The organism is Ihubacter massiliensis (assembly GCF_024125305.1).
Taxonomy (GTDB): domain Bacteria; phylum Bacillota; class Clostridia; order Peptostreptococcales; family Anaerovoracaceae; genus Hominibacterium; species Hominibacterium faecale.
The window spans coordinates 1841805-1895604 of the sequence record NZ_JAMXVH010000001.1; the positions used below are offsets into that span (position 1 = coordinate 1841805).

At 45.6% G+C, this 53800-nt stretch carries 76 protein-coding genes (2 of these 76 only partly in view); 15 read left to right on the forward strand and 61 right to left on the reverse strand.

Features of this window, described 5'->3' with window-relative positions; genetic code table 11:
• The 5 genes in view from NIA71_RS08525 to hypA are tightly spaced (at most 23 nt apart) and all read right to left on the reverse strand, a layout consistent with a single transcriptional unit that may run on beyond the window.
• Positions 1-134: the 5' portion of a HypC/HybG/HupF family hydrogenase formation chaperone gene (locus tag NIA71_RS08525; RefSeq protein ID WP_148399055.1), read on the reverse strand. The gene continues 82 nt to the left of window position 1, outside the view; 134 of the gene's 216 nt are visible here — the first part of the coding sequence; the start codon lies at positions 132-134; the stop codon falls past the left edge of the window.
• On the reverse strand, positions 134-616 hold the full coding sequence (locus NIA71_RS08530) for a YbaK/EbsC family protein (RefSeq protein WP_148399057.1): 483 nt from the start codon (positions 614-616) through the stop codon (positions 134-136). Before NIA71_RS08530 ends, NIA71_RS08525 begins: the two co-directional genes overlap by 1 nt.
• On the reverse strand, positions 603-2789 hold the full coding sequence (gene hypF / locus NIA71_RS08535; RefSeq protein ID WP_253020198.1) for a carbamoyltransferase HypF: 2187 nt from the start codon (positions 2787-2789) through the stop codon (positions 603-605). Before hypF ends, NIA71_RS08530 begins: the two co-directional genes overlap by 14 nt.
• A complete protein-coding gene (gene hypB, locus NIA71_RS08540; RefSeq protein ID WP_148399061.1) occupies positions 2776-3495 on the reverse strand; it encodes a hydrogenase nickel incorporation protein HypB in 720 nt (239 codons plus the stop codon). Before hypB ends, hypF begins: the two co-directional genes overlap by 14 nt.
• Before the next feature lie 23 nt (positions 3496-3518).
• On the reverse strand, positions 3519-3860 hold the full coding sequence (hypA, locus tag NIA71_RS08545; protein WP_148399063.1) for a hydrogenase maturation nickel metallochaperone HypA: 342 nt from the start codon (positions 3858-3860) through the stop codon (positions 3519-3521).
• A gap of 328 nt (positions 3861-4188) precedes the next feature.
• Here hypA and NIA71_RS08550 point away from each other — a divergent pair, with 328 nt between their 5' ends.
• Both NIA71_RS08550 and NIA71_RS08555 read left to right on the forward strand, forming a co-directional pair.
• On the forward strand, positions 4189-5697 hold the full coding sequence (locus tag NIA71_RS08550) for a sodium-dependent transporter (protein ID WP_148399065.1): 1509 nt from the start codon (positions 4189-4191) through the stop codon (positions 5695-5697).
• 1 nt (position 5698) lies between these two features.
• Positions 5699-5827, forward strand: coding sequence for a methionine/alanine import family NSS transporter small subunit (locus NIA71_RS08555; RefSeq protein WP_148399066.1), 129 nt, complete (start codon positions 5699-5701; stop codon positions 5825-5827).
• A 118-nt stretch (positions 5828-5945) separates the two neighbouring features.
• Here the strand turns inward: NIA71_RS08555 and NIA71_RS08560 are convergent, their stop codons facing one another.
• The 5 genes from NIA71_RS08560 to NIA71_RS08580 all read right to left on the reverse strand — a co-directional run bounded on the left by NIA71_RS08560 (position 5946) and on the right by NIA71_RS08580 (position 12109).
• A complete protein-coding gene (locus tag NIA71_RS08560) occupies positions 5946-6128 on the reverse strand; it encodes a FeoB-associated Cys-rich membrane protein (RefSeq protein WP_253020199.1) in 183 nt (60 codons plus the stop codon).
• A complete protein-coding gene (feoB, locus tag NIA71_RS08565; protein WP_253020200.1) occupies positions 6125-8143 on the reverse strand; it encodes a ferrous iron transporter B in 2019 nt (672 codons plus the stop codon). The genes NIA71_RS08560 and feoB overlap by 4 nt, the downstream gene beginning before the upstream one ends.
• Before the next feature lie 180 nt (positions 8144-8323).
• A complete protein-coding gene (locus tag NIA71_RS08570; RefSeq protein ID WP_148399069.1) occupies positions 8324-8536 on the reverse strand; it encodes a FeoA family protein in 213 nt (70 codons plus the stop codon).
• A gap of 363 nt (positions 8537-8899) precedes the next feature.
• Positions 8900-11839, reverse strand: a complete 2940-nt coding sequence (locus NIA71_RS08575) for a hypothetical protein (RefSeq protein WP_253020201.1) — start codon at positions 11837-11839, stop codon at positions 8900-8902.
• Positions 11840-11884: 45 nt separating this feature from the next.
• A complete protein-coding gene (locus tag NIA71_RS08580; RefSeq protein WP_148399073.1) occupies positions 11885-12109 on the reverse strand; it encodes a DUF739 family protein in 225 nt (74 codons plus the stop codon).
• A gap of 223 nt (positions 12110-12332) precedes the next feature.
• On the opposite strand from NIA71_RS08580, the gene NIA71_RS08585 reads away from it, so the two are divergent.
• Positions 12333-12863, forward strand: coding sequence for a LexA family transcriptional regulator (locus NIA71_RS08585; RefSeq protein WP_253020202.1), 531 nt, complete (start codon positions 12333-12335; stop codon positions 12861-12863).
• On the opposite strand, the gene NIA71_RS08590 is transcribed toward NIA71_RS08585, so the two are convergent.
• Positions 12858-13655: a helix-turn-helix transcriptional regulator gene (locus tag NIA71_RS08590; protein WP_253020203.1), complete on the reverse strand. Its 798-nt coding sequence runs from the start codon at positions 13653-13655 to the stop codon at positions 12858-12860. The genes NIA71_RS08585 and NIA71_RS08590 overlap by 6 nt on opposite strands.
• A gap of 128 nt (positions 13656-13783) precedes the next feature.
• Here NIA71_RS08590 and speB point away from each other — a divergent pair, with 128 nt between their 5' ends.
• Complete coding sequence (gene speB, locus NIA71_RS08595) at positions 13784-14668, forward strand: agmatinase (protein WP_253020204.1); 885 nt, start codon at positions 13784-13786, stop codon at positions 14666-14668.
• Between the two features lie 502 nt (positions 14669-15170).
• Here the strand turns inward: speB and NIA71_RS08600 are convergent.
• Both NIA71_RS08600 and NIA71_RS08605 read right to left on the reverse strand, forming a co-directional pair.
• The gene (locus NIA71_RS08600) at positions 15171-15317 is read right to left on the reverse strand and encodes a hypothetical protein (protein ID WP_253020205.1); all 147 of its coding nucleotides are present in this window, start codon (positions 15315-15317) and stop codon (positions 15171-15173) included.
• A 92-nt stretch (positions 15318-15409) separates the two neighbouring features.
• Complete coding sequence (locus NIA71_RS08605; protein WP_148399216.1) at positions 15410-15637, reverse strand: helix-turn-helix domain-containing protein; 228 nt, start codon at positions 15635-15637, stop codon at positions 15410-15412.
• 204 nt (positions 15638-15841) lie between these two features.
• Between NIA71_RS08605 and NIA71_RS08610 the strand changes: the two genes are divergently transcribed.
• The 5 genes from NIA71_RS08610 to NIA71_RS08630 all read left to right on the forward strand — a co-directional run bounded on the left by NIA71_RS08610 (position 15842) and on the right by NIA71_RS08630 (position 18204).
• The gene (locus NIA71_RS08610; RefSeq protein WP_148399215.1) at positions 15842-16033 is read left to right on the forward strand and encodes a hypothetical protein; all 192 of its coding nucleotides are present in this window, start codon (positions 15842-15844) and stop codon (positions 16031-16033) included.
• A 33-nt stretch (positions 16034-16066) separates the two neighbouring features.
• Complete coding sequence (locus tag NIA71_RS08615; RefSeq protein WP_253020206.1) at positions 16067-16609, forward strand: hypothetical protein; 543 nt, start codon at positions 16067-16069, stop codon at positions 16607-16609.
• Between the two features lie 375 nt (positions 16610-16984).
• Complete coding sequence (locus tag NIA71_RS08620) at positions 16985-17152, forward strand: hypothetical protein (RefSeq protein WP_253020143.1); 168 nt, start codon at positions 16985-16987, stop codon at positions 17150-17152.
• A gap of 13 nt (positions 17153-17165) precedes the next feature.
• Entirely contained in the window at positions 17166-17591 is a 426-nt protein-coding gene (locus NIA71_RS08625) for a ribbon-helix-helix protein, CopG family (RefSeq protein WP_253020144.1), read from the forward strand.
• Positions 17578-18204 carry an AP2 domain-containing protein gene (locus NIA71_RS08630; RefSeq protein ID WP_148399212.1) on the forward strand — a complete coding sequence of 209 codons (627 nt, stop codon included), beginning with the start codon at positions 17578-17580 and terminating at the stop codon, positions 18202-18204. The genes NIA71_RS08625 and NIA71_RS08630 overlap by 14 nt, the downstream gene beginning before the upstream one ends.
• Before the next feature lie 176 nt (positions 18205-18380).
• On the opposite strand, the gene NIA71_RS08635 is transcribed toward NIA71_RS08630, so the two are convergent.
• The 28 genes from NIA71_RS08635 to NIA71_RS20055 form a co-directional block, all read right to left on the reverse strand.
• Positions 18381-18677: a hypothetical protein gene (locus NIA71_RS08635; RefSeq protein WP_148399211.1), complete on the reverse strand. Its 297-nt coding sequence runs from the start codon at positions 18675-18677 to the stop codon at positions 18381-18383.
• Positions 18678-18681: 4 nt separating this feature from the next.
• On the reverse strand, positions 18682-18930 hold the full coding sequence (locus NIA71_RS08640) for a phage holin (protein ID WP_148399210.1): 249 nt from the start codon (positions 18928-18930) through the stop codon (positions 18682-18684).
• Positions 18931-18944: 14 nt separating this feature from the next.
• Positions 18945-19925 carry an N-acetylmuramoyl-L-alanine amidase gene (locus NIA71_RS08645; RefSeq protein ID WP_253020145.1) on the reverse strand — a complete coding sequence of 327 codons (981 nt, stop codon included), beginning with the start codon at positions 19923-19925 and terminating at the stop codon, positions 18945-18947.
• Between the two features lie 55 nt (positions 19926-19980).
• Positions 19981-20391 (reverse strand): hypothetical protein, encoded by a 411-nt coding sequence (locus tag NIA71_RS08650; protein WP_253020146.1) that lies wholly within the window; start codon positions 20389-20391, stop codon positions 19981-19983.
• Positions 20392-20413: 22 nt separating this feature from the next.
• Positions 20414-20788 (reverse strand): hypothetical protein, encoded by a 375-nt coding sequence (locus NIA71_RS08655; RefSeq protein ID WP_253019336.1) that lies wholly within the window; start codon positions 20786-20788, stop codon positions 20414-20416.
• Between the two features lie 46 nt (positions 20789-20834).
• A complete protein-coding gene (locus tag NIA71_RS08660) occupies positions 20835-21260 on the reverse strand; it encodes a hypothetical protein (protein ID WP_253020207.1) in 426 nt (141 codons plus the stop codon).
• A 53-nt stretch (positions 21261-21313) separates the two neighbouring features.
• Complete coding sequence (locus tag NIA71_RS08665) at positions 21314-22390, reverse strand: hypothetical protein (RefSeq protein WP_253020208.1); 1077 nt, start codon at positions 22388-22390, stop codon at positions 21314-21316.
• Between the two features lie 15 nt (positions 22391-22405).
• The gene (locus NIA71_RS08670) at positions 22406-24667 is read right to left on the reverse strand and encodes a hypothetical protein (RefSeq protein WP_253020209.1); all 2262 of its coding nucleotides are present in this window, start codon (positions 24665-24667) and stop codon (positions 22406-22408) included.
• A gap of 4 nt (positions 24668-24671) precedes the next feature.
• A complete protein-coding gene (locus tag NIA71_RS08675; protein ID WP_253020210.1) occupies positions 24672-25016 on the reverse strand; it encodes a hypothetical protein in 345 nt (114 codons plus the stop codon).
• Positions 25017-25018: 2 nt separating this feature from the next.
• A complete protein-coding gene (locus tag NIA71_RS08680; RefSeq protein WP_253020211.1) occupies positions 25019-28174 on the reverse strand; it encodes a phage tail protein in 3156 nt (1051 codons plus the stop codon).
• A gap of 157 nt (positions 28175-28331) precedes the next feature.
• A complete protein-coding gene (locus NIA71_RS08685; protein ID WP_253020212.1) occupies positions 28332-28634 on the reverse strand; it encodes a Gp15 family bacteriophage protein in 303 nt (100 codons plus the stop codon).
• Between the two features lie 34 nt (positions 28635-28668).
• Complete coding sequence (locus NIA71_RS08690) at positions 28669-28962, reverse strand: hypothetical protein (RefSeq protein ID WP_253020213.1); 294 nt, start codon at positions 28960-28962, stop codon at positions 28669-28671.
• A gap of 41 nt (positions 28963-29003) precedes the next feature.
• On the reverse strand, positions 29004-29450 hold the full coding sequence (locus NIA71_RS08695; RefSeq protein WP_253020214.1) for a phage tail tube protein: 447 nt from the start codon (positions 29448-29450) through the stop codon (positions 29004-29006).
• Positions 29451-29458: 8 nt separating this feature from the next.
• On the reverse strand, positions 29459-29857 hold the full coding sequence (locus tag NIA71_RS08700; RefSeq protein ID WP_253020215.1) for a minor capsid protein: 399 nt from the start codon (positions 29855-29857) through the stop codon (positions 29459-29461).
• Positions 29854-30237: a hypothetical protein gene (locus tag NIA71_RS08705; RefSeq protein WP_253020216.1), complete on the reverse strand. Its 384-nt coding sequence runs from the start codon at positions 30235-30237 to the stop codon at positions 29854-29856. The genes NIA71_RS08700 and NIA71_RS08705 overlap by 4 nt, the downstream gene beginning before the upstream one ends.
• A complete protein-coding gene (locus tag NIA71_RS08710; RefSeq protein ID WP_253020217.1) occupies positions 30237-30575 on the reverse strand; it encodes a hypothetical protein in 339 nt (112 codons plus the stop codon). The genes NIA71_RS08705 and NIA71_RS08710 overlap by 1 nt, the downstream gene beginning before the upstream one ends.
• A 4-nt stretch (positions 30576-30579) precedes the next feature.
• Complete coding sequence (locus NIA71_RS08715; protein WP_253021291.1) at positions 30580-30960, reverse strand: hypothetical protein; 381 nt, start codon at positions 30958-30960, stop codon at positions 30580-30582.
• Positions 30960-31244 (reverse strand): hypothetical protein, encoded by a 285-nt coding sequence (locus tag NIA71_RS08720; RefSeq protein ID WP_253020218.1) that lies wholly within the window; start codon positions 31242-31244, stop codon positions 30960-30962. Before NIA71_RS08720 ends, NIA71_RS08715 begins: the two co-directional genes overlap by 1 nt.
• Before the next feature lie 10 nt (positions 31245-31254).
• Complete coding sequence (locus NIA71_RS08725; protein WP_253020219.1) at positions 31255-32214, reverse strand: major capsid protein; 960 nt, start codon at positions 32212-32214, stop codon at positions 31255-31257.
• 16 nt (positions 32215-32230) lie between these two features.
• Positions 32231-32830, reverse strand: a complete 600-nt coding sequence (locus tag NIA71_RS08730; protein WP_253020220.1) for a phage scaffolding protein — start codon at positions 32828-32830, stop codon at positions 32231-32233.
• Positions 32831-32937: 107 nt separating this feature from the next.
• The gene (locus NIA71_RS08735) at positions 32938-33108 is read right to left on the reverse strand and encodes a hypothetical protein (protein ID WP_253020221.1); all 171 of its coding nucleotides are present in this window, start codon (positions 33106-33108) and stop codon (positions 32938-32940) included.
• A 150-nt stretch (positions 33109-33258) separates the two neighbouring features.
• Positions 33259-33576: a YjcQ family protein gene (locus NIA71_RS08740; protein WP_253020222.1), complete on the reverse strand. Its 318-nt coding sequence runs from the start codon at positions 33574-33576 to the stop codon at positions 33259-33261.
• A 9-nt stretch (positions 33577-33585) separates the two neighbouring features.
• A complete protein-coding gene (locus tag NIA71_RS08745; protein WP_253020223.1) occupies positions 33586-33780 on the reverse strand; it encodes a hypothetical protein in 195 nt (64 codons plus the stop codon).
• Positions 33770-36403, reverse strand: coding sequence for a phage minor capsid protein (locus tag NIA71_RS08750; protein WP_253020224.1), 2634 nt, complete (start codon positions 36401-36403; stop codon positions 33770-33772). Before NIA71_RS08750 ends, NIA71_RS08745 begins: the two co-directional genes overlap by 11 nt.
• Positions 36404-36408: 5 nt before the next feature.
• Positions 36409-36630 carry a hypothetical protein gene (locus NIA71_RS08755; protein ID WP_253020225.1) on the reverse strand — a complete coding sequence of 74 codons (222 nt, stop codon included), beginning with the start codon at positions 36628-36630 and terminating at the stop codon, positions 36409-36411.
• Positions 36554-38122, reverse strand: coding sequence for a capsid protein (locus NIA71_RS08760; protein ID WP_253020226.1), 1569 nt, complete (start codon positions 38120-38122; stop codon positions 36554-36556). The genes NIA71_RS08755 and NIA71_RS08760 overlap by 77 nt, the downstream gene beginning before the upstream one ends.
• A 1-nt stretch (position 38123) precedes the next feature.
• Positions 38124-39509 carry a terminase large subunit domain-containing protein gene (locus NIA71_RS08765; protein ID WP_253020227.1) on the reverse strand — a complete coding sequence of 462 codons (1386 nt, stop codon included), beginning with the start codon at positions 39507-39509 and terminating at the stop codon, positions 38124-38126.
• Positions 39499-40284, reverse strand: coding sequence for an HNH endonuclease (locus tag NIA71_RS20055; RefSeq protein ID WP_367177885.1), 786 nt, complete (start codon positions 40282-40284; stop codon positions 39499-39501). Before NIA71_RS20055 ends, NIA71_RS08765 begins: the two co-directional genes overlap by 11 nt.
• Positions 40285-40402: 118 nt before the next feature.
• Between NIA71_RS20055 and NIA71_RS08780 the strand changes: the two genes are divergently transcribed.
• Positions 40403-40765, forward strand: coding sequence for a helix-turn-helix domain-containing protein (locus NIA71_RS08780; RefSeq protein ID WP_253020228.1), 363 nt, complete (start codon positions 40403-40405; stop codon positions 40763-40765).
• Positions 40766-40944: 179 nt separating this feature from the next.
• On the opposite strand, the gene NIA71_RS08785 is transcribed toward NIA71_RS08780, so the two are convergent.
• The 20 genes from NIA71_RS08785 to NIA71_RS08880 form a co-directional block, all read right to left on the reverse strand.
• A complete protein-coding gene (locus NIA71_RS08785) occupies positions 40945-41424 on the reverse strand; it encodes a hypothetical protein (RefSeq protein ID WP_148399169.1) in 480 nt (159 codons plus the stop codon).
• Complete coding sequence (locus NIA71_RS08790) at positions 41424-41792, reverse strand: helix-turn-helix domain-containing protein (RefSeq protein WP_148399168.1); 369 nt, start codon at positions 41790-41792, stop codon at positions 41424-41426. The genes NIA71_RS08785 and NIA71_RS08790 overlap by 1 nt, the downstream gene beginning before the upstream one ends.
• The gene (locus NIA71_RS08795) at positions 41789-42187 is read right to left on the reverse strand and encodes a type II toxin-antitoxin system RelE/ParE family toxin (RefSeq protein WP_148399167.1); all 399 of its coding nucleotides are present in this window, start codon (positions 42185-42187) and stop codon (positions 41789-41791) included. Before NIA71_RS08795 ends, NIA71_RS08790 begins: the two co-directional genes overlap by 4 nt.
• Before the next feature lie 386 nt (positions 42188-42573).
• On the reverse strand, positions 42574-42990 hold the full coding sequence (locus tag NIA71_RS08800; protein WP_148399226.1) for a sigma factor-like helix-turn-helix DNA-binding protein: 417 nt from the start codon (positions 42988-42990) through the stop codon (positions 42574-42576).
• A gap of 380 nt (positions 42991-43370) precedes the next feature.
• Complete coding sequence (locus NIA71_RS08805) at positions 43371-43718, reverse strand: hypothetical protein (RefSeq protein WP_148399227.1); 348 nt, start codon at positions 43716-43718, stop codon at positions 43371-43373.
• The gene (locus NIA71_RS08810; protein WP_148399228.1) at positions 43712-44056 is read right to left on the reverse strand and encodes a hypothetical protein; all 345 of its coding nucleotides are present in this window, start codon (positions 44054-44056) and stop codon (positions 43712-43714) included. The genes NIA71_RS08805 and NIA71_RS08810 overlap by 7 nt, the downstream gene beginning before the upstream one ends.
• A gap of 10 nt (positions 44057-44066) precedes the next feature.
• Entirely contained in the window at positions 44067-44480 is a 414-nt protein-coding gene (locus NIA71_RS08815; RefSeq protein ID WP_253020229.1) for a single-stranded DNA-binding protein, read from the reverse strand.
• Complete coding sequence (locus NIA71_RS08820) at positions 44455-44757, reverse strand: hypothetical protein (protein ID WP_253020230.1); 303 nt, start codon at positions 44755-44757, stop codon at positions 44455-44457. The genes NIA71_RS08815 and NIA71_RS08820 overlap by 26 nt, the downstream gene beginning before the upstream one ends.
• Before the next feature lie 4 nt (positions 44758-44761).
• A complete protein-coding gene (locus NIA71_RS08825; RefSeq protein WP_253020231.1) occupies positions 44762-45280 on the reverse strand; it encodes a replicative helicase loader/inhibitor in 519 nt (172 codons plus the stop codon).
• The gene (locus tag NIA71_RS08830; RefSeq protein WP_253020232.1) at positions 45258-45980 is read right to left on the reverse strand and encodes a conserved phage C-terminal domain-containing protein; all 723 of its coding nucleotides are present in this window, start codon (positions 45978-45980) and stop codon (positions 45258-45260) included. Before NIA71_RS08830 ends, NIA71_RS08825 begins: the two co-directional genes overlap by 23 nt.
• Positions 45981-45992: 12 nt before the next feature.
• The gene (locus tag NIA71_RS08835) at positions 45993-46334 is read right to left on the reverse strand and encodes a hypothetical protein (RefSeq protein ID WP_253020233.1); all 342 of its coding nucleotides are present in this window, start codon (positions 46332-46334) and stop codon (positions 45993-45995) included.
• The gene (locus NIA71_RS08840) at positions 46331-46612 is read right to left on the reverse strand and encodes a hypothetical protein (protein WP_253020234.1); all 282 of its coding nucleotides are present in this window, start codon (positions 46610-46612) and stop codon (positions 46331-46333) included. The genes NIA71_RS08835 and NIA71_RS08840 overlap by 4 nt, the downstream gene beginning before the upstream one ends.
• Positions 46605-47012, reverse strand: coding sequence for a hypothetical protein (locus NIA71_RS08845; RefSeq protein ID WP_253020235.1), 408 nt, complete (start codon positions 47010-47012; stop codon positions 46605-46607). The genes NIA71_RS08840 and NIA71_RS08845 overlap by 8 nt, the downstream gene beginning before the upstream one ends.
• Positions 47009-47563, reverse strand: coding sequence for a hypothetical protein (locus tag NIA71_RS08850; protein WP_253020236.1), 555 nt, complete (start codon positions 47561-47563; stop codon positions 47009-47011). The genes NIA71_RS08845 and NIA71_RS08850 overlap by 4 nt, the downstream gene beginning before the upstream one ends.
• Positions 47560-48117, reverse strand: a complete 558-nt coding sequence (locus NIA71_RS08855; RefSeq protein ID WP_253020237.1) for an ERF family protein — start codon at positions 48115-48117, stop codon at positions 47560-47562. The genes NIA71_RS08850 and NIA71_RS08855 overlap by 4 nt, the downstream gene beginning before the upstream one ends.
• On the reverse strand, positions 48117-48362 hold the full coding sequence (locus NIA71_RS08860) for a hypothetical protein (RefSeq protein WP_253020238.1): 246 nt from the start codon (positions 48360-48362) through the stop codon (positions 48117-48119). The genes NIA71_RS08855 and NIA71_RS08860 overlap by 1 nt, the downstream gene beginning before the upstream one ends.
• Positions 48349-48660, reverse strand: a complete 312-nt coding sequence (locus NIA71_RS08865; RefSeq protein ID WP_253020239.1) for an HTH domain-containing protein — start codon at positions 48658-48660, stop codon at positions 48349-48351. Before NIA71_RS08865 ends, NIA71_RS08860 begins: the two co-directional genes overlap by 14 nt.
• Positions 48661-48697: 37 nt before the next feature.
• A complete protein-coding gene (locus NIA71_RS08870; protein ID WP_148399021.1) occupies positions 48698-48895 on the reverse strand; it encodes a hypothetical protein in 198 nt (65 codons plus the stop codon).
• Between the two features lie 74 nt (positions 48896-48969).
• Positions 48970-49167: a transcriptional regulator gene (locus NIA71_RS08875; RefSeq protein WP_367177886.1), complete on the reverse strand. Its 198-nt coding sequence runs from the start codon at positions 49165-49167 to the stop codon at positions 48970-48972.
• Positions 49168-49183: 16 nt separating this feature from the next.
• Entirely contained in the window at positions 49184-49465 is a 282-nt protein-coding gene (locus NIA71_RS08880; RefSeq protein ID WP_367177887.1) for a helix-turn-helix domain-containing protein, read from the reverse strand.
• Between the two features lie 119 nt (positions 49466-49584).
• Here NIA71_RS08880 and NIA71_RS08885 point away from each other — a divergent pair, with 119 nt between their 5' ends.
• From NIA71_RS08885 to NIA71_RS08905, 5 genes are all read left to right on the forward strand, one after another.
• Positions 49585-50007, forward strand: coding sequence for a helix-turn-helix domain-containing protein (locus tag NIA71_RS08885; RefSeq protein ID WP_148399015.1), 423 nt, complete (start codon positions 49585-49587; stop codon positions 50005-50007).
• 66 nt (positions 50008-50073) lie between these two features.
• Entirely contained in the window at positions 50074-50493 is a 420-nt protein-coding gene (locus tag NIA71_RS08890) for an ImmA/IrrE family metallo-endopeptidase (RefSeq protein ID WP_148399013.1), read from the forward strand.
• 13 nt (positions 50494-50506) lie between these two features.
• Positions 50507-52513 carry a GIY-YIG nuclease family protein gene (locus NIA71_RS08895; RefSeq protein ID WP_253020240.1) on the forward strand — a complete coding sequence of 669 codons (2007 nt, stop codon included), beginning with the start codon at positions 50507-50509 and terminating at the stop codon, positions 52511-52513.
• A 110-nt stretch (positions 52514-52623) separates the two neighbouring features.
• Positions 52624-53139: a PH domain-containing protein gene (locus tag NIA71_RS08900; RefSeq protein ID WP_253020241.1), complete on the forward strand. Its 516-nt coding sequence runs from the start codon at positions 52624-52626 to the stop codon at positions 53137-53139.
• 139 nt (positions 53140-53278) lie between these two features.
• Positions 53279-53800: the 5' end (the start) of a tyrosine-type recombinase/integrase gene (locus tag NIA71_RS08905; protein ID WP_253020242.1), read on the forward strand. The gene runs 537 nt beyond the window's last position; 522 of the gene's 1059 nt are visible here — the first part of the coding sequence; its start codon is at positions 53279-53281; the stop codon falls past the right edge of the window.

Here is a 53800-nt window from a genome sequence, read left to right on the forward strand (position 1 = left end):
GCATGAACCAACACGTACTGGCCCGGCTTGGGATCCACAAGGCCCACATTGACGTCGACCATATTTCCACGAAAATCCACCTGAGCGGTGGTCCCATCAGTGGCAATGACTTTGCCTGGTATTGCAATACACATTATTCTTCCTCCGGTATTTTGCAGACATCGATCCACTGCTGCGCTTTCGAATAAGTAAACAGCTCGTCGCAGGTCAGTTCGATGGCGCTGTTTGAGCTGCCGCAGGCCGGAAAGACCGTATCGAACCGCTGCATGGATACATCCGCATATATTTTTACATCTTCATTGTCAATGGCAAAAGCGCAGACTCCGCCTATCTCATGACCGGTAAATTGGACCACTTGTTCCGCGGAAAGCATCTTTGCCTTGAATCCAAATTGTCGTTTAAATTTTCCATTATTGACTTTCGTGTCGCCTGCTGTCTGAATCAGGATGCAGCCGCCGTCCGGGTCGAGAAAGGACAGTGTTTTGCATATCCTTGCCGGAATGACCCCCGCCGCTTTGGCCGCCAGCTCCACGGTGGCGCTTGAAACATCAAATTCCTGAATTCGATCTTCGATGCCAACTTCTTTGAAATAGGTTCTCACTTTATCGATTGCCATACTCCGCCTCCTTTTTCTTGAGGGCAATGTAGGTCTGCCCCAGAGCGATGCCTCCGTCGTTTGGACTGACGGAAACATTGTAATACGGAAGGAATCCTGATTGGCGCAAAAGCTTCAGGCTTTCTTCCATTAAAATCTTATTCTGAAAAACTCCGCCGGTCAGCGCCACCTGCCGCGCTCCGGTTTCTTCCCTGATCCTGCAGCAGGTATCCAGGATCATGCGGGCAATTTTTTTATGAAAGTCCAGGGCCAGAGCGTTGGCCGCGGAAGCGCCGGGATCAGCCGCCGCATCTTCCAGCAGAATGGCGCATTGGCCTTCGTAATCATTGCGGTCCTTGATTCCCAGCAGCGCCGACACTCCGTCGAAAAGCCGGCCCATGCTGGAGCTTTTAATGGTATTGATTCCCGCCTCAATCCCTTTCCTGGCAAGCGCTTCTCCCGGCCAGGTCCGTTTCTCGGCAAATTCCATAATCGGGGAAAGATCAATGGCAATCCCCTCGGATTCCTCTTCATAGCCCTTCTCCCAGGCATACCGGTAACTGACCGCCGATTTCCATCCTTCCTTCATGGAAGAGTCGCCTCCCAGCATCTTGACATAACGCAGATGATCGAACCGTTCAAATCGGTCATTCTCACAGAGGAGAAATTCGCCGCCCCAGACAGCCCCGTCCGTGCCGTATCCGGTTCCGTCAAAACTGACACCGATCACTTTTCCGGAAAGGTCGTGCTCCGCCATGACCGATGCCACATGGGCGTGGTGATGCTGTACCCTCAGCACCGGCAGTCCCAGGTTCTCTGCGTAGGCGGTGGTATAGTAAAGGGGGTGCTGATCGCACACCACCAGCTCCGGCTTAATACGAAACAAAGCTTTCATCCGCTCCACATTTTCTTCATAAATCCTTTGATTCTCCACGCTGTCCATATCGCCGAAATATTGACTCATGTAAGCAAACGGGCCCTTGCTCAAAGCGAAGGAATTTTTCAGCTGCCCGCCGACTGCCAAAACCTCTCCCCCAAAGCTTGTCTTGATATAAAGGGGGACCGGCGCATAGCCTTTGGATCTGCGGATCATCTGCGGCTGGCCGTCGATCGCCCGCACCACAGAGTCGTCTACCCGTACTTGGATCCGCCGTTCGTTGTCAATCACGCCTTTAATCAGCGGCTCTTTCTCCATCATAGCCGCCATTTCCTCATTATCTTTTATGATAGGCATTTCAGAGCGGTTGGCGCTGGTCACGATCAAAGGGCTGATTTCATCCAGCAGCAAATGCTGGGCGCCCATGCTGGGCAGAAAAGAACCGATGAACCGGCTCTTATTGATCTCTTTAGACTGGGAAGGCTTATGCTCCAGCAGCAAAATCGGTCTGGCCGATGATGTGAGGAGTTTTTCCTCGATCGGCGACACATAACAGTATTCCTTGATCTGCTCTATGTCACGAAACATTACAGCAAAGGGTTTTTGCTCTCTTTTTTTAATCTGCCGCAGTTTGAAAACCGCATCATCACTGCGCGGATCGCAGATGAGATTATAACCGCCCATGCTTTTAAAAGCGATCACTTCTCCTGCGGCGATCAGCCGGGCGCCTTCCTTCACCGGCATGCTCAATACCGGTCCGCAGCTATGGCAGGAAATGGTCTGTGCATGATACCTTCGATCATGCAGATCCGTATATTCCTTTTCACAGAAATCGCACATGGGGAAATCAATCATCGTCGTATTATCCCGGTCATATGGGATTCGGTCGATGATGGTATACCTTGGTCCGCAGATCATGCAGCTGATAAAGGGATGGTTGTATCTGGGATTTTCCGGGTCCCGCATCTCAGCCAGACAATGGGGACAGATGGATAAATCAGCGGGGATCATCGCCGCCTCGTCATCTCCCGCGTCGCTGTCCAGGATGGTAAAATGGTCGAATTCCCGGAAGGGCTCCAAAGTCCGTTTGATGTGAACAATTTCAGCGGGCGCCGGCTTCTCGGTTTCGATGGCCTCCACAAAGGCATCGATCCGCTGAGAGGTGTCCGTCACTGCGATTTCAACCAGACCTCCGATATTGAGTACTTCCCCCTTCATCCCCATGCGGTGGGCCGTTTTGGCCACAAAAGGGCGGAATCCCACTCCCTGGACAATCCCCCACAGTTTGATCCTCTGGGTCGATCTATTTGTGGTCATGGGTATGTCCGTGATGGTGGTCATGATGGTGGGAATGGTCTTTTGCTTCCAGCTGTCCGGCCCGCTCCATCAGCCATTCTGCCACTTCTTCGAACCCTTCTCCTGTCTTTCCCGACACTTTGAACACCGGCACATCCTTATTGAGCGCTCTGACGCCTTTCATGAAAAAGTCCTCGTCAAAATCCAGATAGGGGATCAGGTCCACTTTATTGAGAATGATGATATCGGCTTTTTCAAAGGCCAGCGGATACTTGTACGGCTTGTCGCTGCCTTCGGTGACGGTGGAAATGAGCATCATCACGTGTTCGCCGATGGTAAACTCAGCCGGACACACCAGGTTGCCGATGTTTTCGATGAAAAGAATTCCCTTCTCATCAAACTGCATATGATCCACCATGTGGTCGATCATGGGAGCATCCAAATGGCAAGCTCCGTATGTATTGATCTGGTGGGTATCGATGCCCATGCTCTTCAGGTCCTGGGTGTCCAGGTCCGACTCGATATCCCCTTCAATGACATAGGGCTTGTACTCCTTTAAATGTTTAAAAATGTTTTTCAGGGTAGTCGTCTTGCCCACTCCCGGCGCGCCCATTTCGTTGACGATCAAAACACCGTGAGCGCTGAGATGTTCTTTCACGTGCTGGGCGATCTGGTCATTCTCATCGAGAATGCCTTCCATAACATCTATCTTTCTAACGTCGTGCATAAGATTCCTCCTGTTTTTCTTTCTTATTCTACCTCAATGCTTTCTATATAAAATTCTTTGCCGATGTCCGTAGGTCCACCGTCGGTCCCGCATCTGGGACATGCGAAGGACAGCAGCTTTTTTTCAAACTGCTCTCCGCACTTAGGACATTGGAGTTTTGGTTTGACGTGCTGAATCTCCACATCAGCGCCTTCGCAGAGGGTCCCCTCGCTGATCAGGTCAAAATACATATGAACAGAATCGCCCACATATCCCGAATAGTCTCCTATGACCAGCTTAACCTTTTTCACTCGATCCGCCTCTGCCTCCCGGCAATGTTTTTCCGCGATCTTTATGATCTGCTCTGTAATTGGATATTCGTGCATCCTCGTATCCTTTCTAAGTCAAATGCTTACTTATCTATTATAGTAGTTTTAGGTCGGATATACAAATTATATTTTTGGAAAGGTCCGGCCGAAAAAATTCTTTCTGCATCCTTGCCGGTCATTTTTCCATATTTTTCAATTATGTGCATATGCAACAATTCTCCACCTTCTTTTTTCCCCTTTTTTGTTTAATCAAACAATTATGTTTTCTCACAAATTTTTCCGACTTTTTTTGTTGAATACTCATAGCGAAATCGTTGACTTTGCAACATCCCTTTGATATAGTGTGATTGTTGATTTTATTACTTACTTAAGGAGGAATTGAACTTTGAAAGATCGAGACCAATGGAATTCGAAAGTGGGCTTTCTGCTGGCTGCCATCGGATCAGCTGTAGGCCTGGGCAACATCTGGAGATTTCCGTATGTTGCCGCAACCAACGGAGGCGGCGCATTTTTGCTTCCGTACTTTTTCGCAATTATTACTGCAGGTATTCCGATCCTGATTCTGGAATATACCATGGGAAAAACCTTCAGGGGCGGCGCTCCCGTCACCTGGGCGAGGATGAACCGGCGTTTTGAATGGCTCGGATGGTTCCAGGTTATGATCGCTTTCATCATCGCAGTTTATTATTTTGCAATTGTCGTCTGGGTAGTCAGCTACATAGGCTTTTCCTTTACCCAAGCCTGGGGCGCGGATCCATCTTCATTCTTCGTTGAATATCTGGGTCTGACCGACAGCGCGCTGAATTTGGGCGGAATCCAGACCAGCCTGATCATCCCCTTTGTCATCATCTGGGCAATCGCGGCCTTTATCATGTACAAGGGTGTCAGCAAGGGAATTGAAAAGGCATGCAAAATCTGTCTGCCGATTCTCTTCGTACTTATGCTGGTCCTGGTAATCAGAGGCGTTACACTGCCAGGAGCCGTTGACGGACTGGAATATATGTTTAAGCCTGATTGGAACGCGCTGAAAGATCCCAGCGTATGGGTAGCAGCTTACGGGCAGATTTTCTTCAGCCTGTCGATCGCCTTTGCCATCATGCTGGCTTACTCCAGCTATCTGCCGAAAAAGACCGACGTTGTCAACAGTGCCTTTATTACCGCCACTGCCAATCATGGATTTGAACTGTTCGCCGGAATCGGTGTGTTCAGTATCATGGGCTATATGGCGATGATGCAGGGCGTTCCTGTAAGCGAAGTCGCAGGAGCCGGCATCGGACTGGCCTTTATGACCTTCCCAACTGCCATCAGCGCTCTGCCTGCTCTAAACGCCTTATTTGGAATCTGTTTCTTCGGTGCTCTGTTCACAGCTGGAATCACTTCTCTGATTTCCATTTTGCAGGCCGTAGTCTCCGGATTCCACGACAAGTTTGAAATGAGCCACAAAAAGGCGGTTACAGTCGTTATGGTTCCCGCTTTTCTCCTCAGCTTCCTCTTCATCACAGGCGCGGGAATGAATATCCTGGATATCGTCGATGCCTTTATCAACAACATTGGTATCGCCAGCGCCGGGGTTATCGAAGTCATTTTGGTTACCAGATTCTTCAATCCGGAAAAACTGCGTCAGGAAGCCAACGAGTTTTCCAACTTCAGCATTGGAAGATGGTGGGTATTCTCCCTGAGGATCGTAACCACGGTTGTCCTGGGCATTATGCTCTTCCTCAATACGAAGGATTACCTTTACAACGGCTACGGCGAATATGCTTCCGCCGATGTCAATGTATTCGGCTGGGGAACCATTCTCTTCGTTATTGTCATCGCTGATGCTTTGACGACGATGAAGGGCAAGGACGGCTATCGCGATCTGGACAAAATTGCCTATAAGGAGGTAAACTAATATGAGTACTGGTGCGATTATTATGATGCTCATTGGTTGTATTGGCCTTTGGGGAGGATGTGCGCTGGCAATTACCATCGCGTTCAAGCACAGCAAGAAAAGACAAAATGAGAATGATACCAAAGAATAAGCTTTATTCCAACTTGGGGCAGGATCGGACGATTCTGTTTCAAGCCTTGAAATAAAAACCCCTGTATAGAAAAACTGCTCCGCTATGAGGCGAGGCAGTTTTTCTTTTCTAATTGAAGTTATTTGTTTTGTGTATGGGCACAGCCGCACTTACGCGCATCTTCCCGGTGATGATTTCCCGAGCAGCTTCCTGCGGCCGGACAACCAATACATTTGGTGCCCTTTTTCTTAGCTCTGACGATGTAAGTAATGGCGGCTCCTACAAGAATTAGGATAACCAGAGCAGTGATTATATTTATCATGCTGTTTCCCCCATTTCATGTTTATGCAAAGAATATTCTTTATCAAACTTCTTGTTGGCCCTGAAAGCGATTGTAACGACCACCGCTGCCATTACCAGTATTGCAATGAGGCCCGGTATGAAGCCGGTTCCCAGGCTGCCCGTGGTAACCAGCGTGCCAAGCTGATAGATGAGGAAGGCTACTGTATAGCCTGTTCCAAACTGGAGGCCGATTCCGGCCCACAGCCATTTCTTATTCTGCATTTCCGCATTCATAGCGCCGATGGCGGCAAAGCAAGGAGGCGTATAAAGATTGAACATCAGGTACGCCAGTGCAGCTGCGGATGTCAGGCCAAAGATTGCCGCCACTTCGGTTGCACCGCCTGTCAAGGCCAGCTCATCGGTATCAATAAAGTTGGTAACGCCATAAACAACAGCCAAAGTACCGACAACATTTTCTTTTGCAATGAAACCAGTTATCGCTGCCGCCGCCAGCTGCCAAACGCCAAATCCCAGAGGAATCAGCAGTACAGCAAAAGGAGAAGCTATAGTTGCCAGAATGGAAGTATCCTCCATTCCCTCTTCTACTACTTGGAAGCTCCAATTAAAGGTCTGCATAATCTGAACGACTGCGTTGCATACCAGAATAATGGTAGCCGCCTTGATAATATATGCTTTGGCACGTCCAAGCATGGAGAATGCCGCTCGTTTGATGCTGGGTCCTTTGTATTCAGGAAGCTCCATGATAAAAAAGGATTTCCTGTATCTGTGTCCGGTGATGTATTTTACAACCAGCGCCCATAAGAAAATCAACAGGATGCCTACGAAGTACATGGTAGGCCCAACCCAGGGAGCATCGGCAAAGAAGGCGCCGGCAAAGAGGGCGATGACAGGCAGCTTGGCGCCGCAAGGCATAAAAGGCGTCAGCATAGCCGTAGCTCTTCGTTCTCTCTCATCTCGGATGGTACGCGCCGCCATGATTCCCGGAATGGCGCAGCCGGTGCCGATGATCATGGGAATGATGGATTTACCGGAGAGTCCCACTCTCTTGAAAATCGGGTCCATTACGATGCTGACACGGGCCATATATCCGCAATCCTCCAGGAGTGCAATCAGGAAGTACATAACCATAACCAAGGGAAGGAATCCCACGACCGCCCCTACGCCGCCTACGATACCGTCTGCCAGCAGTGCCTGCAGAATCGGCGCGCTGTTTTCCAGAAGACCCGCCACAAATCCCTGGAAAGTTTCGATCCAGCCCACAAGCCAGTCTGCAATCAATGGTCCAAGCCATGTCTGAGAGATATAAAACACGGTCCACATCACTGCCGCGAAGATGACGATACCTGCGACCTTATTTGTAAGAATCGCATCAACCTTATCTTGCCACGTTCTTTCCTTTGTCAGCACCTGGCGCGTTTCGACCTCTTTAACGATCCGATTTACGAAAGCGTAACGCTTTCTGTCTTCTGCTTCTACCTGAGCTTTGTCGCGAAGGTCAATCTCGGCCTGGATGTAAGGAGCGTCCTGTCCCTTGCCTTTAAGGGCCTGTGCCGCTTTTACGACCTCCATCAACCCTGTATCTGCCGAAGATGTGGAAACAGTTTTTATGACAGGACATCCTAATTTCTTCGACAAAAGATCCACATCGATTTTTGTCTTTTGTTTTTCATTGATATCGCTCTTGTTTAAGGCCACTACTACAGGAACTCCCAGCTCCAGCAGCTGCGTTGTGAAGAACAGGCTGCGGCTCAGATTTGTTCCATCCACAATATTGACGATGACATCCGGATGTTCGTCCCTGACATACCCGCTTGTAATACTTTCTTCGGGCGTAAAGGGAGACATGGAATAGGCGCCCGGCAAATCAACCGCAATCAATTCCGGTCCTTTGCCGCAAAATTCCTTTTTGATGGGCGTTTCCTTCTTTCCTACTGTCACCCCGGCCCAGTTACCTACCCGTTCGCTTTTCCCCGTCAGCGCATTGTACATAGTCGTTTTACCGCTGTTTGGGTTGCCTGCTAAAGCAATTCTCATTTTATACCTCCTTGTTTATCATTTTGGTTATTCTCAACTAACTGTATCTCATAAAAAAAATTCCCTTTGGAAACGTTATTCGCGCTTCGCGCTCACTTTCACAAGGTGAACTTTTTTGAAATACAGGAAATGCTACGCAATCGATATTTCCTGTATTATAAAAAATAGTGATTCCAATCGCTATATTAAAATCGCTTGTGCGAGACTGTTATCGAAATTATATCGTCCATCCTTAATGGAAACCACACATCCTCCTCCCAGATGGGATATGACGGTGATGGGCTCGCCGCTGTAACATCCTAGTGTAAAAAGAAACGACGACATTTCTTCATCATTAGTCTGAACATCTCTGACAATATAAGTTTCTCCTGTGCTGGCATCTTTTAAATTCATAATCGATTCCCCCTTGCTTTCTAAAGCAGCTGCCTATGCACCTGCTGATCTATGTTGCTTGTTTTTCGGTTAGTTATAACTTACCACATCTTTCTAAGGCTGTCAATCGTTTCTTTGTTTTTTTATTCCTGGGTAATAGTGCAGTCTTTCGTAGATGAAAAGCAGATCCAAGGCTCAGTATCAGAATGCCATAGAAAATGACCATACTTGAGCGTTTTTACTGCTCTTGTATGGTCATTTTTCTGTTTGAGCCAGCTTGAAGCCGTCACTGGGAATCTACCTGTTTTCATAACTTCCTAAATGGCTTCTTCAAGCTGTGCCCTTCTTTTGTTCTGTACTATTTATGGTGTTGCATGCAGCTTGCTATTTCACTCTTACCTTCTTCGTCTTGCTATAAGCGCCATAGTAAGTTTTGCCGTCAATTGCCTTATAAGCGCGTACTTTTACGGTGTAAGTCTTGCCTTTCTTCAATTTCTTGATGGTCTTGGATGTGCCGCTTACTTTCACAGTCTTATACTTCTTAGCGCCTTTTACTTTATACGCAATCTGATATTTGGCTCCGGACTGAGCTTTCACCTTAACGGTCATCTTTTTCTTGCCGGCTTTCAGGCTCTTGATCGCTCCTTTTGCCGGTTTGATTGTGAAGGTTTTGCTGATGGAACCGGAGTAATTTCCTCTGGCTGTGATGGTTACCGTTGCTTTGCCGATCGCTTTGTTGCCGCTGTAAGCTACCGTGTAATCCGTTCCTGCAGCCAGTGTTCTTCCGGCAGCAGTCACATTCACAGGCTGGGTGATGGCCTTGCCTGTATAAGTCTTGTCGGAAATTCCTGATACGGAGGCACCGGATATCGATCTGGCTACGATCTTAAAGTTCACGGTCTTGCTGCCCGTATAGGCGCTGTTATTTTTGGCAACAACTGTTACAGACGCAGTGCCCACACTGCCATTGTCCTTAAAGAACAGATCATAGTTGTCAGCAGTTACTGCGTTTCCAGCTTTATCCTTAACGCTTACGGCTGGCTCGATGGCACTTCCGGTGTAAATCTGATCCGCTACGTTTACAGAAGCGTACATCAGTTTCTGTGTATCTGCTTTTTCTTTTTCTGCCGCAGCTTTCTGATCCGCATAGGCCTGCATCAAAGCGCCCAGCTCATCATATCGTTCTTTAAAGGTCTTTTCTGCCGTTTCCGCATCAGCGATATGGAGCTGATTATATGCCTCGATAGCTGTCTCCACAGCCTCTGCATTTTCGTCGGTTACTTCTTCCACTGCTTGAACAGCTTTGAAAGCCGCTTCTGCTTCGTTGAAGGCTGCCTGGCCGATTGCTTCCTGATAGTCTTTAATGGCTGCTTCTGCTGCCTCTAATGTATCGCCATTGCTTACTTTGTCTGCCGCATCCGTATCCAGTTCTTTCAGCTCATCGTAAGCAGTTCTTGCCGCCTCTGTATTTGCCAGCACCTCGTTTGTAATGGCATCGGTATCTCCAATTGCATCGATCAGTGCATCAACATAAGCAGCTTCCGCTGTCTGCAGGTCGCCAAACGTATCGACGTCTGCCTGGGCATCTTCATCCAGCAGATTGTTATAAGCGCTTCTGGCCTCACTCAGCGCCTGTTTGTCGGCTACGCTTCCGGTGATTGGAGCCGGAAGATTTTTGATCAGTTCTTTTACATGGTCAATGGCCGTATCAAAATCGGTGATGACGGTTACTGCTCCGTTGTAAAGAGCCATGATCTCAGCAGACACCTGGCCCTGCTGCATTTCTGAAAGATCTTCGTATGCGGTTTTAACCTCTTCAACCACAGTTTTATTTGTATAAGCAACTGGATCTAACTCGCCGAGCTCCTCTGTTACCTTTGTTTCAAAATCGGTCACCGCCTTGGCCGCTGTGTCATAATCGGATTTGGCTGTTGTCAAATTATTAGCGTTTGTAACACTTGATGACGCTGCCGAAGAAATTTTGTTAAATTCTGCTTCTGTGGTTTCCAGCTGTGCCTTTTTGGTTACATAGTTGTCAGCATCAATGGTACCCAGATCTTTGATCAGCCCAACTACTTCAGATGCTTTGAAACCGTCATAAGCCGTTCTTGCATCTGTCAGCACCTTCAGGTTTGTAATCGCATCATCCTCTACTCCTGCAGCATTGAGCTGGGAATAGAGTTCTTCCGCTTCCAGTAAAGCATCGTATTTTTCATTGTAGTCGCCAATTCTAACGTCTCCAATGGCATTGATCTTCTCAATCAGCGCTTTTGTCTGATCGTCCAGAGCCTTGCTTGTGGGGATCTTATCGATAGCCTCTTTTGCCTCTGCCAAAGCAGCTGCCACCGCTTCCATGGAATCCGCATTGTTAATGGCTGTTTTTCCATCGTTCTTTGCATCTGTTACTGCTGTCTGCTGGTCAGACGCATAATCATCGATACTGGCAACGCCTTCCGGGAAGTATGCGTCCAGTTCTTTTGCAGCTTTCTCCTGCTCGCTTGCCAAACTTTTTTCAGCGGTTGTCTTGATGGCATCGATTGTAGACTGGAGAGTCGTATATACCCCATCCATCTCCGCGTTTACAGCTTTTCCATCTACTTCGGTCTTTGCAGCCTCCTTGGCCTCTGTGACCGCAGTCTGCTCGTCCTGGTCGTAATCATCCAGGCCGTTCGCTGCCTTTTCCGGGAAATAGGAATCGATCTCCTCCTTAACCGCAGCTTTATGCTCTGCAATCGTGTCTTTGGCATCTATGGCTGCAATCGCTTCTTCCTGGAGCTTGATGATATCCGCTGCCGTAGAGCCGCCTGCAAATGTGGCCTTACTAATTGCGTCCAGCGCATTGGTTCTGAGCGTTTCAACTTCGCCCTTAACAGTAGTATCATAATCCGCTTCCTTTGCCGCTTCTTCTCCATTGGTTCCCCAATAGCCGGTCAGCGCATCGGTTGCCGCTTCTTTGGCTTCGTCAAATTTATCTTCTTTGGTTTTAACCTGATCGATCTTTCCTTTGGCTGCATCAAGGGCCTCGTCAACTGCATCTGTTGTCACAGCCTCATCGATGGCGGCATTGCCTTCAGACCGGATTTGATCAATTGCTGCTCTGCCTTCGTCATCAAAATCGCTGTGTTTCTCACCGCTATTTCCCCAATAATACTTCAGATCATCCTTAGCATCTTCTTTTGCTTTCGTAAGCTGGGCCTCATCCATCTGCTCAACGCCGGCCGGCGCCGGAGCATCTTTCGAAGCCGTCCCTGCGAACGCTAACGACGGAAACATTGTCACCGCCATAGTAAGGGACACTACTGCGGCAATCAGCTTCTTCTTCATAAGTTCATCCTCCTTTAAGTTACGTTTTATAATTGTTTAGTTTTTCTAAACCAACGGAGTAAAAAAATATTCCGGTATGCGTTCCGGCGGGATTTCAAGAATATCAATCGCCAGTACATCAATTTCTTGTTGTGTGAATTCCGCCCGGTTACTCATCTTTAACGAGTACGCACGCTCGGAAATGCCCAGGGTTCTGGCTACGTCTCCATAGGACAGACCCTTTGCGTAAACTCCGCTTATAATTTTGGAATAGTCAAAAACACAAGTCATAACCGTACACTTCTTTATCCGTAGTTTAGTTTATCTAAACTAATTATACTATGCCCTCAGGAAAAGTCAATCGTTTCTTGCTCCATGTTCCCGCATTTTTTGATGTCACTGATTTGGCGCAGGTTATGGACCCGTGTAAACATTCCGTGATATTATCGGCTAAAAGTTGATGTTTTGGGCAAAGAATATTATAATAAAGAAGTATTTGAAAGTGGGTGTATACATGGTAGAAAAAGTTGATTTTTCGAAACGGCTGAAGGCGGCCATCGACGAAAAAGCGATTCGGCAGACTGAGCTTTGCCAAAAAACCGGCATCGGCAAGAGCGCAATGAGCCAATACCTCAGCGGTGCATTTAAACCGAAGCAACAAAATTTATATAAGCTGGCTCAGGCTTTGGGTGTTTCTGAGGCCTGGCTGATGGGATACGATGTTCCAAGGACGCGCCAGGAGGACTCCGGCAAAGAACAGGACACGTTTTATTTTTTGGCTGAAGACGACAGCATGATCGGCGCTCACATCCCTGCCGGGGCCCGCGTTTTAATCAAGCGAAGCCAGCATATAAAAAATCAGCAGATCATCGCCTGTATGATGGATTCTGCCATTCAACTGCGCCGGTTCAACAAGATGGGCGAACACGTGATCCTGACCCCTGAGAACAGCGGTTATTTACCTGTTGTTATCACTGAAAAAGAATTTGATGCCCAGGAAATCACCATTCTGGGCGTTGCCAAACAAATCATAATCGATTTATGAGCGCCCCAGATATTCAAGAAATCCTTTCCGCAGGAAAAGAGAGATCAGCTGCGTCCGGGATTTGACTTCTGTTTTGTTAAAGATATTGGAAATATGGCACTTGACCGTATTGGGCGAGACGTGGCGCCGGCGGGCGATTTCTTCGGTAGAAAGCCCCTGGCAGATCAGCTCAATGACCGCTCGTTCCTTGGTAGTTATACCGTAGTGGTACTTGAGCAATCGGTCAACCGCTTCCTTATCTTTACTATGTTTTTCCTTATCCGAATTGAGCACATTCTGCAGATGGGGAAGCAGCCTTTCCAGAATATAAAGATCTCTTTGGGAAAAATCACCCTTACGTTCGCTTTTGTACAGGGTCACAGCTCCCATCAGCCGGCCGGCGCTGATGACCACCACCCCGGCCACGCTGCTCAAATCAAACTTTGACAGGTATTCCCTATAGAACTGGGAGCCCTTTCGAATCTTGGCGTCAATCAAATCCGACTCCCGATATGCGAGAGATTCGTGATAGGCAAACAGCCAGCTCACGTAGTCAATCTCGTAATACTTGGTCTCATACTCCCTTAAAAACGCCTCTTCCTTTTCCTTATCAAAAATGCTGACCACCACCGGGTCAGTCAGGGGATGCCGGGAAGGCCGGTCATCTTTCGCCAAATTAAAATCTGCCAGATCAAATTGAATCAAAGCCATCAGCCGCGTCAAAAAGGCCTTTCTCATGGCCGCAGCATTACCAATGCCATAGAGCTCGGCAACCAGATCGTTGAGCAATTCCCATTCTTTTGTGTTCAGCATATTTTTTCGCTTTCTTTCTAATACTTTCCTACTAGAGAAATCCAGATTTCTACTACTTATTGATGTTTTTTCTATCATATAATACCCATATACTTATGTCAAACAAAGATATTTTGGAGGTAGAAATTATGAACATTCCGTATTGGCGGGAAATTTATACGACGAGCATCAACCAGGCCGACGTCTGTGTCCTGGGTATTCCTTTTGATGGAGCGGCCAGCGTGGGCAAGGGCGCTGCGCTGGCGCCGGATGTGATTCGAAACTGCACGAAGGTCCTGCCGCCTGTCAACAGCGCCGGGACTCGCTTTCCTGAGGTAAGGGTTTATGATGAGGGAGATGTGGAGTTTTCTCTGGATTGGGGAAAATTTTTCGAACAGGTGGAGCATGAGGCTCTCAAGCTGATGGAATCAGGCAAGTTCTGCATATTCATCGGCGGCGACCATTCTGTCACCATTCCCCTGGCAAAGGCTTACGCCCAATATAATGCCGGCAGAAAAATCGGATTTATCCATTTTGATTCCCATCCCGATCTCTGCAACGAATATGAGGACAGCCTCTGGTCCCATGCCTGTCCTTTGAAGCGGGTGGTGGACGAGCAAATCGCGCCGCGGGATCTGGCGCAAATTGGAATCCGCTCTTATGAAAGCGAAGAGCTGGATTTTTATCAAGCCCATCCTGAACTTCTGCTGATCAAAGCCCAGGATATCTTCAAAAACGGCTATCAGGAAGCGATCGAGCAGATCATTGCGCACTTCAAAGGCTATGATGCCATCTATCTGACCCTGGATATCGATGTGCTGGATCCGGCCTATGCGCCAGGCACCGGAACGCCGGAAGCGGGCGGCTTGTCATCGAGGGAGCTGATGGAACTCATCAACCAGTTGATGGACCGGCTGCCCATCACTGCCATGGACCTGGTGGAAATTTCCCCGTCTCTGGATACGGTCAACCAGATTACCTCCTGGGCCGGGGCCAAAATTATTTATGAGGTTCTGGCAAAGTTTGCCCTGTAAAGATGAAAAATCATCGCAAACTTAGACCAAAACAAGCTGGAGCGATCATTTTGCTTTTCACCTTTTATTAAGCTAACCAAAAGAGGGCCCTTCGGGCCCCCTTTTTTCGCCTGCCTTAATCCCCCAAAGCAAAGAAACCGCAACATATGCACGGTTTCTTCACTGGTATTATTGTGTTCTCCGTCTCGATATCACTGCACCATACATATTGATATTTCAACCTTTTTGTTTTTTGAAATTTGTAATTTTCGCTTATTTTTTATATCACGTATGAAAAACAGTACGTTTTTAGTACGTTTGCTTTTTTAGCTACTCATTTTGATTTGTATAAAATCTGCATATATATAATGTAAGAACGATGCAGCGATCAACAAAAAAAGACACATTGCGCTTAACATGAACACTTCGCTACGTGTCTCTTGAAATCTGTACAGTATATGATATAATTTTTATGACGGGGAGCGGTGGCAAGCCCGCCTTCCCTTTTATGTGTGCCTGCTGTTTATTCAGCAGGTTTTTCCTTTGGTTTATATTGCTCGTCCCCTGTCTCAATGTACAGGATGAAATCATTTATGCTTTTTTCGTCCCATCCTGCGGCCCTCAGTCCTAAAATCAATCTTGCCGCTTCTGACATGTTCATAGTGTTCATTTTTTCTCCTTTCTCCGCTTGCCCGGTGATTAAGTTAACTTCTTAACTTAATACTATTATATACTAATATTAGTCTAAACGCAACCCCTTTACTAAAAATATTTCAACTTTTCTTCATCTGCCGCCACCACCTCTATTATGTCCCCAGGCTGGAGTCTGCACATCAGACATATTTTATTGAGAGTATCTAAGGTTATACTCTTTCCAGCCTTGATGTTTGTCATTGTCTGACGGGGCAACAGATTGTCTTTCTGTATGCGGGTCTGGTTAAATCCGTGCTTCTTCATTTCCTCAAACACGTCTATTTTATATTTTATCATTGGCTATACCTCCTCAATATTAAAGTAACATTTCAGGCAGAAAAAGTCAATTAAATTTATTCTAAAATTAGTATATTTTCTATTGACAATATACTAATTTTAGTATATACTTAGTGTAACAAATAAAGATAAATCACATACCAAACGAAAGCAGGAATCAGTTTTTAAAGTAGGGGCATAGGCCCCCGGAAGGGAGAGAGGAAAATGAAAACATTGAATTTTACGGACGACGAATTAATGACAATTTGGGGTATGGCTTTAGCCGACAAACATAACAGCTATGAAATGGCGCAGGATGCAAGAGAAAGAGGAGATCAGAAGCAAGAACAGATGTACTTAGCAGATGCAGAGCGTTACGAAAATATTGCAGATAAAATAGCTCGTGCAGGAGCATAGCACGGAGGTTACGAAGGCAGAAAGGAATAAACAATGAAAACATATATTGTATTTGATCAGAATCGTTGGAAAGAGGAGGAAGTAATCGAATACGTGACTACTGATTGGAACGACGTACTAGAGACAATGGAGCATAATTACAGATATTATTCGCGGTACAAGGCATATTTAACCGTGTGGGAAAATGGAAAACAGATATCTACAGAGTCTGTTGTAAGTGTGTTAAAAAAAGGATATCAAAAAAACACACTGGAAATTGAAAATCTTGACCTTGAAGTTTTGGCAAATGAATCGTTAAATTATTTTGATTTTGAAACAGAAGTGGAAAATTATACAAAAACTTGCAATAACTACAAAGTTTTAAAATCTGATATTAATTGTGATTATACCAATATTTATGTTAGAGCTGGAAATGGCAAAAACAAACTCGTTATTTTTGAATTATGTGAGCAGGATTATGTAAAATTTTTGAGACGGCCTGAACATTTGAAAGAATTAATTGAAAAGAAAAAATACACAGTGTATGGTGCTGTATCGGAAAAAGTGTACAGATGCAACAACATCGTTTTAGTATAATATTTATATCAAAAAGACAAGACCAACTCAAAAGCGGCCTTGTCTTTTTGTGTTAAGCAATAACTTATAAATTTACTGCAATCCACGCTCCCCTAATGGGAAGCGACTAATTAAGTTGTTGCTCAAACGCTAGATAATTATAGACCTCAATCCACGCCCTGATGGTTGGGCGACAATCAGCATACAAACTATGGCTGTACACCTACGCGGTCATATAATTACTTAATCAACGTTTTTTATATTATATACTACAATTGTTATATTTGTCAAACCTCAAAACATACGGCACTTTTGTAATATTTTATTGTAATATATCTTGACAAAAGTAATATTTTACTGTATAATAGTATTATCAAATAAAGGAGGAACAAAGAAATGTTAGAAAAAATTTATGTATACGGAATCGATGAGGAAGTTATGGTTGATATGGGGCAGGAAACATTTATTGACGAGGCAACCGGCTGTGAAGTCTATATTGCCGAAGATGGCAGATGGATTACAGAAGATGACGCTATCGGCGAATGGGTACAAATTAAGGGATAATCGGAGGAAGGATATGAATAAAAGAATCAAAGGAAAATTGTACAATACAGAAAGCGCAAAGGAACTTGCCCGCATTGATAGCGGGCACTCCCCTTCCGACTTTGAATATTGGGAAGAAGTCTTGTATCTGACAAAGAGCGGCAATTTCTTTCTGTATGGCTGGGGCGGCGGAAATTCTCGATATGGTGAATGGCATGGAAACAGCGGTGGAGCCGGTGAAAAGATCATGCCGATGGAGCCAGAGGCGGCGATGGAATGGTCAGAAAATAACCTATCCGCCGATGAGGTCGAACAAATTTTCGGACGGCTGGAAGAGGATAAAGTCAAAATTACTGCCGATATCTCAGCATCAGCAAAAGAAAAGCTGGATACTCTGCGCAAGGAGACGGGGAAATCGATTGGAGAAATTATTGAGGACTTGTTAAATGCAAAGAAATGATTTGACTGGTCGAACTTTTGATTTGCTGTGTGTCGAAAAATACATCGGCGGAAACAGATATCTATGTCGGTGCGAATGTGGCAACACCTGTGAAGTATTTGCGGGAAATTTAAGAAGCGGCCACACAAAATCATGTGGCTGCCTAAAGCATACAAACGTCGCTGGCAGGCAATTCGGTAAATTGACCGTCCTGTCAGAAAAAACAAAAACCATTTCAGGCCGGAAAAGAACTTTCCTGATCTGTAGATGTGAATGTGATAATGTCATTGAGGTGCGTAAGGATTCTATCATTTCTGGACAGACAACATCTTGCGGATGTGTCAACAAAGACCGTGACATTCCGCAAAGGATGCTGGAAACGTTTGTTGACGGCTCTCAGCCGATCAAAATTGGTGCTATGACCGCATCCAACAAAAGCGGCATTGTCGGCGTGAACTGGGACAAATCAAGGCAAAAATGGCAAGCGTCAATCAGGTATAAGGGTAAAAAATATAACTTGGGTCGATACGACCGTTTAGAAGATGCAGCCAAAGTGAGAATGAAAGCCGAAGAGATTGTGAAAGAGCATATTAACAAAGGAATGACGGGCGACCCGTTGTTTCCTAAAAAATAGCCGCAGATGTTATTCCTGCGGCCTTTTGCTTCCCTCTCCCCGCTCTTACCTGAATAGAGGAAAGTCACTTTAATTATAGATGATCCTCTTTAAATATCAACACAAATGCAAGAATACGGGCATTTTACGCATTAAAAAAGCCCCAGAGGATCACTCCCCCGGGGCATAGGTATGGGCTATGAGCGTGACGCTTTTTCACGGGCATAGTCCTCAATTTTATGTTTGACATTTCTCTGATACTCGTAAGCCTCATCGAGTTCACCGTTCGCAGGCTTTCCGTCAAGGACGCAGCTGACAAGCTCTTTATTGACACAAAAGGACGCATTGATAGCCTCGAGAGTAAGCTGCTCCCGCTTGTCCCTATCCTCTTCCCTGCTCTGAGCCTTCTTCTGCCCGGACTTAATCGCATGTAGGGCCACTCCAGCAATTACCGTTGTAGCAAGGCTCAATAACATTGTTAAGGCTGTTTCCATCGACTTAAATCTCCCCTTCATGCTCCAGCGTGGCAATAACTTCTTTTTTGGCTCTGGCTTTCTTTGTCACGTCGTTGTCTTTCCACCATGCCCACAGGGTTGCCAGCGCCGCCAACGCCTCAGAGATCAGCTCTGTGGCTCCGTTTTCATCGATTGGTAGTGGGGACATGCCCTTATGTGCAAGTACCATATTCGCCCACAATACCACTGTTACGCCTGTCCGGATGATTAGGTTTCTTACTTCTTTGTTCATGTTCTCTTCTCCTCCTATTTCAGTAAAGATAAATGTGTTTTCAGTCCAGCGTATCCATCCACCTCAAGCCCTTTTAGTTTCTGATAAAGCTTCGTCTTTTTGGCGCAATCTGGACCAAATGAGCTATCAACGGTAACTCGCTCCGGTCGGCCCATTTCTTTAAATTTCTTGTTGAGCTGCTTCTGGTACCATTTCACGTGAGCGTTTTTGATCGGCTTCTTTTTCCTGTAATACAGATAGTGTTTCCCGATCTGCTTTTGCGTTGCTGGCCCACAGCTGCTATCCTCTTCGAGATTGCAGTCATAGGATTTATTCATCGCTTTCTGCAATGCTCTCGTATCCTTATTCACGATGTATTTTTTTGCAGCTGGCTTTGCTGGGGCAGGTTTTGGCGTGCTGCTGCCCGATCCACTGACCTTAACCGTCCCGCCAAACACTTCGCAGATACCCTCAGCAATCCCCAGTGCGATTTTTTTACTCCATGCAGGGTCAAGGATATACTTGATATCAACCTTGCTGTCCATAAAGCCGCACTCAATGAGACACGCTGGCATATCTGTATAGCGGATCACGTAAAAGTTTGCGGTCCTGGTCCCGTCCGCCCGGTTGCCTTTGAGGTTACCACGCTTAATTGCATGCTTATAGATAGCAGCCTGGGCCTTTTTGCTCTTACTCTGGCAGCCTTGAGATACATAGACCTCCGTACCTCCGCCAGAGCTGCCGCCAACGCCGCTGTTGTGATGCACCGATATGTAAAAGTCTGCACCCCAGGCATTTGCTTTTTGTACTCTCGCCGCAAGAGAGACGTCCGTACTGCCGTCCGGATCATCCATGCGCTTGATCGTGTGTCCGGCCGCTTTGAGGAGTCTCCCAAGCTCATCGGCCACCCGGTCATTTAGGACCCATTCTCTTGTCTCGTTCTTGTCCAATTTCTTCATGCAGCGTTTGCCCGGTGTATACCGTCCGTGCCCTGCATCAATTGCTATTTTTGCCATAATAATTCCTTTCCCCCTCTCTTCGAGGGTATAAAAATAGACCCCTTGAGGTCTGTTATAACTGATAGGTCGTGCATATCCGGTAGGTTTGCCCAACTGCCATATTGAGTGACGCATCCGCAGAGTATACCATTAATGAGCCGGTCGGTATTACCCATAAAATTGCAAGCTTGCAAACTGCTCCTTGAGCAACATATACTGTGCGGATCGTCGTTAGCTGTGGACGGTACTCCTCTGGGATAATGCCAATTTGGATACCACCACTACCATTAAGTGTGTGTGTTGTTTTTACTGTTGCCAAAAATGTTATATCCACCATGTTACCCGTCTTTGCAGCCTTTGCCGTATTAGGGGTCAGATAGCTGTTTATATTAGTAATTGCTGCCTCTGTTTGAGTTTGTTTTTCCAGCAGGGATTGCTGCAACTGATTAAACATTGCGATCATCTGATCTTGTGTATAACTCACGCCGCGCACCCCCTTTCGAGGGTTATTTCCACTTGCCGATTAAAACAGCGTCCCAAGTTACTAACAAGTCCGAAAAAGCATAGGACGAACTCATTTGCACATAGACTTTCCCGCCATTTATCGCAAACAGTGCCGCAGCATAATGATTGGCCGTTGCTGATCCGATCACTTTTATATCGTCTATAAACAGTCCTGTAGGGATATTTACCGCTCGATCTACTGCATACCAACATGCGCCTGATGTCCCGCCTAAAGCCATTGTTATCTTCTTCTCGCCGCCCCAGGCAATCGCCAAGCCGTTGGGTAGCTTGACATAATTCCAAATACCTTCTGTTTTGACCTCTAAGCCGCCAAATAGGGCTTGGAGTGCGTTGTTCGCATAATCGATTCCATTCATGCCACGCACCCCCTAATCTGGACAAGACACCTAAAAAATACTGCTTTTAAGCGCCCCCCCCCCCCGACAAAATTTTGGACGGGATAGGCTCAATCCCAACAATTTTTCTGATCGACTGTGTATCCAACGTCATGTGCGAGCCGGACGGTAAATGTTGAATTGTGCCAGCGCCCTGAAAAGTCAGTGTTGTTCCAGATATTACAAGACTAATCGCTGCGCTTGTATGTTTATTAGGGCTTACGTTTGGCAACATATTTGCGCCAACGATCCTGCCATCAATTAGACAGCACCGAACAGGTGAAGTCGTTGTCCATAAATAGACATCAAACTCGTTGTATTTATCCACATCCGGCACGGTTATGCTACCGCTGCTCCACCCGGTGCCATTCTCCCACAATACTTTGTTTCGTGCCGCCATCAGTTTAAAGATATCTTTCAGCCCTTTATTTAACTTTTCTATTCCATTACTCATTCTCTTTCCTTTCCCACCCCTCCGAGCGGGAGAGGTGTCTTTATTTATACTTGCTATACTGTCAAATCAATGCCTGCGGCCTGGGCTGCTGCGATGGTTTCGGGGGTGATGAGGTTTTCCAAAGAGGTCTCCAGAGCCGTAACACCAAACGCTGACTTTACGCCTGCTGTCGTTGTCTGTCCGGTCCCGCCTCTCGCAACGGGTAAGGTCCCGGATGTAATATCCCCGGCGCTATGTTTATGCCCGCTTGCCGCTTTACCTGCAAGATCGGTGCGTAATGTCTGCACGCTCTTGAGCAGCTTACCAAAGATCACCGCCAAGGTCTCACCTGTTTTAATGTCCACGTCGCTGCTGGCAACCGTAAAGGTCACCGGCTGGGCAGACAGGTTTGTAATCGTGCCAGGGTCACCTTTGGCCCCTTGCGGGATCGTAAAGTCTAAAATCACATTTGTTGACGTGCCTCTCGCTGTGATCTGCACCTGACTGCCCGGTGCTCCCGTGGTCACATTGCCAACCGACACACTGGCCGCCTGACCGTTAAAATCTCCGTTGTTAAGTTTTTGTTGGACTAAAGCCGCTATATCATTTGCAGTCTTGGCCGCTGCCTCAGCTGCTGTTGCCTTACTATTTGCATTTGTAGCCGCTGTATTGGCTGACCCTGCTGCCGTATTGGCTACGGTCGCCTTTGCGTTTGCATTGGTCGCTGCTGTCTCGGCGGCGCTTGCTTTGCTGTTTGCATTGCTGGCCGCCGTGTCTGCAAGGGCAGCCTTACTGTTTGCGTTGGTCGCTGCCGTATTGGCGGCTGTGGCCTTGGTATTTGCATTTGACGCCGCTGTATTTGCCGCTGTGGTCGCTGTCTGCATTGTTGCAAGAGCAGCGTTTGCGTTGTCAAAGGCTTTCTGCATGTCTGCGGTAAACCGATCAAAGATATGGTCCAGAGATAATTCAACATTCTCTTCCATGTCCTCAAAGGTGGCCATACGTTTAACCACTCCCGGCTCGTAACACAAATACGTCGCCCGGCCATCCGCCGCATTGGGATCGCCGCTCATGACCGTTGCCCATTCGCCTGACTTTAATTTGTCCGGGTTAAAATCTCCGTAGGCTCCACGCCTGTTTTGTATTGCCATGTGTTCCTTCCTTTCTTAGTTTTTGCTATAGCCGATAACGTCCAATACTGCGATGCCCGTGCCCACGTAAGCCAAGGCTCTCTCTGGCACGCCTGACGATTCTTCTGCGGTTAGACGCAACACATTGAGCCCCGTGGTCAGTACCGGTGCAAGGTTGCCCGATGTAACCGTTTTAGTTGTCTGAGTCATGCTCCCGGTGACACCCGCCGTCAAAAAACCGCCGCTGGTAATCTGATTCCAGTCTCCCACTGACGCTATATGTGCATTGCCTGGTATGCTGCCCGCCATTGCAAGACCTGCGTTTGATGTCCCTCTGTAAAGCTTGATGCTCCTTGAGTATCCAGGTACCGTCACTTCCCCTACGTTTTCGTCAACCCAATAGTCCCAGGACCCCGCATTACTTTTTAGGGTCAGCGTCGCCCTGCTGACAACGTAATTATCTGGGATATTGGCGTATAAATAGATCGCACCCGCTGTACCTGTCAATTGCAATACTGGGCCACCTCCCAATAGTTCGGGAGCGCCGCCGTTAGATATAAACTGCAAATTGCCACATACCCCATTTGCGCTCATCAAAGACGCCCCACCAGCAAGCTTGATCCCGTCGTAGTCCATGCGGATCATTTCGGTATCGTCATTTGCCAGCAATCTAAATGTTCCATTTGCATTACTGCGCCCGCCAAGACTCAACTGGCCGCCCCTGGCCCAGTCAAAATTAATGCCAATCGCTGAGAGCATATTGACCACGGCATTTCCCTGCGCATCGATACCAGCGTTCCAGGTCCGCCCGCCGTCCGTAGAGACGGAAAAGACTCCTGCTGACATCCGCCAAAGTGTCTGAGAGTCCTCCAATTTTGGCTTGTCGTGCATGTAAAAAATAGTGCTGCCGTCCGCCTGCTGAACGGCCGTCTGGAAGATTCCCATTGACTTTGCAATCAGGCCGGTCATGCGCTGCATTTCGGTCTTATGATTCTGAAGCTTTGCATTTGTGCTTTTCTTTACCTGTTCAAGCTTCTGGTCAGCCACGCTGGGCCGCTGGCTGGCCTGCTCCGATGCGCTCACCGCCCCGCAGCTGTATTTGCTGTTGCCGCCCAAGGCATAGGTCACATTGGTCAAGATCGTGCTGTAAGTCAATCCCCGGTAGTCCGTCACCGTTGCCAGGTCCCCGGCCTCAATACATGGATCAGACTGCATGGTAATGTCCAGCGGCCGAAAGCGCACGCCGACAATCCGGCTACCGATCTGCTCCGCTACCTCCTGGACTTTTGCGCAGGGTATGAGAGGATTGTTTTCGATGGTTAAGACATACCCCTCTTCGCCGTACAGATACGACGCAGAGCGTTCCTCCTCGCTTTTCTCTATGTTGCCCTCATCGTCCGTAGTTTCGACGGTAAACATTTCCTTCGTGTTCACCCGCACGCCAGTGATCAGCACGTCCCAAAGGTCCACATTGAGACTCGCAACGTCATATAGACTATGCTCCTCAGCCCATTGCTCAAATGTGCCTTCATCGTAGCTGTCGCCGCTGGCATAATCATAAAACGTCCCGCCGTCGCACGTATCGCCGGTGGTATAGGCGTTTAGGTCGTAATCATCAAACCTGCCGCCATCATAGCCATAATGTCTCAGCGTGTCCGCATCATACCAGCCAAATGCCAGTCGACCCTGGGTGTCGCAATAACCATAGTTGGCCGTGATCTGAGCGCAATAAGATAAAATAGCCCGAAAGGTTAAATTATCACCTTCGGGCCGCTTATTGATTATATAATTCTCCCCGGCAAAACTATCTCCTGACAACACCAGTCCGCAAATATTACATGCGTCGTTTGCGATCTGGCGAACCGTTGCCGGATAGGTCAGATTGCTCTTGCTGTAGTCCTGATCCAGCCTTGCCATGTTGTCGTAGGCCGTGATGGTCCAGACGCTCCCAGAGGTGGCCGCACGCTCTGACGTAAAGACGCCCTTGTCCAGCCACTCCGTAGTCCCGTCCTCAAGATCAAGGCCGCTCTGGGGGGTTATGACTGCATTTGTAAAGTCGTAGGGGGTAAACTCCTCATCCGCATTGCTGACCCGTAAGGTCAGTTTACCGATTACCATGCTGCCAATCTCAAAGCTATTGCTCTGGCTGGTAGCCGTCTCAATCGACAGCCCGCCGCTCATGATGTTGTCCTCGTCGATGGTTAATTGTGTCGTGTCGGCCAGCTGCACTTTGACCAGGGCTCGATAGTGGCGGTTGTATTTGTCTGTGTTTTTGTATGCTTCACTTACACTTATCATCGATCTACCTCTCGATCAAGTCCACGGATGCACTCTTATACCGAATTATGCCGTCGCCAGGGTCACCCAACAGTTCGCTCCCGATTGTTCCACGATAAACCGTTAGGGCTAAATCCATCAACCTCAATTTAAAAAACCCCTGCGGCAAATTTTTCTTTATCTTTGCCAACTGGTTCTCTGTCAAAATGCCCCACTTAACACTTATGTTTTTCTTTTCTGCAACGACTGCTCCTGCCATCCTGCCAGACTGGGTTCTGCCAGTGTCGGATGACCAGATCAATTCGTCGTTTATTGTTATGGATACGGGGGATGGCAAATCCACCCCGCCCGCTTGAAATAAAAACCCCATATTTATTCTCCTACTGGCGAATATCTCCTGTTAATATTTCGCCGCCCTTTATCTACCAGTTTCGCCACTTCCTCCGAATCAACATAGATACCGATGCTCTCAAGTGTGGCAACCAAAATCATTGTCATGCTGTCAAGAAGCTCTTTGAGGTCCGTTTTGGTTATACCGCCGCCGACTCCGGCAGCTTTTACCGCATCCATCGCCATCTGTCTCAACTTGTCCTCCGGCGCCACAACCTCGCCCTGATGCCGGTTATCACCGATCATAGCAAGCTGCGGAGTGTTGGCTTTTACATAGCCGCCCTGTGCCAGCCGTGGCAGAGAGACTGTCGGCATCCTTGGTATTGAGACCCCAGGAAGCTTGTTGATCAACCCAATTGCGCTGTTGATTGCGCGTGGTACCCAATTAATTCCGTTTTCCACCGTCCGTAATACTGCATTAATCGCACTCTTAAATGCTCCTCCGATTGCAGTCCCGATCTTGGTACCGATCGTTTTGAATTTGCTCTTGATCGTATCCCAGATGCCGCCGAAAAAGCTTCCGACTTTTTCAAACGGCTTTTTGACCGCTTCCCAGGCGGATTTAAACTTTTCTCCAAACCAACTCTTGATATTGGAAAAAACATTTTTGATCGCTGACCACTTCTCACCAAACCAGCTGCCAATTGCTGAAAACGCATTTTTAACGGCTGTGTAGGCCCCTCGGAACTTCTCACTAAACCAGGTGCCAATCGGTGAAAACACGTTCTTGATTGCGGTCCATTTTTCGCCAAACCATTCCCCTATACTACTAAATACGTTCTTAATTGCAGTGTAGGCAGAAGAAAATTTTTCACTAAACCACGTTCCGATATTCTCAAACTTGCTCTTAATCGCCTCAACTTTTTCTTTGAACCAGTCAGCGATTGGCGCAAAAATACCTTTGATCGCCTGTATGACCCCACCAAAGATATCTTTAATGCCATTCCATGCTTTGCTCCAGTCGCCGGTTAAGACGCCGGTCACAAATCCAATTAAACCTCCAAGGGTCGTTAACAATCCTTGCAGGACACCCGCAATCATGCTGACGGCGGTCTTTACGACCGTCCAAACGGTGCTAACTCTCGATGCAACAACAGCAAAAAAGTGTTCAACAAGCCAAGCTACAAACGGACTAATTTTTTCCCATACCGTTCCTATAAGTTCAACCAATCTTCCGAACACATCGATTAGCTTGTCAACAAATGGCTGTATGTACTTGTCTTTTACTTCCCCGAATTCCTTTGCGATCTTGGAAAGAACCGGCGCCAGGTATTTGTTATACCCGTCCAGCATCCCTCCAAATATTGTCGTGAATCCGTTTGCAATTTTATCAAATGCCGGACGGACATATTTTTCATAGGCGGCAAAGATCGATTCAAACGTGTCTTTGACAAACTCCGATATGGTCGAGGTTACCTGACTGACCGGTTTTAATGTATTTTGCAGCGCAGTTTTAATTTTTCCCGCATTGTTTACAAAAGGCGCAGTTACGACATTAACCACATCTCCGCCAACTTTGAGAGCGAGATCAACCACTCCAAGAAAACCATTTGAAAATACTGATATGATATCAGATGTGATTTGTTTAGCTTCCTTTGATCGAAATACGCTGAAAACGTCAGCCATCGCCGTATAGTAGTTCCCGCTCAGCTGCGCTAGGCGTGATGAGGCATCAAAAATTCCAACGATTCTATCTTGTATATATTTTTTGCTCTGTTCCAGGTATCTTGCAAACCCACCTGTCAAATTGTCCGCAATCGTTAGCCCAATCGAAACAAATGACCCTGCAATGCGTCCAGCGTTGTATGCAAAGCTATTAAAAAAAGTATTTGCCGCACTCGTAACCCTTTTATTAGTGAAAACGTCAATTAAATTCGATTTGATATCCTGAAGGTTCTTTTTGATTGTATCTATAACCGAAAGGTCACCTATTCCAATCTTAAACCCGATTGCAAAGAGTGATGCCAACTCTTTAAATCGTTCCATCAAAGCAGACATTTTTTGATCGGTCTGGTCAAGAACGGTATCTCCTGTAGCAAGGGCTCCATAATCAATTCCAGCTCCACCGGTACTTCCTCCAGAACCACCGGCCCCGCCAGAACTGCCAATATCATCTTTACTCAGCTTATTTACCTGGTCAAACCCCATCAGGGCCTTCATATCTTTTGCGGCTTTTTTTGCTGCTTTACCTGCGGATGTCGCTGAATCGCCAACACTCCCCACGCTCGAAGCTGCATCACCGGCCGCTCCTGACAGGTCCGCCATACCCGAGGCTGCTGCTGCCGTTGACTTCTTTCCGGTGATTAATTCCGTGAAAGACTTAAATGCGTTTGCTAGAGTCGCTAGTTTCCCTAACAGCGCATTAATCGCCTTAATGATCGGCGTAAACAGATTGATAAACCCTTGTCCTAAAGTCGCTTTGATCGAATCAAATTGCAGTTTCAGAATCCTCGTCTGGTTGGCCCAGCTATCCGACGTCCGGGCAAAATCCCCCTGTGCCAAAGACAGCTGATCCATGACAAACTGATATCTTAACGCAACTTTTTCGGATTCCGACATGGCCTGGGTGGTCTTTCCGAATCCGTTTGCCATCGCATAAGCGTCTAAAGCGTTTTGCGTCATGACCACGCCCAGGTCTTTGAGAGTTTCCGTTTCGCCGGTAAACACCGATTTCAGCTTGGTATAAGCCTCATCCTGCGAAATATTATAGAACGATGCCACATCCCCAGCTAACCCAGTCAGGGCCGTGGACATGCTATAGGCTTCCTTTTCAGAGAAGCCAAACGCCTTTGCCATCGCCCCGAAGGTCCCAGTAAACTTCTTCGCCATCGTCTCAGACAGCCCGAAGCTGGCCGCAGCACTCTTTGCAAATTGATCCACCTGCGCCGACATCGCCGGAAATGACACGTCAACAACGTTCTGTACTTCCGCCAGATCAGAGCCAAGCTCCACGCATGACGCCCCAAACTCCACGATCTTTTTTACCGCAAACGCACCGGCCAATGCTGCACCGGCATTTTTGGCCAGGCCATTGATACCGGCCATCTGCTTATTAAATTGATTGCTATTTACGACCAGATCAAGCCCGATCTGCCCTACGCTCGTAGCGGCCATGACATACACCTGCCTTTCGGTCATCGGCACATCATGGCACTACTTGACTCAGTTTATTTTAATCTCAAATTTCTTCTTACAATTCCTACCCTTACAGCGGACGAAAATGCCTCTTGCTTTTGCATTCTCATCATATTCAATCGGCATCTGGTAGCCGCAATAAGGGCATTTGACTTTCTTTTTAATCGCTACCACCTGCCAGTTCCATAAATCCCTGTTTCAGCCCTTCTAAAAGCTGATCCATTTGATCCTGTGTAACTTCTTTCGCCTGTTTTCTGCGCCATTCGTTGCGAATCCGGCGCTGATCCTTTGTGAAGTGTTTCAATACCTCTTTATCCGTTTCTGACCGAATTTCAACAATCGCACCAAGGGGAGTTTTATTGTTCAGCCCGGAAAGAAGGTCTTTGAATTCATCCCATTTCATTGTGTCAAGTTCCTGCGATAGTCGAATCCCGTACTGCGTCTGAAAGGACGATACGATCAAGTCAAAATCGTCGATCAGATCGTAGTACGGGCCGCTACTCTCCCGTTTCTTCCGGCTCCCCGGTCAGTATTTCGATGGCCTCGTTAACGAGAACCTGAAAATCTTGCATTTTAAGTTTAAGCTTTTCAATTTTTTTGCGGTCCTTTTCTGGGAAGATCGTCTCATACATCTGCACGATGATTTTGGGAGTTATCTCCGACTCATCGCCGATAGCGCCCATCACCTTCAGAACAGTGGTTGCATCTGCGTTTACTTCAATTTCTGTGCCTTTCACGATCAGCACCGGGTTTTCGTCAAAATTCAGTTTATCCGTAATATCTTTCTTCATGTTTTCCTCCTAAAAAATAGCGGGGACATTGCCCCGCCCTGTTATGCTGCCAGTGTGATTTCCGGTTTTCCGTTGCTCATTACCTCGAATTCAAGAGGCGCTACAGCCGTCGCATCTCCGGCGCCGGTATTCGTTACGTTAATAACGGCTCCCGTAAATTTTACAACCGTACCATCCGGGAACGTCCATTGAAAATCCTTTTCCACGTTCCGGCCATTCTTCCAGGCAAGGCCCGCCACTGCATCGTTGCCCGCATCACTGACGTTTCGTTTTGCCGTCACGGAAATCGTTACTGCCTTTGCGGTCATTAATCTGCGAATCCAGCCTTGGGTGTCAAACGGCGTCCATTCTTCCACACCATTATCAAATGACACTTCAAACGTTTCGCAATCCGCAATGGACTTCATTGCCGCCGTTGCGCCAGATGCAGCTGTATCAATTTGAAATTGGTTCTCATAGCAAGGATATACCCCTGTTGCTGCTGCCATATTCTTACCTACCTTTCATAATATAGATCAAACCAGATCACCCGCTCATACACGCCCGCATCGTCCGTTCCCACGTCCTGGGGCTCCGGCACCATAAGGCGCACATAATTGATGTGTGTCTGGCCGATCTTTAAATCTGATATATTTAACAATTTTTCGAACAAAGAAAAAGAAGCCTCTTCCGTCTCTCTGGCATTTTTCGTCCAGTGGATCAGCACGGAAATCGGCTTCACGTCATATTTTTTGTTCTGTGGTCCGCCAATCGCTGTGATTGGTGGACCGGTTGTTTTCCGCTGATAAATTCCAACGGACCTTTCCTGCTTATTGTCCAGTTTGCCGATGTAGAAATGCTCTCCTACACCAAGCGACTTAATCCAGTCCCGGACATCCGCAAGTCCCAGCATCATAAACCACCTGCCCTTCTATAGAACTCTTTAAATGCCTGCGGTGTAAATGTTTCATACTTGCCGCCAGGCAGCCAATCTTCATACCACTCACCCCTCGCAAACGGGTTCTCGTCTGTGTGGAAATGATATTCAGGATGATAATACAGCCGCCTCGCATAAGGCGTAGTGGACACCAGGCTCACTCTTCCGGAGCTGCTCCCAGAGGTATCTACAAAAGTGCTTTCGTTTTGCAGCGTGCCCGCGTCTCGCGGCATTACCTGCGCTTGCACGACCTCGGTATGCAAAGCTTCGGCGGTCTGCTCCAGGGCGATAATCGCCGCCTGGTTCAGCTGTTTAATTTTCGTGTGATTTAGCTTGATTTTTGATGTAGCTTTAATCATTACACCAACCTCAATTCCGTATAGTTCACGGTCCCGTCCGGGTTTCTCGCCTTGATCCCCTGAAAGATTTCACGATCTACACCGTTTACCGTTACCGTTCCGCCGCTGATGGTCGCGATCTCCGGGCAAATATCGCCAGGGAAAAGCGCCACACCTGCAAGCTGCACAAGCTTTTTTTCGGCTGTCAGAACGGTTTTTGCGCTGTCCTGGTAGTTGCACAAGAACCCGCCTGAAAACGCTGCTATGGGCTCTCCATCCTCGCTGATGCCCTCTTGATTGATTGCCACCGTTACCGGCGTCTGGCAGAGCCGCTTTGGTACTAAAGATGGATATTTCATAACATCACCTCAGCAATCTACAGCATAAACCAGTCTGCTTCAATAGCTCGTACACGTCCCGTTTCATCGCCACACCAGCGTCAATAAACACGTTCCAGCTCTCGCCAAACTGCGCCGATACACCGTTGATCGAATAGCTTGACAGGATCGTGTCGATTTCGTCAGCATTTTCATGTTCAAAATCGGCTTGCAGGCAAAGAACCTCCTTGATAACTTCCCGCTGAAAGTCTGTCAGAGAAGAAATTCCCTGACCTACAATTCGGTTGTAGGTCAGGGAATCGATATGCCTGCTGGCCGAGCGCAGCGCTTTTTCCAGGTCGCTGTCCGGGATGCTGCCGGAGCCGTAAGCCTTATAGTCATCAGGCGTAGCGTATGCGGCATACATCACTTTTTACCCGCCTTCTGAGTTTTGCTCTTTGATGGTTTTGAGGTCTGCTCCAAGTTTTCTGATCCTTCTACGATCTCGACTGATAGATTTTCCTCCTGCGTTTCATCCTGCTCGTTTTGCGGCTCAACCATTTTGCTCTCTGCATCATCCTCTATTTCGTAGCCGTGAGCCTTGAACCATTCGATCAAATATGAATCATCGGTTTCCCCTTTTCCATTCAGGAAGGCTACACCAGCGCTGGTACCAGTGTACGCCTGATTGGGTGCAAGTATTTTTGTCATTTGCCGCCTCCTATTTTACCTTGATGTTTCTGAATACGCCTGCTGCCTTGGATGCTTTCAGGGCAATTGCTGCATTCATTTCCACTTCACCGGTTTTTACTGCACCGGCTGTGGAAAAGTCGGGTAGCCAAGTCTGTACCGGCGCCACTCCTGCATAAGATACGCCATGAAGCCCATCCAGTGCAAGGCGGGCAACATATAAGGATGTGGTCCCTGCTGTTGTGTCCGTTTTCACAACATCTTCGTTACTTCCTGGTTTTGCTCCAAGGTCCACAAACGGAATATTTCCATAGGATTCCACCTGAGTGCCCCAATCTGACATTGTTCTCTGATACATGGACGCCCTTCTTGCGCAGGCACGAAGTTTTGAAATCAGCTTTGTGTTCCCGGCAATAAAGGATGGGGTCCCATCCAAACCGCCAAGAAATTCATCCAGCATGTCAAGAAATGTCTGGTAATTATCCGTTACAGCCTGTGATGTGGACAAATCCACCACATTGCTCCCAGTATTGTATTCTGTTGAGCTTCCTGCCAGTGCCTTCTCTAAACCATCAAACGCATTTGAATCAACCGCACCGTCACCATTAATGAACGTATCGTTAAACAATGCCTGTGCAGCTTTAATTTTTTGCGTCTGCTGGAGCTCCACCTCTGAGACGATCCCGCCCATGTTGGCGATTACACGGTCAATCTGATAAGAACCACCAAACACTTTAATATCAACGGAATGTCTTTCTTTTTTAACTTCGCTGGGCGTATATTCCGTATTAATTTCACGGAACTGAGCCGTTGGCTGTGTTTTCAGCCGGGTATAACTGTATGTTGGCGTTGCTCCGCCGCCCGTTGGAGATACCGCATCATCGAATGTGATGTGATCCAGAATCCAGTTCGATTTTCTGAATTCATCAATAACTCCCATCTGTAAATCGTCTTGTACGTTTTTTCTTGCTTCTTCTAATGTTATTGCCATATGTAATTACCTCCTGTTACTGCTCTGTTTGAGCCTGTATTTTTGCTGCAATGGCATCTCTCATATTAACGTTATCGCCTGGTTCTAATGTCTTTTGCTGCTGAGACTTTGCTCCTACAGCAAATCCAGGCAATGACTTTTCGGGTTCTTTTTTTTCTTCCTTGAATAAGAAGGCTTTCTCTTGTTTGAGTGTCTTAATCTGTTCCTCAAGTCCGGTAACCTTTCCATCCTCACCAAGTATCAACTGCTCTTTGTTGATGAGGCTTGCAACAAGATCACTGTCTTGTGCGCTTTCAGCAAGTGTCAACTTAATTGCGTTTGTGAGCTTAATATTTTTCAGCTCCTCCTGATGCTCTTCATCTTTCTTTTTGTTCTGCTCCTGCAATTCAGCGATCTGTATTTTTAACGCTTCATTGTCACCAGCCGACGCCTTGAGTGTTTCGAGTTGACCCTCATAATCTTTTACCGTCGTCTCAAGCTGTTTTCTTGATTCGTTCACTTCATTGAAACGATCCTTTGGCACATATACGCCATCCAGCTCTTTTTTTGATTCGGCCGCAGCCTTCTCCGCCATTTTTTCATCAATGCCTAACGCAACAAATTCTTCTTTTTTCATATTCTCACTTTCCTTTCAATACATTTTTTTTCCGTGGTTCAGTCCACGCACATTGTCTTTATAGTTACCGCCCAAAATACCAAAATGGCGGGGTTTAAAAAAGAACCTTACTTTTTCTCAGGTTCTTCTTTTTTAGGTTTATTTTCTTTGATCTCTTCGACAAAGCCTTTTCGGATCAGCATTTCTGCTCTGCCCTTATTGACCTCGAAGGTATCGCCCGGGACCTTGATCTCGTCAAGCTCCAAGTCCTTGTATCGTTCGACTACTTTTACCTTCATTTCTTCCTCCTTTCCCCGATTGTTGATATGATTGTTAAAATTACCAGGGTACAACAAATTAACCCTGTGATTTGTACGGCTGGGTGCATATTAACCTCCTTTTTGCATCATAAAAGACCAGCCGGTTTGACTGGTCCTAATATCTAATCTTTATGAAATAACGTCTACAATTCCTTTTGCCATATTTGCAGCCTTTTTCATCAGGCTGTTTTCTTCCAAATATTGAAGCCCTTTTAATGTGATCTCCGGCCTAACTACACATATTCTTGGATATTCGCTGTCCATCGACTTCCAGGTCTGCACGCCTTCGATATATCCCTCGTCGACCAACATCGCCATGATGCGGCACCAACGTGCTTCTGACAGTTCCAAGCGTTCCTTTGACAGGCTTTCCTTGTCAAATTCTTGTAAGTCCATTGATTTTTCAAGGATTTGCAATATCTCATATATCTTTTTAAAGTTATTCATGCGTTCCTCCTAAAAAGCCTCATAATGGATACGCGGGTTTTCAAGTTGCTCTTTCGTCGCATTGGAGCGGACCAGCTCATTGAAGTGTTGATCCATGTCATGGTCAAACACAAAATCAAAAGGCGCATATTTTTCACGGAAAGCGTTCCATTCTTCACCCGTTTTTATCTGCATAAATTCTTCTTTAATTTTTTTATTTACCATCACCAATTAACTCCTTGATATACTGATATAATTTTGCATCTTTTACTTTTAGTACCTCCGGGTTTGAAAAGTAGGTTTTGTATCCTTCTGAGAAATATTCACCAAGCGCAAAGTGGTTCAATACGCCGTCCTCATTAATAAATCCTACTTCTTCATACATCCTTCCCTGGTACTTTGTCACGAACTTATCGCTTTTCAAACGAAATATTGGCTCTACAAAAGTTTTAGGATCGTAAATAACATCTTTTCTAAAATCATCCAATCCAGATTTTAACACTTTTATGAAGTCCTCGCTTTGGTACACATTCAGTTCCGTTTCCAGTACGTGGGCCATTTCATGGATCAGTTCGCCATCTTCAAAGTTTTGGCGGAGGTACAGGGTCTTTTTCTCCCGGTCAAAGCGTGAGACGCCGTCTTTAATGATCTCAATTTCGCTGATCCCGTCGCTAATAAGATCCCTATGCGCTGCCGGAATCTTTGCAAGCTCTTTCTCGTAATCCTCTAGTGTCTTTATATCAAGTTTATCACGATTCTTTGGATATAACAACTGCTTTGCTTTCGGCTGCCTTGCGATTCCCATTGCCTCTTCCATCAAGATTTTTAATTCGCCGGGAATTTTATCACCCCGTATGTACGCATTGAAAGTTTCTGCAAAAGCCTCAAGCGGTGATTCCGTCGCATACTCACTAACCTGCGAAGATAACAGCCGGGCTTTGTAACTATTCGGATTGTGCATCCATTTACCGCTGATATATCGTGCCCCAAGCTCTTTTTGCCCAAATAACCATTGTTTTTTCTTGGATGGTTTTGTCTGCTCCGACACAAGGTTGTGTAGGTGGTGCCCGTACTCGTGGACAACCACGTCACCAATCGACCGTGCCACATTCTTTTGCGTCAGGTTCAGTTCAGATTGCAGGCGATCAATTTTACGTTGTGCAAAGTGTCGATCCTCTTTTGTTTTTGCCCGCCTGAGCTCCTCTTTTGCTTCTTGTAAGCACTGTTCCGCATAGCTGACATTGCCTCGCTTTTCCCGAATTTCGTGGAACTTCTTCTCTGTATCCAAGCGTTCTTTTTCAAATTTCAGGCCATCCTTGGTTCTTCCACCAAGATACATGGTTTTGTCCTGCCAGTTATATTGTGCAGCCGCAGACATTGTTTTTGCTGGGTTGTACTCAATCGCTTCAAGCGGCGGAAGTCCACGCTTTTTAACAAGATCATCCAGTACCGTCTGTATCTCATCGATTGCCTCCACGCTCATTGCCTTGGATAGCTTTACTCGTTTCGCAATTCCATTGCTGACAAGATGCTCTTCTGCTGCTTTGGCTTTCAATTCCTGCATTGCAGTTATTTTTTCGGTCAGATCGGCAATTTCAGCATTCTTTGCCTCAATGAGTGCTTTCGCTTCTTTTGCCTTTCTGGCAGCATCCATATCCGATGATTCCATAAAATCAAGCTCGTAAGCTTTCCGCCTCTCCTCAAGTGCGGCTGTTTCCGATTTCAGTGCATCCCGCTGCATACGCATTTCCCGATAGGTACTGACGCTGTTTTTCCTTGCCCGCATCCGCTCAACTCGGCGCTGTGTAAGAGTCGCTGATTTCTTCCCATACGTTTCTTTGTTTTCCGAATCGAGAGAGTATGTCTCCAGACGCCCATACTTTTCCGCCTGGCGCTCAACGTATTTATCTTGTTGCAATGCCCGCTGGCTTTTTTCTGCGGCGACAACGTCTTTCTTTGTCAATTTTTCAGCTGTACTGATGCCTTCAAAATATGTCGTGTGACTATCCCTACATCGTGGATGATATAGCCCCGCAGATATAGCGCTGCTTATGAGTGGATACGGTCCGTCCGATGCCTTGCCCCCTGACCACACATCGTCAATCATGATCTTACCGACAAAGGGCAGACACTTTGGACACGGATTCCCACGCTTATTGATGATTACCGTACTGATGCCCCACTCCTGCCGCTTTTCTCCCTCTCCGGTGAGATATGCCCGTTTGACAGCCGTCCGAATCGCCATGTCAGCGTAGTCCTGTATGGTGTGACGTGCTCCGTTGGCATACTCAATGCAATTAATCCCTGCCGCTAAAAAATCCTTCGTTGCCATATCCACGGCTTTCTCGTATGTACCAGCGCCGGTATTGGCATAGACTTGGGCGTTGAAGATCACCTTCCGATACTGATCGTTGGCCCTGCGGAGCATCGCTGTTTCCGCTTTTTTAAAGTCGTGCTCCGTAGCTTTTATGAGTGCTTCCAATTTACGTGTGTTAAGCTTAAAAAACTCCGCAGAAGTCTGAACAGATTTATTCAGCTTCTTTGGAGCTTTCCAGCCATTTTCGATTGCAGCCAGTATTTCAAGTTCTTGTTCCATATTCCCCTGTTTACGGGCCTGCTCGATTACTTGGCCGATCGAACCATTCACCTCGTTAAACTGGCGCTGGAATTTCTTCTTATTGGCTGTCTTGTATTTGTTCAGCGCTTTTAGCTGCTCTGCCTGCCACATGGACCACTGAAAGCCCTCAGCGTCCTCCCAATCTCTGTGATACTGCATGTTCCGCATCATGGAGGCGATTAACTCTTCCTCAATAGCCGCAAAGGCTTTGCCAATATCATATTCATTCATGCAGCTCACCTGCCATTCTGGTAAACCTTCCAGCCCTGACTCTTAAACTCCCTGATCCGCTGCTTGAGCTGGGTAATGCTCTTGCATTTCAGGTTCAGCAGCTCCGCATACCCGTTTTTCTCAACTGCGTAAACCCCAAGAGGTACCTGCTCACTGGCCACCTTCAGCAGCCCCTGGTATTCCTTCCGGCTCATCCGGTATGTTCGGTTTGCTACTTTGACTTTCATCGCCCTCTCCTTCCGGCTCAAATTTAAAACCGGCGTCCTGGTTGACAGCCGGTTCTTCCATTTCCGTAATGCCTTGTTCTTCCTTAATTCTCCGCACCTCTTCTGCTTTTTCATCTTCCGTCATTGTATCTCCATAAAGCTCATCAACAGCTTTCTCGGTACTCATAATTGCAAAATTTTTCGCCTTGCCAACTACATCTACGGTACTGTCAAAATCAGGTGAAGCATACTCGCCAAATTTTATTGATACCTCGTAGTCGCCAGCAACTTGTTTATACATAAGGTCATATACCTTCATTGTCGTTTCAACCAGTTGCGGAATAACCTTGTTCATTGCATCTATGATCTTATTTCTTGTATGCAGCGTGATTTTTTCTTTTTCCCTCTGACTCTCTGCGTTGTCTGTCTTTTTTAGATCGATACCAAGCGTACTCGGAGAGATAACTCCCTGCAATACAAGGTCAAGATAACTCATATAACTATTTACATATGCTTCGTAAGAAATCTGCGGCTGGGATATATCAATTTTATCTTGCGCTCCTTCTGTTTTTAATGCTCCGATTGCGATATAGTCATTATCGAATGCGTTTGGTTCAATTAATTCTCCGGTATGCGGGTCTCGTGGCACCAAATCTTCCGGGATATACCGTTTCACCCTACCCATACGCACTGCATCGAGCCACTGACTGATTACCTCGTCTAAAGCGTCGAGATTATCCGTTTTTGCGTCAAATAACGCCTTTCCTCTACCCGGCCATTTACTCGACGTAAAAATGATCAGCGGGACGGCCATCATGAAGTCACCATTAAAATTAGTATCTGCAAGTTCTTTTGTTTCTTCAATTTCATTCAGCGGAAGTTCTTTTCCTGACTCGTCGAATAGCTTGTACCGAACATAACCCCGCCCATATGTTTCCTCAAGGTTATACTCCTTCGTTCCAGCTTCATATTTTGTATAAAACTTGACCTCACTTACTTTTCTTCCGCTCCGTATGAAATCAACCCGATCTGACTCGTAAAAATCGATTGTTGGATACCGGTTTTCACGATCCACACTAATTTTGAACGCCCCGTCTCCAGAAGAAAGGGCCCCCGCTACAGCACTTCCAATCACGCCATCAAATTCATTGTCCTTTGCAATTTCTTCCCATTCGTCTTTTAAGGGACAGTTCTCCCCTTCTTCACCAAAACTAATATCGTCAAGATCGGAAACGACAATATCTTTAAAGCGATCAATTACGATACTTACAATGCCGCTATGTATTTTTCGTACCTTGCGGTATGGGACCGATGCCCAAAACCTTGTTTTATCGACATCATAAACGGCTGCCTGCTTAAAAAACTGTTCTAGTTCTGCTGGGTCGCCACGATACCATATCTGGTTTTTTAAAACGTTCCCTTGGAAGGAAAGCGGTTCCTTTATTACGATTTTTCTTTCAATTGCGGGCTTGATTTTGAGCATTTTAAACATTAAATTCCTAAGCCACTTCATCCTATGTTCTCCTTCCTGTGCCTATTTTGACTTCAAATGGCAACCAAGCGTACTGTACACTGTTAATCATGTGGTCGTTACCATCCTCTGGTTCATTGTCCTTGTCCTCTTTCCAGCTGTAGACTTCAAGTTCATGGATATACGTTTTGCAGCCATCTAGGATATAAAAGCAAGGCGCTCTTCCTGCATCCGCAAACCAATTCAGCTGATTAATAATGCGGTCGATAATTTTCTCTTTTTTCCAGGCATTTTTAAAATTATAAACGCATCCATTTTCCCGCTTATATTTCAAAAATTCCGTTATGGTCGCCTGGTCAGCGGAATCAATAAAGGCGTCTCTGGCAAATCCCCATTCGCTGCGGTTGCGCTCTAAGAACTTCACAAAGTTTCGCACCGTGTCAGTCGGTGCTAATGGGGTGTCCAGAGCTGCGTTGTTATATACACGCTCATCAAGTACGATACACCGTCCCGCATTTGTTATTCCGATGAAGCTCATCGAGATCGTGTCAGGTGATTTCTGTGAATAGGCCGTATCCAGCCCCGCTGAGAAATACAAAAAATATTCATTTTGATGCCTGCCCGTTGGATTTTTGACAAATTGTTTTGCCGCATCTTTGCTGATGACGTGCTTTGTTCTATCAAAGTTGCTAAACACCAGCCCGGTTGCCCGGCCCCGAAGCCCCTGTATTTTGTTTTTATATAGCTTTGTCCCTGGCGGTGCAGACTGTATCTTTTTCTCAATGTCTGCCTCAGTCAGGCTCAAATTATCACGAAATGTAAAAAACCAATACCGCCATTTGGGTACCGGTTTTTGATTCAGTTCTTTCAAAATTTCAGGCGGCACGTCGGCCGCATATTTTTTATATGGCCTTGATCGGTTGATAAACTCATCATAAACCGGCAAACCTGGATCATCCGGGTTAAGCGTTGCCATCAGATAGTCATTACGAGTTGATACCTCCCTCACAAAGTCAATGCTGGCCGTGTTAATCTCATCGATGTATACACAGCCAAACTGTGAGCCAAGGACCAGCTGCCATTTGTCCCGGTTGTCATAGCCAAGGATGTATATGATCTTACCCTCAAACTTGATATGAGGCAGCTTATTGTCATTATCGCCATTGCCGTAATACCTTGCGTTACGGTGCAGGTCTAAAATCCCGTTATCTTGTTGCAAGATGTTTTTTTCTGCGATCCCGGTGGTCTTGGCCGCAATGATGTGCATTTTTTTCTGGCTCCGGCTGACCATACGCATGAACTTGATCCCGGCGCCGACCGTCGTTTTCCCGGATGCCGTGGTCCCTTCTAAAAAATCAGCATCCACGTTATCAACAGTATTGATAAAATCCAGATATTTCTGCGATAGAGGGAAGCTGCTACTCTTCAAGCCCTTCACCGCCGATCTGGGCCATAACGTCGGCCAGTTTATTGCTGATCTCACCGCTATGCTCAATCTGCTGCTTGTCCCGCCAGATGTCCGGCCTGCGGTTTTTCAACCAGAATATCTGTGCTGTGGTGTCTCCTGCGACCTGCTTCGTGACCTCTTTCGTTACAACAAGCGACTGATTCTTTTCCGGTTCAATGCTGCTCAACTCTGCCACAAAGGTCATATATTCGCATATCCTGTTCGCTCTATCCTTATCATAAAACTGCTGTTTCTGATACCAGCTCATCCACTCATGATCCTTCTTTGAGCTGTTGCAGGATTTACAGCATGGCACCACGTTATCTCTTGATAATTTCCCACCTTGATTGAGTGGCTTTAGATGATCCTTTGTAAGATCGCCCGGCTTGCCGCAGTAACAGCACCGATGCCCAAAGTACGCCTTTGCAGTCTCCCACTCCGTTTCTGTAAGCTCCTGCACGGCGTCATGCCGTTTATTTTGGCCTTTATCCTCTATGCGCTCCCTGGTCACTTCGATGTACTCATAGCCCAGCGCCCGCTTGAGCAGCGCATTTTCGACCTGCCGGTCGACGACCTCTTTTCCCTTTTTTAGGGTGTCCAAAATGTCCGAATACTCCTGCTTCCACTTGTTGAGGGTGGATCGTGATATTCCCATATTCGCAGCTATCTGATCTTCAGTCAGGCCATCTCTGGCCCACCCCTCGATTTTGAGCAAGCCTTCCGGCGTTAGCCAATCATGATATTTACCTTTTGCCATCAGGCTCACCTCGCTTTTTTCAATCCATTAATGCTAATATATTAGTACGTAATACTACTACTTTGTCCTGTCGTATTTTGTCGAATCCCCTTACCATAAGATTGAAGGGAGGGATAACATGACATTGCAAGATAATTTTTCCAACAGCGTGAAGATCGCCTACAAAAACAGCGGCAAGACGCTATCTGAGTTTTCAAATGAAATCGGCGTCTCACGCGCTACCCTGCAGGGCATCCTCAAGGGGAACAGCAATTCACGAACCGACACAATCGAAGTGGTTGCTGACGGACTTAATACCAATCCCCTAGCACTACTATCTATTCCCTGCGGAGAAAGTGAACTCGCATTTATACTATCTTTATTCCAATTGAGTGATGCAGCATCAGCACTTCCAGACGATGAGAAGGAAGAGCTCGCTGCCCACTGTCATGCTATAATTCGTATATTATTCAACGAAAAAAGTAAGAGCCCTCAAAAATGAAGGCTCCCTCAGCGCTGTATAAGCAGGGTGGGCACTCTCTTTGTACAGCGCTTGCTTCCATTGTATCCCAACTAATCCATAACAGATAGTGGTAATGTTTGGTAAGTAAAAGAGACAGGCACGGGGCTTGTCTCTTAGTGATAATTTAAATTTCAGTTTTTTATTGAAGTTTTGCAACTTCATCCATCAGTTTCATCGGTAGCAATATATTCGTCTTCTTCTATGGAATCTCTAAGTTCAAAGGTATTAATCATTGGTATTAAAATAGAGCCATTGCCACACATATGACTAGTTACACTAGATATTATTCCTCTAGCGATAGAGTAAAGTGCGGCACACCCGTTAATAGGCAACATTTCCCTTAATACTTCCTCACTATTTGGCTCGTCAATTATGAAACAGCCTTCAAGTTCTAAGCTGATGCAAGCTTTACATTCATCGTCCGATACCTCAAGGTCAATATACATCATTACTTTTCCAGCAAAAGTCTCTTCACTATCATCTAAAATAAAGGGATCGCTTACTTCGTACGAAACACCTATTTCGCGCTTTATCCCCTCATCCGTTAAATCAATAAATACAAAATCGTTTTCTATTTCAAGCTTCTTTATTCTATCTCCAATTATTTGAAAAGGCGCTTTTATCTCATTAACATCCATTATGCTACTCCATTCAAACAAACTTTATTAAATCCAGAGTGACGATTAATCTTCCAATTGGAATTATCTTGTATACCCCTAAAAAACTGCTCTTTATTTTTCATATTAATATCGAGTTCAAGATTTAACTTATCACAAATTTTTGCCAAATTCTCTACAGTAAAATTATAATCTTCACTTTCCCATTTTGATACCATGCCTTGGCTAACGCCAAGGAAATTCGCAAATTCGCACTGGTTCATTTTCATTGCTATTCTAGACTTAGTTATAGTTGCAGATATTTTGGCTAATTGTTCTGCAGCAACAATATCGCTACTTGTTATTTCCTCAGACATACTTTTAATTAAATTTTCTAATTTCTTATTCATGCTTTCTCCTCCAATTCTTCTCTTCGTTTTAAGGCGATAGGGATATGTTTATTGTAACTAGCCTTGCCTGAATCGTCTTTTTCATAAAAGCAATGCAGAATTATCGTTGATGATACCTTGTCATAAGAATATAATATTCTTAAATTCATGCCAGGGCTTATGAATTTCATAGAATATAAATTAGGGAAGCCTTGAAGCTTTTCAAAGTTATTTGTTTTTATAACATCGTTCCCTAACTCTTCAACCATTTTTATATTTTTTTGAAAAAGGTTCATGAATATTTTTGTTTTACCAGGTTTTATAACTAATTTTTCGATTTCCTCTAAAACATCTTCATGATAGTCGAATCGACTAAACAGTTCGATTAGCTTTATTTGTACTTTATGTTTATCCATATATTATACCACTTTTTGCGCTGCATATGCCTATAATATTACTTATATGTAATATTATCAAGCTTTTTTACGTATATTTAACAAATTTTCTTTTTTATATTACACTATGCTGACATTTTTGGCAAACAGAAACTCTCAAAGTCTAACGCTCCTTTGCTATTAATGATCGTTAAATTTAGTGTTACATCCAACATTATCCCTATGGCCATAGTAGCATATTGAAAGTTCTCTGGTGTACAAACCTATATTAAACACAAAGTTATTGCGCTACGAGCTTCTATGCTTTTCTATACAACAAAAGCTCCCACAAGGGGAGCCTTTGTCATATATATTTATGCTAAGAGGAAGTCGTAAGCCTTTTTGTCTTACTATCATATTACCACAGGTCATTTGTACAAATCTGTTACATTTTCCGAATCCCAAAATCTTTTTAATCTTTGTGCAATAGCTGCTCTCGAATACCCCAGCTCCTCCGCAATCTCCTCCTGCGTCAGCCCATTGACATATTGTAGCCGCAGGATATCCCTGGTCTGCGGGTCCTCCACCCCGTCAAGCCATTGTTCCAGATCGGCAATCTCGGCCTGGATGGAACAAAGCTTTTCCCCCAGCCGGCGCTTGAGCTTGTAATATCCCTCAGCCGAGTACCCCCTGATCAGGATTGTCCTCGGAAAGCCGGTCCGGTAATCCTTTGCCGAATCAGCAACATAGGGACCCGTCCGAAATGGAAGGTCCCTAATCTGTTCTTCTAGATGCTCCGCTTCTTTGATGAGTGCCTTTAGCTTTTTTAACCGCTCTTTGGTCAATACTCTACCTCCTCACCCTCTTATCAACCGTCTCCCGCTTGTAGCTACTCCAGCCGGTATCTTTGTCCCGCTCTGCCTTGATCCGCTCTCTGCGCTCAATTTGTGCCTGCTCCCAGTCGGCGTAGTACGGGCATCGGGTGTAGCAGCCTGGGGTCCGCTCGGGGCAGGATTTACATGGATTAACCTTTTTTAGCATGATGAGTTATCCTCCGCTTCTGTCCAATTTTTGTTTGATTCAAGTCGAATCCTCCTTCCTCCCCGCAAAGCCATTTTTTAAAATATCTTGTGGTCTCTGAGTTTTAACAGATGCTCTGCGGGGACTATGTATTCCTAACCCGCCTATCTATGGAATTTGACGTTTACCGGCGGGTATTTGGTCGTCATTGTTCGGAAACTTCGATTTCGGTTCTTGGGCTCTGCTTGTCCCAATCCCCCCGGAGCCGCAGGTCAATGCAGCGAAAGCTGTCGTCTCGTAGGATTCCCGCCTGCACAAGTCCGTCGAGGATGAACTTCCCGCTGTAATTGTCCGGGTCCCTCCGGCCCCGTGTGGGGAAAAAATAGGTAATCGTCACAACGGCCCTCTCAAATGGCTTTTCAGGCGCTTTTCCTTTGCAGAGCCACAACAGCATGTCAAGCCATTCTTTCTTTGCTGCACGGTATTCCCAGACGTTTCTGCGGCCTTTGAATTGGTTGTCGCTGGGCGGTATCTGGTTGACTATGATTACCATGCCATCCCCTCCACACGCTTGAGGGTATCCGCTGTCTGCCAGTCCTTATAACTTAAGCCTTGCTTCCGCATTTTGGCCTCGATCTTGTCCGCCCGGCTGGGCCGGATAAGTGCTGGAGTATCGTCAACCTTTACTTTCGCCCGGCGTGGGTTCGGAGCCATTGGGATGCCCGTCATTACCGATATCCCTTTCAGGCCGCCGACACGATTTAACAGATTCGAATCAAGTCCTGTCATTTCTTTAAGCTGCACTCTTGACGGCAATGTGTTAAGTCCTAGCGTCTCTTTACAATCCAGCACTCGCTGTATAATTTCTGTTTGCGTTAATTTTGTCGCCATTTCGCACCTCCTAGAATAGAATATCCTCATCCAGCGCCTGGAATCCCTCTGGGATATCATCCGCCTGCCGGCCTGTCTCCTTCTGTCTGTCCGACTTCTGTTTTTCCGATTCTCCCCAGTCCAGAAACTCTACGTGATTCGCAACTACGTCCGTTGTGTAAACAGTTGCCCCATCTTTGTTGGTATATTTGCCTGTCTGTATGCGTCCCTGTATGCCTACAAGCCTGCCTTTTGCTAAAAATCGTTCACAGTTCTCCGCCTGTTTTCCAAATACAACCACATTCGGGAAATCGGTCTGTTTCGGCCTGTCGGACTTTGCCGGTCGATCAATCGCCACGCTGAACCGGGCTACCGCCATGCCATCCGTTGTATATCGCACGTCTGGGTCTCTTGTTAATCTACCGATCAGCACACAATTGTTCATGTTCCATCCTCTCTTTCTGCCTCTGTATTTTCTCTAAAACGATTTGGTTGACTTCTTGTTCGCCAAACATCAATTTTAACTGGGTAGCCATGATCTCCACGTCCGCCAGCTCTTCTTGTGCGTGTTTCATAGCTTCGCACAGCTCTGGAGCTGTCTGCGCCCGGTCGATCTTGCACAACGCTTTCGTCAGCTCCGCCATTTCTTCGATGGCCACCATTCGCTGTTTATCACATCCATAGTGATCGATAAAGCTCCAAAGCGTTTTTGTCTTATTCATGCGTTTATTCTCCTATCTGCAAAGCCCCGCTTAGAGCCTGCCTTACTTCGTCCGGTAACTGTTCCTGCGCTTCCTGCCGCTTCTTGATCTCTCCGATCGTCTTTAAAAACTGCCCCCTGGTCACGGTGTTTACGATCTCCGTATCGGTCATGCCAAGGTCTTTCAGTGCGCTTGCACCTCCTAACCATGTTTGACAGCAGACCGGGAGTCTTTCAAATTCCTCTTGCGATCGATATCCGCTATTACAAATCGCCTTGTAAACGATGTTCCACAGTTCTTCCGGCGATTCTCCTGCCTTACTCAGTAGATCAACCTGGGTTTTAATCTGTCCCGGAACCGGAAACTTTGGATATTCCCGGCTGTCCGCCGCCGCAAAGTTCATGGCCGCCTGTTCAACCACTGCGTAATTGTGATCTGCAAATATCTTGTGCCAGGCGTTAATCATAATCTGTGGGTCTGCTGCAACCTCCGGGTAATACGCGTTTAAGATCGCCAATATCTTAGCTGTTTCGTCCTTCGTCATGTTGTCCCCCTATGTAGTCCAGAAACTTGTTTCCGCCTTTCTTGGCGCTTTTTTGATTTAGGTAACTTTCAAACTTTGGCCCGAACAAAGTTTCCGGTCTTAAAAATTTTTCATACTCGGTCCCTGTCCATTCGGCTGTTTTTTTCTCGATCACCGTCTCAAAGTCTGTCAGGGTAAACCCTTCGTTCATCCGTGCTTTTACGAGTCCTTTTGTTTTCTCGCTTGTCGCTTTATATCTGGTCCCGCAAAGACTGTTTAATTTTGACAAAACCGCCCTTGTCATTTCTCCCACCTTATTAAGACCTTTTTCATTTTCTTTTTCTATTTCATTTTCATTTTCCATATGTTTATCATATGACGGCACATATGTAGCATCATGTGTGGAAGATATCTTGTTCATATGTTCTTCATATTGGGAACCCGTCAAACGGTTGGCACGTCTGCTTTCTGTGTATTTATTCCTCTTATCAATCTCTTGTTTCAGCCGCTTATTGTAGTAGTTTCCTTGATTATCCTGCACGAATTTGCTTAAAATTTCTTCGGATAAACCGTCCATGAATTTTGGATTTATGTTTCCTTTTGTGTGCTGCCGACAAAGAAGCCGGATGTATTTTCCGACCTCCTCATCAGTCATGTCCATCGTGCCCACTAAAAAGTCTTGGCTGTAAAAAAGAAATGCGGGACTTTTGTTTCTTGGCACCTATATCACCCCTTACGCATTGGGACCGCTCCTGCCCCATTCCCTGCTGATCTGAGCATCTAAAATCCGTATCCGTAGCTTGGTTGCGTTGACGTTCTCCTGTGCGGTCTTATACATGACTTCCGCCACATCCCGCTTGAACCGCTTGTCCGCACAGCTGCCATAGATCACCTTGTCGATGAGGGTTACCGGCAGGCCCTTATCCCGCAGCTTCAGCGCTTCTTGCGACAGCTCAACTTTATATGCCCGCTCCGCCTCTGCGAATTCTTTCCCATACTTGGCCATCAGCCGAACGCCTTCCGCCAGCTTGGTCATATGCTCGTTCAGCTCGTTGATCATCAATAGTCCGCTCATAAAAAGTTCCTCCCAAATATCCGCATGAAGTCCTCCCGGCTCCCGTGGATTTCTTCAAACCGTTTCTGCCCTTCTCGGTGCAGGTAGTCCATCACCTCTTTGTTATGATGTGCTCCGGCGGGCGGCTCGTTATGGTGCCAGTGATTCAGCCAGACCCACAGGCCGTATTGTTCGGACAACTTTCGGTTCGCCGCCCCGAAGATATGATGCTTTTCCAAGGCATCCGTCCGGCCGCTAATAAAACATTGCTTTTCCACCTGCATGATTGATTTACTCATTATCGATCACTCTCTCCACAAGACCACAACGCTTGATTGTTGGGTTATATTTCATAAAGTGCCGATTAAACACTTCTGTCAACTCATCGGCCAACGCAGCCGCAGCTTCCATTTCCTCAACACTAAACTCTTTAAATTTCCGGCAGGCCCTTGGCGAGAACATGTTGGAATGTATGCCTGAATTTTCAAGAAAAATACACTTTGACATGTCAGCGATATGTTTCCATACGCCCCTATGTTCATGTGCGTATTGAGGAACATTCCCCAGGAGCCTGATACATTCAATTGGAATCTTTGAAACATAATCACACAGCCGCCCACTATGCGTTAACTGCCTTATTTCACGATCAATTTTTTCTTTCTCTAACTTCAATTCATTTATTCTCTCTTCGTTTGTCATGTCGGAAACCTCCCTTTCCTAAGTGCCCTGCAAAGTTCCTTTAGACTTGGCAGATATTCATTCTGTATCCATCCTCTGTCATATTTGACCGGATAAAAGTTAATTCGGCCATCGTCCACCTTACCGCTATAGTCCCGATATTCCTCGTCGATCAAGCCGTATGCGACGATATAGAGTTTGTCTGTTTTCATCGCATACATTTCCACTTGTGCTTGCATCCAGTACGGCTTTGTCACTTGAAACTCTTTCAGGAAGTTGTGGGTTTTAACCTCGTAGATTATCCCGTCTTTGTCACCGTCGTAATTGACCCGCAGACGGTATTTTTCAATCGTTATTTGGTGATCCTGTCGGATTTCCGGGTTTATTGCATTGAGAATCTTATGTTCCCATGCCGTCCCCGCTTCCATCGCTTGTGTATGTATGTCACGCTGTTGCAATCCAAGCTTTTCATTCCACCATTCCAGCCATGATTTTGTTGTCCGGTTTTTGGCGACTACAAAACGAGTATCACTAGCTCCAAAATAACCGCTCCGGTCGTGATTGGTTATCATTTCTTCAGCCGTCTTTTAGCGTCCTCATACTGAGCCTGTGTGAGTTGCGACAACTCTTTCACCTTGTAGTAGGTACACATCTTTGATACGTCTCTGTGCGCCTGGTCACAAAGGTCCGTCAATTCATCCACCTGAAATTCTGTGATCGGCTTCTTTTCTTCTGCTTTCTGCTTGCTGACATATTCGTCTGTGTCAGCGTCCTTTGTGTCGTCAATACAGAACAGGCCATTGAGGGCGTATTTTCGGGCATACGAGGATGCTGTGCCGGTGATCTGGCTATCGTCCATCCCTTCCTTACTCTCGGATTCCCTAGCAAGCGCTGACACGGAAACCGCTTTCTCTCCGTCGGTTATTGTTGCCGTGGCTTTCACGTAAACCCTACCTGCTTCGGATATGATCTCATCCGACAGCGTCAGTAGGCATCCGTGCGCCTTACAGAGAGGTTTTACCGCCTCCAAGATATCTTCGCAGGATCGATATTTATACCCGCCGAAACTGTTTGTTTTTCCCTTTGGCGCTTTTAATTCGTTTTGTATTTCAATTAGTTTTTGCATTATTCTTCCTCCATCACGTAAACCAGTTGGCTGATCGCCGTTTCCCGGTCCACGCCGTTATATTTCTCTAAAAAATCAACGGCAAGCTCAAAAGCGGTTCTTATATTCGTTCTGCACACCGGGCAATATACCTGTCCATGCTCCGCTATGCTCCCGCAATCGCATAGCGTCGGTGGTTCGTGATTTGTATATCTGGCCGCAGCAGATTCATTGGCTACGGCATTTGCATCGTTATAACAGATCAAGGAATGTCACCTGCCCTTCTTGGGACTGATTGTCCATATTGGATGTAATTTGAATAATCGTTGTGGCTTTCGAAAGATAATCCCGTCGAAACCGCTCATATTCTTTCTGATTTTTAGCAATCCAGTAACCCTCTGTCGTGTTAAGGCCGCACACTCTTACCCCCATCCGACGAAGCTCTTCAATCATCTTGCGGGCCTTCCGCTCAGATACCTTAAACGTATTCATAATCTGTTCTCGTGTCACAGGATGTTCCTTGTCGGCCCTCTCCAACATTTGTTTTAAAACTTCTTCTCTCATTGACATCCTCCTTAAAATGAGGTATCTTTAAATTGATTTATTTGTTGTGTGCCATTGCAGGGTTGCCGCCCTCTGGCACATTTTTTATGTACTTCAGCTTGATGCAAAGTTCTTCCTCTTCTTTCTTGCGTACATATGTTGTTAGGGCGGTATCCATAAACTGTTTCGCATCATCCAGCGCTGCAAATTCAAATTCAACCGCTGGATATCCGACATCAAATGTTACCTGAATCATATTCTTCTCCTTTCATCCTTCTCCCAGCCCCATCAGTACCAGGAGCAGCAGGCCGATTATGTAGTTGTACCATTTCATACGTTGCCTCCGTAAAATCTCTCATTAAAGTATTTTTTGCTGACCTTACCCCTTACGGTTATGTATCCTTTGTCCTCAAGCTCCTTGTTGAGCTGCTTAATAATACCGTACGCTTTAGTTTCAGCAACGCCCATAAGTGTTTTAACTTCATCTACCGTGTAGTAGGTTTTCTCTGATGTTTCCAACCTGTTCACGATTGCTCTCACCTCCTTATTCATCTAGAAAATACTCAATCGGTACGCTAAAGTAGTCAGCTAAAAGTTTGAGCTTGTCTACTTTTGGGGCACTTCTGCCATTCTTCCAGTCAGACAGTGTCGATTGGGGAATCCCTGTGTCTACAGCGACCCTATAAGCTGTTACACCTCGTTCATTTAGCAATGCTTCGAACTTAATATACAAAATTTCACCACCTTTCAAAAATGTAGTTGAATATACTACGGAAATGTGATATGCTTTGTGTACCAAACGAAGTAAATAACAATTCCGTAGCATAAAAGGATTTTACTATGTTTTTCCTTTGTATGCTTATACTATACTACGCTTTTCCGATAATGTCAACACACTTTTTCGGAGTTTCTTAGTATTGTCTACGGATATGAAAGGTGGACGCAATGTATGAGACATTTGAAAAATTATTACAACAGCATGGGGTAACTGCTTATAAAGTTTCAAAGGAAACTGGTGTAACTCAATCAACCCTGTCGGATTGGAAGCGCGGGCGTAGTACCCCAAAGAGTAGCAACATGAAAAAAATCGCTGATTATTTTCATGTATCGGTTGATTACTTAATGACTGGAAATGAATCAGAAAATAAAGAATGGGAACCCGCCCTTACTGATAAGGATGAGCAGGATATACAAAAAGAGCTGGACAATTTATTAGACCGGCTCGACAACAATACCGGGTTGATGTTCGACGGGGAAGCGATGGACGATGAGACAAAGGAACTGTTAAAGGCCAGCCTTGAACATGCGGTTCGGACAGCCAGGATCACTGCGAAAAAAAAATACACTCCAAAAAAATACAGAAAATAATTTGCTATACGCACCAAAAAACGTACATGTCAAGTGTTATAATCCTCTCAAGAGGTGAAAAAAAAGATGGAAATTAAAAACACCGTGCAGAGATTATGCCAAAAATTTAATACGGCGAATCCCTATCAATTGGCCGATGATCTTGGAATCCAGGTATTTTATTATGACCTTGGAAGCATACAAGGGTACTATTACATGGCTCACAAAGTGAAATTGATCTATATCCACAACAAATTAAATGAGCATGTCGAGCGTTTTGTACTGGCGCACGAAATCGGCCACTCAATTATGCACCCACGGTCTTGCACTCCGTTTCTGCAAAGTACATTTTTTTCCGTGAATAAATTAGAGATTCAGGCAAACAAGTTTGCCGCAGAGTTGGTCATCCAAGATATGGACCTTATGGAGCATTGGGAGTATACGGTAGATCAATGGGCTACCTATTACGGCCTGCCTAGGGAAATTATAGAATTGAGATTTAGATAGACAGGAGAGAATCATGAATAAGATTGAATTACAAGTAAACGGGAAAACTCTGATTTTTACAAACGAATCCGTCTCTTATGCCGGCCACAAATTCTATTATGTCCAAATGTCCAATATTGCGCATAGAAGCGGTGAACAGCCAGCATATATATTTGATTATGACGGAAAAAGGCTCGCTCTTCCGTATGACCCAAAAGATGAGGCTATAGTGAAAAAGCTTTTCAATATCATTGCCGGGCAAATCAAAAAGTACCAGACTCACGAAAAAAATTCAACAGAAGCTACAGAGACCATGCAAGATAATGAAAACTCTTGTGTTTCTGTATCGAACGACGGCAAATCCGTTACTTCCCCCAATGTACATACCAACGATCCGCAGCACCATGACGTGGCGATCCCCCATGTTGGGGCAATCGAACAGAGGCAGAAATGGTACTTGCAGACTTGGCTAATTGCTTTACTTTTTGCTTTATGGTTCCTAGTGATCCCCTTGATTGCAGGTATTGTCCTGCTGATTTTTCAAACTAAACAAAACCGAGAATTGCATTTTCGCCTTGACGCAGAATGTAACCAAATCCAAAAGGCAAAGAATAAATTGAATCTCCTTACCTTGGAGCAGGTACAAGAAGAAATCGAAGCTACACGATTGGACTTTGCAAAAGACAAGACAAGACTACAAAACGAAATTGCACAACTTATTAGTAACAAGGATGCTGAAAAAGAAAAACTTTTAGCGGAAATGACATCTGAATTACGCCGGATAAATAATGAAGTTGCAAATGCAAAAAGCTCTTTAAACCGCCTCAATGAGGATATCTCAGAAAAATCGGAAACTCTTCAGAAAACGGAAAAATCTTTGATGTCCCAAACCAGAAAACTTGCACGTACAAAGGAACTGTATAAAGCGGCAGAGCACGCATTAAATGCTTATATGAACGTTGAACCTACCGCTTCACAAATTTTATTGACTGCGTCAGAGTCCGCCGAACTGGAAGAATTAGTCCCGAGTGTCACATTAAAATTACATTGCATGGACATAAAAGAATTAAGAAAGGCCTATAGAGAAAATGATAAACAGATCACAAAAATATTAGAACAATATTCTTCGAGATATACAACAAAAGCAAATCGTGCAATTTATAAATTAATGGTAATTGCGCTTAGGGCTGAACTACAAAATATATTACACAATCTTAAATATGAAAAACTAAACACATCGGTTGAGTCAGTCACACAGATAACTCAGAAGTATCTTCACATTGCTGGAGAAGGCAACCAAAGCATCGCTGGGACACTTGCGAAATTCATAGGAGAAGTTGAGTATCTCTTTACCAATGCTGTCAAAATTGAGTATAACTACTATGTTAAAAAGGAACAGGCTAAACAAGAGCAAGCGGCAATAAGGGCACAGATGAAGCAGGAAGCAGAGGAAAGAAAAGCCTTAGCCGCAGAGAGAGCAAAGGTAGAAGAAGAAGAGAGAAAATACCATACCGAAATCAAAAAAATAACTGAGCAGATGGAGTCAGGAACGCCGGATGAAATTGAAATGTTGCAAAAGCGTATATTAGAACTTCAGGCACAGTTAGCTGACGTAACGGTAAAAAAAGAGGAAATCGTCAATCTTCAAAACGGAAAGGCCGGCAATGTTTACATAATTAGCAATCTTGGTTCTTTTGGGGACAATGTATTTAAAATAGGAATGACACGAAGGCTTGATCCACAGGACCGGGTAAATGAACTTGGTGATGCTTCTGTCCCTTTCAAGTTCGATGTCCACAGCTTCATCTTCTCTGAAAATGCGGTTGATCTCGAAAATAGGCTACACCAAATACTAGATAAAAAACGGCTGAATAAAGTAAACTTACGAAAAGAGTTTTTTAACGTAACAATTGACGAATTGGAAAAGCTGGTAAACGATCTGGCTCCATCCGCTGAATTCAAGCGAACCATGCTGGCAGAAGAATTTAGGCAATCCATTTCGACAGATTCTTCCTATACAGCCGTTCAGGAAGTGTCTTAACTGTATATATACTATTTTCTAAAAAACGCCCCGGCGGCAGGCAGGAATTAAATTTAATGAATGGGGAAACAGGGATTATAGCTATTGTATTTATTTTTTAGGAGGAAATTATGAAATTCTGTCCAGAATGTGGTGCTAAAGTTGAAGGTATGAAGTTTTGTCCTGAGTGTGGATATAAATTAACACCTCATAGTAGCGAGGCGTATAAAAATAATGGCAGCGAACACATAGTCGATAACGATGAAAAAATAGTTTTAACTTTTCAAAATAAAGCGCTGGTAGGAGATATAAATGCAAAAAAGAATATTGTCGGAAATTTAGATATAAAAGTTCCACATAAAGACTATATTCTTACATCATATGGATTAATCATCGAAGAACACGGAATGTTAAAAAGTAAAAGAGAAGAAATTGACCTATACAGGATAGATGATGTAATTGTGAATCAGCGCTTAATTGAAAAGGCTAGAAATGTGGGTACAATCAAGATCGTTTCCACCGATTCCGCCACCCCAAATTATTTGCTTGAATCGATTGAAAATCCACAAAAAATTGCAGACTTGATAAAATCTCTTGCAAGAAAAGCGAGAGAAAGGCTGAATATCTCATATAGACAAAATATTTAATAAAAACAAAAGCCCCCATCTCTGGAGGCTCCGGGCTGCAATGCTACAACCCTTACACGCAATTAGATTGTATCATCGTAGCCCGAGAAAATCAAGTCTCGGGCATCCTTATGCCCAAAAACAGAAAGGACGTGATACAATGCCTGCATATAAAGATAAAAAAACGAAAAAATGGTTTTGCAAATTTTATTATGAGGATTTTTTTGGAGAACGGCAGCAAAAGAAAAAAGAAGGCTTTGAAAAAAAGAAAGATGCAGAAGCTTGGGAACGGGATTTTCTTGAGAACCATGCTAAAACCCCTGACATTACCTTTTGTGCGCTGGCAAACAAATACCTGGAGGATCGGAAAGCTAATTGCAGCCATGAAACCTATCGATCCAGAGAACACGATATTCGCCTATACTATAACCCTTACTTCGGGGGCAAAAAAGTGCGTGATATCACGCCGCTTATGATTCGAGAATGGCAAAACATTTTGAAGCAAAAAGAAAATAAATATGGGCGGCCCTACGCACAAACAACCCTAAAGTCTATCCATGTTGGCTTGTCTGCCATATTTAATTTCGGTGTGCGGTTTTATAACACCCCAAACCCCGCGGCGAAGGCAGGAAGTATGGGCAGCTCCAAAACTGGCGAAATGGAAATCTACACGTTAGAAGAA

Coding starts and splice junctions, on each gene's coding strand:
- NIA71_RS08530 (WP_148399057.1), bottom strand. CDS start 616: ATGGCAATCGATAAAGTGAGAACCTATTTCAAAGAAGTTGGCATCGAA.
- hypF (WP_253020198.1), bottom strand. CDS start 2,789: ATGACCACAAATAGATCGACCCAGAGGATCAAACTGTGGGGGATTGTC.
- hypB (WP_148399061.1), bottom strand. CDS start 3,495: ATGCACGACGTTAGAAAGATAGATGTTATGGAAGGCATTCTCGATGAG.
- hypA (WP_148399063.1), bottom strand. CDS start 3,860: ATGCACGAATATCCAATTACAGAGCAGATCATAAAGATCGCGGAAAAA.
- NIA71_RS08555 (WP_148399066.1), top strand. CDS start 5,699: ATGAGTACTGGTGCGATTATTATGATGCTCATTGGTTGTATTGGCCTT.
- NIA71_RS08560 (WP_253020199.1), bottom strand. CDS start 6,128: ATGATAAATATAATCACTGCTCTGGTTATCCTAATTCTTGTAGGAGCC.
- feoB (WP_253020200.1), bottom strand. CDS start 8,143: ATGAGAATTGCTTTAGCAGGCAACCCAAACAGCGGTAAAACGACTATG.
- NIA71_RS08570 (WP_148399069.1), bottom strand. CDS start 8,536: ATGAATTTAAAAGATGCCAGCACAGGAGAAACTTATATTGTCAGAGAT.
- NIA71_RS08575 (WP_253020201.1), bottom strand. CDS start 11,839: ATGAAGAAGAAGCTGATTGCCGCAGTAGTGTCCCTTACTATGGCGGTG.
- NIA71_RS08580 (WP_148399073.1), bottom strand. CDS start 12,109: ATGACTTGTGTTTTTGACTATTCCAAAATTATAAGCGGAGTTTACGCA.
- NIA71_RS08585 (WP_253020202.1), top strand. CDS start 12,333: ATGGTAGAAAAAGTTGATTTTTCGAAACGGCTGAAGGCGGCCATCGAC.
- NIA71_RS08590 (WP_253020203.1), bottom strand. CDS start 13,655: ATGCTGAACACAAAAGAATGGGAATTGCTCAACGATCTGGTTGCCGAG.
- speB (WP_253020204.1), top strand. CDS start 13,784: ATGAACATTCCGTATTGGCGGGAAATTTATACGACGAGCATCAACCAG.
- NIA71_RS08600 (WP_253020205.1), bottom strand. CDS start 15,317: ATGAACACTATGAACATGTCAGAAGCGGCAAGATTGATTTTAGGACTG.
- NIA71_RS08605 (WP_148399216.1), bottom strand. CDS start 15,637: ATGATAAAATATAAAATAGACGTGTTTGAGGAAATGAAGAAGCACGGA.
- NIA71_RS08610 (WP_148399215.1), top strand. CDS start 15,842: ATGAAAACATTGAATTTTACGGACGACGAATTAATGACAATTTGGGGT.
- NIA71_RS08615 (WP_253020206.1), top strand. CDS start 16,067: ATGAAAACATATATTGTATTTGATCAGAATCGTTGGAAAGAGGAGGAA.
- NIA71_RS08620 (WP_253020143.1), top strand. CDS start 16,985: ATGTTAGAAAAAATTTATGTATACGGAATCGATGAGGAAGTTATGGTT.
- NIA71_RS08625 (WP_253020144.1), top strand. CDS start 17,166: ATGAATAAAAGAATCAAAGGAAAATTGTACAATACAGAAAGCGCAAAG.
- NIA71_RS08630 (WP_148399212.1), top strand. CDS start 17,578: ATGCAAAGAAATGATTTGACTGGTCGAACTTTTGATTTGCTGTGTGTC.
- NIA71_RS08635 (WP_148399211.1), bottom strand. CDS start 18,677: ATGGAAACAGCCTTAACAATGTTATTGAGCCTTGCTACAACGGTAATT.
- NIA71_RS08640 (WP_148399210.1), bottom strand. CDS start 18,930: ATGAACAAAGAAGTAAGAAACCTAATCATCCGGACAGGCGTAACAGTG.
- NIA71_RS08645 (WP_253020145.1), bottom strand. CDS start 19,925: ATGGCAAAAATAGCAATTGATGCAGGGCACGGACGGTATACACCGGGC.
- NIA71_RS08655 (WP_253019336.1), bottom strand. CDS start 20,788: ATGAATGGAATCGATTATGCGAACAACGCACTCCAAGCCCTATTTGGC.
- NIA71_RS08660 (WP_253020207.1), bottom strand. CDS start 21,260: ATGAGTAATGGAATAGAAAAGTTAAATAAAGGGCTGAAAGATATCTTT.
- NIA71_RS08665 (WP_253020208.1), bottom strand. CDS start 22,390: ATGGCAATACAAAACAGGCGTGGAGCCTACGGAGATTTTAACCCGGAC.
- NIA71_RS08670 (WP_253020209.1), bottom strand. CDS start 24,667: ATGATAAGTGTAAGTGAAGCATACAAAAACACAGACAAATACAACCGC.
- NIA71_RS08675 (WP_253020210.1), bottom strand. CDS start 25,016: ATGGGGTTTTTATTTCAAGCGGGCGGGGTGGATTTGCCATCCCCCGTA.
- NIA71_RS08680 (WP_253020211.1), bottom strand. CDS start 28,174: ATGACCGAAAGGCAGGTGTATGTCATGGCCGCTACGAGCGTAGGGCAG.
- NIA71_RS08690 (WP_253020213.1), bottom strand. CDS start 28,962: ATGAAGAAAGATATTACGGATAAACTGAATTTTGACGAAAACCCGGTG.
- NIA71_RS08695 (WP_253020214.1), bottom strand. CDS start 29,450: ATGGCAGCAGCAACAGGGGTATATCCTTGCTATGAGAACCAATTTCAA.
- NIA71_RS08700 (WP_253020215.1), bottom strand. CDS start 29,857: ATGATGCTGGGACTTGCGGATGTCCGGGACTGGATTAAGTCGCTTGGT.
- NIA71_RS08705 (WP_253020216.1), bottom strand. CDS start 30,237: ATGATTAAAGCTACATCAAAAATCAAGCTAAATCACACGAAAATTAAA.
- NIA71_RS08710 (WP_253020217.1), bottom strand. CDS start 30,575: ATGAAATATCCATCTTTAGTACCAAAGCGGCTCTGCCAGACGCCGGTA.
- NIA71_RS08715 (WP_253021291.1), bottom strand. CDS start 30,960: ATGTATGCCGCATACGCTACGCCTGATGACTATAAGGCTTACGGCTCC.
- NIA71_RS08720 (WP_253020218.1), bottom strand. CDS start 31,244: ATGACAAAAATACTTGCACCCAATCAGGCGTACACTGGTACCAGCGCT.
- NIA71_RS08725 (WP_253020219.1), bottom strand. CDS start 32,214: ATGGCAATAACATTAGAAGAAGCAAGAAAAAACGTACAAGACGATTTA.
- NIA71_RS08730 (WP_253020220.1), bottom strand. CDS start 32,830: ATGAAAAAAGAAGAATTTGTTGCGTTAGGCATTGATGAAAAAATGGCG.
- NIA71_RS08735 (WP_253020221.1), bottom strand. CDS start 33,108: ATGAAGGTAAAAGTAGTCGAACGATACAAGGACTTGGAGCTTGACGAG.
- NIA71_RS08740 (WP_253020222.1), bottom strand. CDS start 33,576: ATGAATAACTTTAAAAAGATATATGAGATATTGCAAATCCTTGAAAAA.
- NIA71_RS08745 (WP_253020223.1), bottom strand. CDS start 33,780: ATGGTAAATAAAAAAATTAAAGAAGAATTTATGCAGATAAAAACGGGT.
- NIA71_RS08750 (WP_253020224.1), bottom strand. CDS start 36,403: ATGAATGAATATGATATTGGCAAAGCCTTTGCGGCTATTGAGGAAGAG.
- NIA71_RS08755 (WP_253020225.1), bottom strand. CDS start 36,630: ATGAAAGTCAAAGTAGCAAACCGAACATACCGGATGAGCCGGAAGGAA.
- NIA71_RS08760 (WP_253020226.1), bottom strand. CDS start 38,122: ATGAAGTGGCTTAGGAATTTAATGTTTAAAATGCTCAAAATCAAGCCC.
- NIA71_RS20055 (WP_367177885.1), bottom strand. CDS start 40,284: ATGGCAAAAGGTAAATATCATGATTGGCTAACGCCGGAAGGCTTGCTC.
- NIA71_RS08780 (WP_253020228.1), top strand. CDS start 40,403: ATGACATTGCAAGATAATTTTTCCAACAGCGTGAAGATCGCCTACAAA.
- NIA71_RS08785 (WP_148399169.1), bottom strand. CDS start 41,424: ATGGATGTTAATGAGATAAAAGCGCCTTTTCAAATAATTGGAGATAGA.
- NIA71_RS08790 (WP_148399168.1), bottom strand. CDS start 41,792: ATGAATAAGAAATTAGAAAATTTAATTAAAAGTATGTCTGAGGAAATA.
- NIA71_RS08795 (WP_148399167.1), bottom strand. CDS start 42,187: ATGGATAAACATAAAGTACAAATAAAGCTAATCGAACTGTTTAGTCGA.
- NIA71_RS08805 (WP_148399227.1), bottom strand. CDS start 43,718: ATGGTAATCATAGTCAACCAGATACCGCCCAGCGACAACCAATTCAAA.
- NIA71_RS08810 (WP_148399228.1), bottom strand. CDS start 44,056: ATGGCGACAAAATTAACGCAAACAGAAATTATACAGCGAGTGCTGGAT.
- NIA71_RS08815 (WP_253020229.1), bottom strand. CDS start 44,480: ATGAACAATTGTGTGCTGATCGGTAGATTAACAAGAGACCCAGACGTG.
- NIA71_RS08820 (WP_253020230.1), bottom strand. CDS start 44,757: ATGAATAAGACAAAAACGCTTTGGAGCTTTATCGATCACTATGGATGT.
- NIA71_RS08825 (WP_253020231.1), bottom strand. CDS start 45,280: ATGACGAAGGACGAAACAGCTAAGATATTGGCGATCTTAAACGCGTAT.
- NIA71_RS08835 (WP_253020233.1), bottom strand. CDS start 46,334: ATGAGCGGACTATTGATGATCAACGAGCTGAACGAGCATATGACCAAG.
- NIA71_RS08840 (WP_253020234.1), bottom strand. CDS start 46,612: ATGAGTAAATCAATCATGCAGGTGGAAAAGCAATGTTTTATTAGCGGC.
- NIA71_RS08845 (WP_253020235.1), bottom strand. CDS start 47,012: ATGACAAACGAAGAGAGAATAAATGAATTGAAGTTAGAGAAAGAAAAA.
- NIA71_RS08850 (WP_253020236.1), bottom strand. CDS start 47,563: ATGATAACCAATCACGACCGGAGCGGTTATTTTGGAGCTAGTGATACT.
- NIA71_RS08855 (WP_253020237.1), bottom strand. CDS start 48,117: ATGCAAAAACTAATTGAAATACAAAACGAATTAAAAGCGCCAAAGGGA.
- NIA71_RS08865 (WP_253020239.1), bottom strand. CDS start 48,660: ATGAGAGAAGAAGTTTTAAAACAAATGTTGGAGAGGGCCGACAAGGAA.
- NIA71_RS08870 (WP_148399021.1), bottom strand. CDS start 48,895: ATGATTCAGGTAACATTTGATGTCGGATATCCAGCGGTTGAATTTGAA.
- NIA71_RS08880 (WP_367177887.1), bottom strand. CDS start 49,465: ATGCTACGGAATTGTTATTTACTTCGTTTGGTACACAAAGCATATCAC.
- NIA71_RS08885 (WP_148399015.1), top strand. CDS start 49,585: ATGTATGAGACATTTGAAAAATTATTACAACAGCATGGGGTAACTGCT.
- NIA71_RS08890 (WP_148399013.1), top strand. CDS start 50,074: ATGGAAATTAAAAACACCGTGCAGAGATTATGCCAAAAATTTAATACG.
- NIA71_RS08895 (WP_253020240.1), top strand. CDS start 50,507: ATGAATAAGATTGAATTACAAGTAAACGGGAAAACTCTGATTTTTACA.
- NIA71_RS08900 (WP_253020241.1), top strand. CDS start 52,624: ATGAAATTCTGTCCAGAATGTGGTGCTAAAGTTGAAGGTATGAAGTTT.